The 51,586-nt window shown below is 36.2% G+C and carries 48 protein-coding genes, 1 tRNA gene, 1 other RNA gene and 4 pseudogenes; 10 read left to right on the top strand and 44 right to left on the bottom strand.

Annotated features, from left to right (window positions below; all coding sequences use genetic code 11):
• Window positions 1-259 precede the first annotated feature (259 nt).
• The 9 genes from ssrA to comGA all read right to left on the bottom strand — a co-directional run bounded on the left by ssrA (window position 260) and on the right by comGA (window position 6,554).
• Window positions 260-627: a transfer-messenger RNA gene (gene ssrA / locus Q0Y84_RS05100) on the bottom strand.
• Between the two features lie 54 nt (window positions 628-681).
• On the bottom strand, window positions 682-1,866 hold the full coding sequence (locus Q0Y84_RS05095; protein WP_297951459.1) for an acetate kinase: 1,185 nt from the start codon (window positions 1,864-1,866) through the stop codon (window positions 682-684).
• A gap of 44 nt (window positions 1,867-1,910) precedes the next feature.
• The gene (locus Q0Y84_RS05090) at window positions 1,911-2,912 is read right to left on the bottom strand and encodes a class I SAM-dependent methyltransferase (protein WP_297951458.1); all 1,002 of its coding nucleotides are present in this window, start codon (window positions 2,910-2,912) and stop codon (window positions 1,911-1,913) included.
• 195 nt (window positions 2,913-3,107) lie between these two features.
• Entirely contained in the window at window positions 3,108-3,635 is a 528-nt protein-coding gene (locus Q0Y84_RS05085) for a ComGF family competence protein (RefSeq protein WP_297951457.1), read from the bottom strand.
• On the bottom strand, window positions 3,589-3,858 hold the full coding sequence (locus Q0Y84_RS05080; RefSeq protein WP_297951456.1) for a hypothetical protein: 270 nt from the start codon (window positions 3,856-3,858) through the stop codon (window positions 3,589-3,591). The genes Q0Y84_RS05085 and Q0Y84_RS05080 overlap by 47 nt, the downstream gene beginning before the upstream one ends.
• Window positions 3,855-4,277, bottom strand: coding sequence for a type II secretion system protein (locus Q0Y84_RS05075; RefSeq protein WP_297951455.1), 423 nt, complete (start codon window positions 4,275-4,277; stop codon window positions 3,855-3,857). The genes Q0Y84_RS05080 and Q0Y84_RS05075 overlap by 4 nt, the downstream gene beginning before the upstream one ends.
• Window positions 4,255-4,599, bottom strand: a complete 345-nt coding sequence (gene comGC / locus Q0Y84_RS05070) for a competence type IV pilus major pilin ComGC (RefSeq protein ID WP_297951454.1) — start codon at window positions 4,597-4,599, stop codon at window positions 4,255-4,257. The genes Q0Y84_RS05075 and comGC overlap by 23 nt, the downstream gene beginning before the upstream one ends.
• A gap of 10 nt (window positions 4,600-4,609) precedes the next feature.
• Window positions 4,610-5,611 (bottom strand): type II secretion system F family protein, encoded by a 1,002-nt coding sequence (locus tag Q0Y84_RS05065; RefSeq protein WP_297951453.1) that lies wholly within the window; start codon window positions 5,609-5,611, stop codon window positions 4,610-4,612.
• On the bottom strand, window positions 5,580-6,554 hold the full coding sequence (gene comGA, locus Q0Y84_RS05060; RefSeq protein ID WP_297951452.1) for a competence type IV pilus ATPase ComGA: 975 nt from the start codon (window positions 6,552-6,554) through the stop codon (window positions 5,580-5,582). Before comGA ends, Q0Y84_RS05065 begins: the two co-directional genes overlap by 32 nt.
• Before the next feature lie 145 nt (window positions 6,555-6,699).
• On the opposite strand from comGA, the pseudogene Q0Y84_RS12315 reads away from it, so the two are divergent.
• Window positions 6,700-6,888, top strand: a pseudogene (locus Q0Y84_RS12315) (hypothetical protein); the annotation flags it as partial.
• A gap of 782 nt (window positions 6,889-7,670) precedes the next feature.
• Here Q0Y84_RS12315 and Q0Y84_RS05055 read toward each other — a convergent pair.
• On the bottom strand, window positions 7,671-11,648 hold the full coding sequence (locus tag Q0Y84_RS05055) for a MucBP domain-containing protein (RefSeq protein ID WP_297951451.1): 3,978 nt from the start codon (window positions 11,646-11,648) through the stop codon (window positions 7,671-7,673).
• Complete coding sequence (locus Q0Y84_RS05050) at window positions 11,555-12,292, bottom strand: YSIRK-type signal peptide-containing protein (RefSeq protein WP_297951450.1); 738 nt, start codon at window positions 12,290-12,292, stop codon at window positions 11,555-11,557. The genes Q0Y84_RS05055 and Q0Y84_RS05050 overlap by 94 nt, the downstream gene beginning before the upstream one ends.
• A 384-nt stretch (window positions 12,293-12,676) precedes the next feature.
• Here Q0Y84_RS05050 and Q0Y84_RS05045 point away from each other — a divergent pair, with 384 nt between their 5' ends.
• Window positions 12,677-12,874 carry a hypothetical protein gene (locus tag Q0Y84_RS05045; protein ID WP_297951449.1) on the top strand — a complete coding sequence of 66 codons (198 nt, stop codon included), beginning with the start codon at window positions 12,677-12,679 and terminating at the stop codon, window positions 12,872-12,874.
• 274 nt (window positions 12,875-13,148) lie between these two features.
• Here Q0Y84_RS05045 and Q0Y84_RS05040 read toward each other — a convergent pair whose 3' ends face one another.
• From Q0Y84_RS05040 to Q0Y84_RS05025, 4 genes and pseudogenes are all read right to left on the bottom strand, one after another.
• Window positions 13,149-13,877 (bottom strand): YebC/PmpR family DNA-binding transcriptional regulator, encoded by a 729-nt coding sequence (locus Q0Y84_RS05040; protein WP_297951448.1) that lies wholly within the window; start codon window positions 13,875-13,877, stop codon window positions 13,149-13,151.
• 83 nt (window positions 13,878-13,960) lie between these two features.
• Window positions 13,961-14,482, bottom strand: a complete 522-nt coding sequence (locus Q0Y84_RS05035) for a VanZ family protein (protein ID WP_297951447.1) — start codon at window positions 14,480-14,482, stop codon at window positions 13,961-13,963.
• Window positions 14,483-14,556: 74 nt separating this feature from the next.
• Window positions 14,557-14,994: pseudogene (locus Q0Y84_RS05030) on the bottom strand (NAD(P)H-binding protein); the annotation flags it as partial.
• 18 nt (window positions 14,995-15,012) lie between these two features.
• Window positions 15,013-15,198, bottom strand: a complete 186-nt coding sequence (locus tag Q0Y84_RS05025) for a type Z 30S ribosomal protein S14 (protein WP_297951444.1) — start codon at window positions 15,196-15,198, stop codon at window positions 15,013-15,015.
• A gap of 374 nt (window positions 15,199-15,572) precedes the next feature.
• On the opposite strand from Q0Y84_RS05025, the gene Q0Y84_RS05020 reads away from it, so the two are divergent.
• Window positions 15,573-17,198, top strand: coding sequence for an amino acid permease (locus tag Q0Y84_RS05020; protein ID WP_297951443.1), 1,626 nt, complete (start codon window positions 15,573-15,575; stop codon window positions 17,196-17,198).
• Window positions 17,199-17,266: 68 nt separating this feature from the next.
• Here the strand turns inward: Q0Y84_RS05020 and Q0Y84_RS05015 are convergent, their stop codons facing one another.
• From Q0Y84_RS05015 to Q0Y84_RS04975, 9 genes and pseudogenes are all read right to left on the bottom strand, one after another.
• Complete coding sequence (locus Q0Y84_RS05015; protein WP_297951442.1) at window positions 17,267-17,908, bottom strand: ABC transporter permease; 642 nt, start codon at window positions 17,906-17,908, stop codon at window positions 17,267-17,269.
• Between the two features lie 12 nt (window positions 17,909-17,920).
• Window positions 17,921-20,083 carry a peptide cleavage/export ABC transporter gene (locus Q0Y84_RS05010; protein WP_297951441.1) on the bottom strand — a complete coding sequence of 721 codons (2,163 nt, stop codon included), beginning with the start codon at window positions 20,081-20,083 and terminating at the stop codon, window positions 17,921-17,923.
• An 80-nt stretch (window positions 20,084-20,163) separates the two neighbouring features.
• Window positions 20,164-20,367 carry a hypothetical protein gene (locus tag Q0Y84_RS05005; protein ID WP_297951440.1) on the bottom strand — a complete coding sequence of 68 codons (204 nt, stop codon included), beginning with the start codon at window positions 20,365-20,367 and terminating at the stop codon, window positions 20,164-20,166.
• 29 nt (window positions 20,368-20,396) lie between these two features.
• A complete protein-coding gene (locus Q0Y84_RS05000) occupies window positions 20,397-20,588 on the bottom strand; it encodes a hypothetical protein (protein WP_297951439.1) in 192 nt (63 codons plus the stop codon).
• A gap of 1 nt (window position 20,589) precedes the next feature.
• Complete coding sequence (locus tag Q0Y84_RS04995) at window positions 20,590-20,757, bottom strand: hypothetical protein (RefSeq protein ID WP_297951437.1); 168 nt, start codon at window positions 20,755-20,757, stop codon at window positions 20,590-20,592.
• A gap of 259 nt (window positions 20,758-21,016) precedes the next feature.
• Window positions 21,017-21,973, bottom strand: coding sequence for an alpha/beta hydrolase (locus tag Q0Y84_RS04990; protein ID WP_297951436.1), 957 nt, complete (start codon window positions 21,971-21,973; stop codon window positions 21,017-21,019).
• Window positions 21,974-22,140: 167 nt separating this feature from the next.
• Entirely contained in the window at window positions 22,141-23,616 is a 1,476-nt protein-coding gene (locus Q0Y84_RS04985) for a family 1 glycosylhydrolase (protein WP_297951435.1), read from the bottom strand.
• 139 nt (window positions 23,617-23,755) lie between these two features.
• Window positions 23,756-24,007 (bottom strand): annotated as a pseudogene (locus tag Q0Y84_RS04980) (PTS transporter subunit EIIB); the annotation flags it as partial.
• Between the two features lie 127 nt (window positions 24,008-24,134).
• Window positions 24,135-24,967: pseudogene (locus Q0Y84_RS04975) on the bottom strand (PRD domain-containing protein).
• Between the two features lie 205 nt (window positions 24,968-25,172).
• On the opposite strand from Q0Y84_RS04975, the gene Q0Y84_RS04970 reads away from it, so the two are divergent.
• Window positions 25,173-26,318: a glycerate kinase gene (locus Q0Y84_RS04970; protein WP_297951434.1), complete on the top strand. Its 1,146-nt coding sequence runs from the start codon at window positions 25,173-25,175 to the stop codon at window positions 26,316-26,318.
• A 25-nt stretch (window positions 26,319-26,343) separates the two neighbouring features.
• Here the strand turns inward: Q0Y84_RS04970 and Q0Y84_RS04965 are convergent, their stop codons facing one another.
• The 11 genes from Q0Y84_RS04965 to murB form a co-directional block, all read right to left on the bottom strand.
• Window positions 26,344-26,799 carry a low molecular weight protein-tyrosine-phosphatase gene (locus tag Q0Y84_RS04965; protein WP_297951433.1) on the bottom strand — a complete coding sequence of 152 codons (456 nt, stop codon included), beginning with the start codon at window positions 26,797-26,799 and terminating at the stop codon, window positions 26,344-26,346.
• Window positions 26,799-27,515, bottom strand: a complete 717-nt coding sequence (locus tag Q0Y84_RS04960; RefSeq protein ID WP_297951432.1) for a hypothetical protein — start codon at window positions 27,513-27,515, stop codon at window positions 26,799-26,801. The genes Q0Y84_RS04965 and Q0Y84_RS04960 overlap by 1 nt, the downstream gene beginning before the upstream one ends.
• Window positions 27,516-27,748: 233 nt before the next feature.
• Entirely contained in the window at window positions 27,749-28,564 is an 816-nt protein-coding gene (locus Q0Y84_RS04955) for a Cof-type HAD-IIB family hydrolase (protein WP_297951431.1), read from the bottom strand.
• A 100-nt stretch (window positions 28,565-28,664) separates the two neighbouring features.
• On the bottom strand, window positions 28,665-30,017 hold the full coding sequence (gene glmM / locus Q0Y84_RS04950) for a phosphoglucosamine mutase (protein ID WP_297951430.1): 1,353 nt from the start codon (window positions 30,015-30,017) through the stop codon (window positions 28,665-28,667).
• 22 nt (window positions 30,018-30,039) lie between these two features.
• Window positions 30,040-30,999 carry a CdaR family protein gene (locus Q0Y84_RS04945; protein WP_297951429.1) on the bottom strand — a complete coding sequence of 320 codons (960 nt, stop codon included), beginning with the start codon at window positions 30,997-30,999 and terminating at the stop codon, window positions 30,040-30,042.
• Window positions 30,996-31,838 carry a diadenylate cyclase CdaA gene (gene cdaA / locus Q0Y84_RS04940; RefSeq protein ID WP_297951428.1) on the bottom strand — a complete coding sequence of 281 codons (843 nt, stop codon included), beginning with the start codon at window positions 31,836-31,838 and terminating at the stop codon, window positions 30,996-30,998. Before cdaA ends, Q0Y84_RS04945 begins: the two co-directional genes overlap by 4 nt.
• Window positions 31,839-31,876: 38 nt before the next feature.
• Complete coding sequence (locus tag Q0Y84_RS04935) at window positions 31,877-32,950, bottom strand: ABC transporter substrate-binding protein (RefSeq protein WP_297951427.1); 1,074 nt, start codon at window positions 32,948-32,950, stop codon at window positions 31,877-31,879.
• Window positions 32,947-33,762 (bottom strand): ABC transporter permease, encoded by an 816-nt coding sequence (locus Q0Y84_RS04930; protein ID WP_297951426.1) that lies wholly within the window; start codon window positions 33,760-33,762, stop codon window positions 32,947-32,949. Before Q0Y84_RS04930 ends, Q0Y84_RS04935 begins: the two co-directional genes overlap by 4 nt.
• Window positions 33,759-34,571, bottom strand: coding sequence for an ABC transporter permease (locus Q0Y84_RS04925; RefSeq protein WP_297951425.1), 813 nt, complete (start codon window positions 34,569-34,571; stop codon window positions 33,759-33,761). The genes Q0Y84_RS04930 and Q0Y84_RS04925 overlap by 4 nt, the downstream gene beginning before the upstream one ends.
• A complete protein-coding gene (locus Q0Y84_RS04920; RefSeq protein WP_297951424.1) occupies window positions 34,561-35,658 on the bottom strand; it encodes an ABC transporter ATP-binding protein in 1,098 nt (365 codons plus the stop codon). Before Q0Y84_RS04920 ends, Q0Y84_RS04925 begins: the two co-directional genes overlap by 11 nt.
• 64 nt (window positions 35,659-35,722) lie before the next feature.
• A complete protein-coding gene (murB, locus tag Q0Y84_RS04915; RefSeq protein ID WP_297951423.1) occupies window positions 35,723-36,619 on the bottom strand; it encodes a UDP-N-acetylmuramate dehydrogenase in 897 nt (298 codons plus the stop codon).
• 95 nt (window positions 36,620-36,714) lie between these two features.
• Between murB and Q0Y84_RS04910 the strand changes: the two genes are divergently transcribed.
• Complete coding sequence (locus tag Q0Y84_RS04910; protein ID WP_297951422.1) at window positions 36,715-37,248, top strand: 3'-5' exonuclease; 534 nt, start codon at window positions 36,715-36,717, stop codon at window positions 37,246-37,248.
• 36 nt (window positions 37,249-37,284) lie between these two features.
• Here the strand turns inward: Q0Y84_RS04910 and tsaE are convergent, their stop codons facing one another.
• From tsaE to Q0Y84_RS04895, 3 genes are read right to left on the bottom strand one after another with little or no spacing between them, the layout of a single operon-like run.
• Window positions 37,285-37,764 carry a tRNA (adenosine(37)-N6)-threonylcarbamoyltransferase complex ATPase subunit type 1 TsaE gene (gene tsaE, locus Q0Y84_RS04905; RefSeq protein WP_297951421.1) on the bottom strand — a complete coding sequence of 160 codons (480 nt, stop codon included), beginning with the start codon at window positions 37,762-37,764 and terminating at the stop codon, window positions 37,285-37,287.
• Window positions 37,757-38,752 carry a phosphate acetyltransferase gene (gene pta, locus Q0Y84_RS04900; RefSeq protein WP_297951420.1) on the bottom strand — a complete coding sequence of 332 codons (996 nt, stop codon included), beginning with the start codon at window positions 38,750-38,752 and terminating at the stop codon, window positions 37,757-37,759. Before pta ends, tsaE begins: the two co-directional genes overlap by 8 nt.
• Before the next feature lie 9 nt (window positions 38,753-38,761).
• On the bottom strand, window positions 38,762-39,460 hold the full coding sequence (locus Q0Y84_RS04895; RefSeq protein WP_297951419.1) for a uracil-DNA glycosylase: 699 nt from the start codon (window positions 39,458-39,460) through the stop codon (window positions 38,762-38,764).
• A gap of 67 nt (window positions 39,461-39,527) precedes the next feature.
• Here Q0Y84_RS04895 and Q0Y84_RS04890 point away from each other — a divergent pair, with 67 nt between their 5' ends.
• Window positions 39,528-40,400, top strand: coding sequence for a Cof-type HAD-IIB family hydrolase (locus Q0Y84_RS04890; protein ID WP_297951418.1), 873 nt, complete (start codon window positions 39,528-39,530; stop codon window positions 40,398-40,400).
• A 19-nt stretch (window positions 40,401-40,419) separates the two neighbouring features.
• On the top strand, window positions 40,420-40,935 hold the full coding sequence (locus Q0Y84_RS04885) for a hypothetical protein (protein ID WP_297951417.1): 516 nt from the start codon (window positions 40,420-40,422) through the stop codon (window positions 40,933-40,935).
• Between the two features lie 327 nt (window positions 40,936-41,262).
• On the opposite strand, the gene tpiA is transcribed toward Q0Y84_RS04885, so the two are convergent.
• The 4 genes from tpiA to Q0Y84_RS04865 form a co-directional block, all read right to left on the bottom strand.
• The gene (gene tpiA, locus Q0Y84_RS04880) at window positions 41,263-42,021 is read right to left on the bottom strand and encodes a triose-phosphate isomerase (protein WP_297951416.1); all 759 of its coding nucleotides are present in this window, start codon (window positions 42,019-42,021) and stop codon (window positions 41,263-41,265) included.
• A 24-nt stretch (window positions 42,022-42,045) separates the two neighbouring features.
• Complete coding sequence (locus Q0Y84_RS04875; protein WP_297951415.1) at window positions 42,046-43,257, bottom strand: phosphoglycerate kinase; 1,212 nt, start codon at window positions 43,255-43,257, stop codon at window positions 42,046-42,048.
• 114 nt (window positions 43,258-43,371) lie between these two features.
• Window positions 43,372-44,388, bottom strand: a complete 1,017-nt coding sequence (gene gap / locus Q0Y84_RS04870) for a type I glyceraldehyde-3-phosphate dehydrogenase (RefSeq protein WP_005718691.1) — start codon at window positions 44,386-44,388, stop codon at window positions 43,372-43,374.
• A 52-nt stretch (window positions 44,389-44,440) separates the two neighbouring features.
• Complete coding sequence (locus Q0Y84_RS04865; RefSeq protein ID WP_297951413.1) at window positions 44,441-45,472, bottom strand: sugar-binding domain-containing protein; 1,032 nt, start codon at window positions 45,470-45,472, stop codon at window positions 44,441-44,443.
• A gap of 248 nt (window positions 45,473-45,720) precedes the next feature.
• On the opposite strand from Q0Y84_RS04865, the gene Q0Y84_RS04860 reads away from it, so the two are divergent.
• Window positions 45,721-45,792: transfer RNA gene (locus Q0Y84_RS04860), tRNA-Arg, on the top strand.
• 65 nt (window positions 45,793-45,857) lie between these two features.
• Here the strand turns inward: Q0Y84_RS04860 and Q0Y84_RS04855 are convergent.
• The gene (locus Q0Y84_RS04855; RefSeq protein ID WP_297951412.1) at window positions 45,858-47,393 is read right to left on the bottom strand and encodes a bacterial Ig-like domain-containing protein; all 1,536 of its coding nucleotides are present in this window, start codon (window positions 47,391-47,393) and stop codon (window positions 45,858-45,860) included.
• A gap of 166 nt (window positions 47,394-47,559) precedes the next feature.
• On the opposite strand from Q0Y84_RS04855, the gene Q0Y84_RS04850 reads away from it, so the two are divergent.
• A complete protein-coding gene (locus Q0Y84_RS04850; protein ID WP_297951411.1) occupies window positions 47,560-48,993 on the top strand; it encodes an amino acid permease in 1,434 nt (477 codons plus the stop codon).
• A 66-nt stretch (window positions 48,994-49,059) separates the two neighbouring features.
• Here the strand turns inward: Q0Y84_RS04850 and Q0Y84_RS04845 are convergent, their stop codons facing one another.
• Window positions 49,060-50,688: an SH3-like domain-containing protein gene (locus tag Q0Y84_RS04845; RefSeq protein ID WP_297951410.1), complete on the bottom strand. Its 1,629-nt coding sequence runs from the start codon at window positions 50,686-50,688 to the stop codon at window positions 49,060-49,062.
• Between the two features lie 185 nt (window positions 50,689-50,873).
• Here Q0Y84_RS04845 and clpP point away from each other — a divergent pair, with 185 nt between their 5' ends.
• Entirely contained in the window at window positions 50,874-51,458 is a 585-nt protein-coding gene (clpP, locus tag Q0Y84_RS04840) for an ATP-dependent Clp endopeptidase proteolytic subunit ClpP (RefSeq protein ID WP_005718663.1), read from the top strand.
• Window positions 51,459-51,586: the final 128 nt, after the last annotated feature.

The following is a 51,586-nucleotide window of genomic DNA, read 5'->3' as shown; positions in this document are numbered from 1 at the left end:
CTACTTTGATTAAATAAATAATTAAAAAATCAATTTACGAGAAAGATCTATTTACACAAAAGATTTGACAGTTTCGATTTGACAGTTTCAGTCATTATTACTTATCCTCTTCAATTATCTAAAGTAAGTATTAAACTAGTATTTATTATATGGTTTCCTGCTTATAATGTTTAATACTTATTTTTATGGATTAATCATAACTAAAATGTAGATCTATGACTAACAAAAAACCGCTCTAGAATTACTCTAGAGCGGCTATCTATGGAGATGAGGGGAATTGAACCCCTGTCCAAACGCATCTCGTCATTGACCTCTACGATCATAGTTATATTACTTGAACTTCACTAGCTCAAAACGCCATATAACAGGGCTAGGATGAGCTAGCTAACCTGTTAAGACTCTTTTCAACTATTCAGGTGAGGTAGTTAAACGTAACTTGCTAAAGTTGATACTCAGTGTCAGCCGCAAGTAAACCGACAAAGAGCAACACATGCGCTAAATTAAGCAGCTAATGCGTAAGAATTTTTGTTATTTGCAGTTATACTTAACTGTAACGTTTTTACGTAGTCGTAACCTACGAACCGCAGTCAATGCGGGTCTACGCCTGTCGAATCCCAAAACATCCCCTTGAGATACTTAATTATTATAGCATAGACCTCCATTGTTTTGCGATTAAAATGCTTAATCAATATTAGTTAAACGAACTACGTCACGTTCAATCATTAATTCTTCATTAGTTGGAATAAGCATTCCCTTAATATCTGAACTTGATTGAGTAATTACGCCTTCGCTTACATTTTCATTGGCATCATCGTCTACTTCAACGCCCATATAACCAAAAGCATTAAGAACTGCTTTTCTTATGCCTGTATCATTTTCTCCAATTCCAGCAGTAAAGATAATTGCATCAACACCACCCATTTCAGCAATATAAGCACCAACATAGCGAATGATTCGATTGATGAAAATTTGTCTGGCTAACTTTGCACGTTCACTATCGCTCTTTCGAATATCACGCATATCTGGTGAAATGCCTGACAAGCCTAACAAACCTGACTTATTATTCATGATATAAATCATTTCATCCATTGACTTGTGTTCTACCTTCATTAAATGTTGCACCAATGAAGGGTCAATATCACCAGTTCTAGTTGACATCGTGATTCCAGCAATTGGACTAAATCCCATTGAAGTATCATAAGATTTGCCGTCTTTAACTGCGGTAATTGAAGCACCTGAGCCTAAGTGACAGATTACTAATTTTAAGTCCCTTAAATCTTTGCCCAACAATTTTGCTGCGCGTGGAGCCGTATAACGAATCGAGGTACCATGAGCACCATATTTACGTACACCATATTTTTCATAATATTCATAAGGGAGTGAATATAAATAATGAACTGGATCAAGATTGCGATGATAAGTAGTATCAAAGACCGCAACTTCAGGCACATTTGGAAGAACATTCATAAATGCTTCAATCCCACGGGCTTCTGCAGGGTTATGAAGTGGCGCATAATCAGATAATTCATAAATCTTAGGTAAATTTTCCTTGGTAATAATAGTAGAATCATTAAAATATTCTCCACCATTAACCACACGATGTCCTACACCAACGATTTCTGTCAGCTCTTCAACAACATGATAACCCTTTAAAAACTTAAGCAATAAGCTAACTGCAGCTTCCTGATCTGGAATCTCAGTTTTCTCAACATGCTTAGTTCCATCAGCTAATTTAATTTCAAATGATGAATTTGAAAGCCCTACTCGATCAGCCATTCCTTTGGCAAGAACCTTTTCATCTGGCAGTGAAAACAATTTGTACTTAAAAGATGAACTACCAGAGTTGATTGCCAAAACTTTTTTCATAAAAAATAAATCCTCTTCTTTCATAAAAATAAGTGTTTGATAGACTAATGGTTAATTTTTGCATACCATTCGTCCAGTTTAACATTAAATTGGATTAAAGACTCTTCTTTTTTCAAGGAATCAAGTTTTGTTAATAAAACCTCACTGGCCTTAGCTTCATCACCATGATTTTGGAAAGCCAAAACTGATTTTTGATTAAACTTATTCTTAAACATGTCATCTGGTAATTCTACGATTGCCTTTAAATAAACTTTTTTAGTTAGCCATGGCATAAAGTCAGCCCCAATTTTGCCTGACAAAATCGACTTAGGCACTACCAAAAAGGCATAGCCATTTAGCTTCAAATTATTGATAATTTGTTCAATCAATAATAGATGAGCTAAAGAATGTCCTTTATTGGCCTTGTTTTCAAAGTTTTTAGCATTCTCATCCACTGGATAATAGCCCACAGGCAAGTCACTTACAATGGCATCTGCATTAGGACACATCCATGGCATCAAAGCATCTTGATGATATAAATCAATCTCAATATTGTTCAAATGTGCAGCTACATCAGTTAGGCTTAACATGTCTTCATCGTTATCAATTCCTACTAATTGATAATTATCCTTGGAATGATTAAGTGCCTTAAGTTGCGAAATAGTTGAAAAAAGCAAATTGCCTGTACCAACAGTTGGATCAACAATTTCCATTTTCTGATCTTTTAATAACTTGTGCATTAACATTGCCACTACCGTAGCAATTGCAGGTGGTGTTGGCATTTGATTAACGTCAAAGCCATCATCATTAACAGCTTTTAAAGTTAGAAAAGTAAAAACTTGTGCTTTTTCTTTTTGACTAATTTCATCATAATTCAACGCTTGATATTTTTTACTTAGTTCAGCCACCGTTTTTTCATCTGGTGCACCATTTTCAACTTTAATTTTGCCACTTTCTAAGTTATCAAAAGTTTCCACTAAAGCTTCGGTAAATGACACATTTAAAGCAGTTTGCAAAGTTTGCACGCAATCTAAGAACTGATTAAAGATTTTTTCAAAATTTTCCATAAAAGGTCCCCCCATACCCTAATTATTTTATAGAAAGGGGTAAAGAGGTGCAAGGAAAGTCAATCACCGGTTAAACATTCAATGATTAGCCGATTATTTTCCATACTAGCGCGATAAATGTCTTGATACATTTTGATAAACAAGAGTGTAGTCATTAAAACTAATACACTACTTAATAAGGCGCTGCCTTTTACTTTATGTTTCTTTTTTCTTCGCTTTATCATTTTCTTTTTCTCGTTCCTCATCAAGCTGAAAAACTAAATCAGATTTTCCCTTATTTCTTTCATTCACGCGAATAATAATTTTATCTTTAGTAGTTTTAAAATCCGCATCCTTAACATTAAATAGTAGCGGCATATATCCTTTACCCGCTCCAGATACCTTCAGGATATTTTTGCGATAATACTCAATCCGATAAGTTGTTTCTTCTCCCTTTCGATCAATGCATTTAAAAGAAGCGCTATTACTCGTAGCTAATTTAGGAAGCGGGTATACCGTCTTAATTTTTTCCGCATGCATAAAATTTTCTAGCTGCACATAAGCATATGCCACTTCATTAACATGTTGATTTTGATTTAAGTTTGCTTTTTTAATGCTTAATAATAAATTTTGCAAAATCAGCAAGACCATCATCGTAATAAATAAAGAAAACATCGCTTCAGCAAGCATAAATCCCCTACTCTTTAACCGCAAAAGTTTGCTCAGTCGTCGTATCCCAAACATGATGATGTCCTGCCTTTTGATAAATTCGGTTATGAACCATTATTTGTTTTAAGTCAGTTTTATTTAAAATATGATAAGCATAAGCGCGATCTGTCTTTAGCTCTAGTTCACGACCATTTTTCTGATTTTCAGCTACTGTCACATACAAGCAGCTAACAGCAATTACCGCAATAATAATCGCGATAAAACTTTCAATTACTAAAAAGCCCTTAAGTTTGATCATTCCGTTACTCTTCCCCACAGCATTTGATATTTCAATTTTCTTTCCAAGCCATAACCAGTTAAAGTCACTGTACCTGGTCTGGAATAGCCAGTTAAATTAAATTTAAAATGATCTAACCCTGTAATTCTAATATTAGGGTCAATCGATACATTTTTTTGATATTCTCCGCCAGAGAAAACAATTTTATGTGATTTTGATAAATACGAAACGCCAATAGTAACTTCTTTAATCGTACTGTATCTAGATGTCTGATCAAGCGCAGTAGTAACTTGCTTAACCGTATTATCAAAGATTAATTTTTCTTGATATCTTTTCAACTGTAAACTGCCAATTAGTAAAATCCCGCAGCAAACTCCCAGAGTAATTATTACTTCTAATAAAGAAAAGCCATTAATCTTATTTCTTTTTTTCAACCACATTACCGTTTTCCAAGATGAACTCCTTATTAGCTTTTTGGATTTGATCATTAGTCAAATAATCGCCTTTTTTTAACTCATCAAAGTTCTTAGGTACATCGTGCTCATCTTTATATAATTCAACCTGCGTTTGTAAAGTGGTCTTAAAGGCACTGGCAGTCTTAGTTTCAGCGGTTTGTTTTTGCTTAATCAAATTAGGCACAATTAACAAAATCAAAATCACAATAATAGCAATTACCACTACCATTTCAATCAAGGTAAATCCCTCTTGCTTACGGCGTTTAGCCATAATATTTGCTAAATATTTCTTCATCTTCTTTTTCATTTTTATCCTCCTACAAGCCCTGCATCATTGAGTACATTGGTAACAATAACTTTAAGTACATCCCAATAATGCATAAACCAATCAAAATAAAACAAACCGGCTGCACATTAACAACTAATTTTTCTATTCTTTCAGTTAAATCCAAAAATAAACTGCGTCCCAATAATAGACATCGTTTACTCAAACTCTTTCTTTCAGAACCAGTTTGCAACAAAATCAGCAAACTATTTGGTAGAAAACTTTCTGCCATAATAATCTCTTCGAGATTTTTGCCTTCAGCCAAATCATGACCTATTTTTTGCCCCAACGCTTGTTGCAATGATCCCTTTTCTTGCTTTGCCGCATATTCACACATTCGCTGCAAGGAAAAGCCACTAGCTAGCAGCATTCCAATGTCATAAACCAATAAATAATGAATATAAAGCATGACTACCTGACCAATTAGTGGATATTTAATCAACTTTTTCATGGAATCATAATCCTGCTGATTGAGTAAAGTCACAATTTTTGCCAAAAAGTATAAACCGAGTAATACAACGATAATCAATCCCAGCATGACAACATCGCCCGAATGATCATTACTATCACTAAATTGAGTTGAGACAAACGATTGCATAAATACTAATAACAGTACCATCATTATCGCTAATACCAACGGATAGGATAATTCTGCACGCAATTTTTTAAACTGTTCTTGTTTTAGCCGATTCAGTGTTGCTAATTGCTGCAAGCATTCAACTAAATTTCCTTGCTGCAAGGCCAGGTTAACCTGAGTTACTGTTGTTTTAGAAAAACCTAATTTGAGCAACTCTGCACTAAAACTTGCTCCTTCTTGCATTTGAAGTGCCATTTTCTTCATTAGTTCTCGTTTTTTAGGCCAAAGTGCTGGCATTAACTTGATAGAATTAATCAAAGAAAAACCATTATCTAAACTATGTTTTAAATAATCTAAGAAGGCCAGCTGTTCTTCACCATTGAGCTTATCCTTTTTGGAATTGCCGATATACTTCATTACTGATATCTCCTCCCTTCCACAAAAATTCTAAGTTTTCTTGCCAATTAACGAACTCACTCCGAATTGATTTTTCCAGCTCACTTTTGAGCAAGGAATCAGCTGCGATATCCATTAAGCATTTCAGCTTTCCCTGACTAACTAGTAGACGCTGATATGAAACTGCCGTTAAGCAATTGGCTAATTCATCGCGTCTAATCCCTAGCCCCTCAAGTCGCGAAATAGTTTGCAAAGTACTTTTAGCATGAATAGTTGCAAAAACTAAGTGTCCACTTAAAGCGGCATCAACGGCCAATCGTGCCGTTCCTTGGTCGCGAATTTCACCAATAATCAAAATATCTGGACGATGTCGCAGGGCTGCTTTTAACAAACTTTGATAATCAATTCCTGCTTCGTTATTGACCTGTGCTTGCAAAAAAGAAGGTTCATGAACTTCAACGGGATCTTCGATGGTCATCACCACTTTGTTCTGACTCATGCTTTTAGCAACTTCGTACATCGTTGTCGTTTTACCAGAACCAGTCGGTCCACTAGTAATAATTAATCCCCTACTCTGAGCAACTTTTTTAATCATTTCTAACTGCTCTGGGAAAAAATACTGACTATGATCAATGCCGTAAATCACCCGAATTACTAATGACTCTTGATCAGAAAAATCTCCCAAACTAGATAAACGTAAACAATATTCATGTCCATTGCTCTCATAAATCATGGCACCTACTTGAGGCCGACGATGTTCAGCAATATCCATTTGCGCACTATATTTAAAAAAGTTAATAACTTCTTTGCCAAAATCTGTAGAAAAAGTTGTCTGCTCAATAACGCCTTTTTCTGTCCGAAATTCTACAACTAACCCCTCTTTTTTCGGAAAAAAGAAAATATCGCTAGCCCTTTTAGTAATTGCTGAAATAAGTAACTCGTTGACAACCTCTCGTGTTTTCATAAAATCCTCCTTTTTTACCTCACACTATTTATTACGCAAAAAAAGTCGATTTTTCTTTTTTATTTTGAAAAAAATTTTAAAAAAATAATTTCTAGACTGAAAAAAGAACGATGAAATCCAAAATGAGATCATCGTTCAAGCTGCCACAACTGATCAGGTCCGTGATCTTAAGGCTTACGAAGTAGATGAATTTTAAACAACGACTACATTAGAACGTTTGGCTAAAACCAAAAGCGGCCGGCAAAGACGGTCAACCAACTTAAAATCAAGAGTTGGATTGATCGTTTTTGGGCATCTAAGAGTTAGTTTTTTCCCAGACACTTTTTATCTTTGAAAAAAGAAAAATAAAAGGTTAATTCCAATATACTATCAGAATTAAACCTATAAGTTAGTAAAGTTTTTGCTCCACTTTTTTGTGAAGTAATTAGGAATGCTCAATTAAGTTCGAAATAATTAGTTTTCTGATACCCAACCGTTTGCTTCAAGCATTGAAGTAACATCATCAATTGATAATTCAGCAACAGTAAACTTTAAATTATCTCTCTTCATTTCGTCTTTCATTATATCTAACATCTCAATTATTCCGAATCAACCAATGAAATTAATTAAAAAAACAATTCGTTATTGAAAGTTATTTTTCTACGATAACCTCCAAAAAAGAGAATATGACATGAACCATCACTTGGGACATTATTCTATTAATCACAAGATTAATGTGATTAGCTTTAATCTGCTTGCAGTTTGTAATTTGATTTCATATAAAATAAAAGAAAAGAAAAGGAATTAGCACTTGTTAATCCCAAGCATAACTCGAATGACTAGTGTAGCTAACCATTGTAGAGAACCTGATTTAATTTTACTTATTGCCACTTCAAAGTGTCAAATACAATAGTGTATCAAAAACCGCCTCACTGTTATACTGAGGCGGTTTTTTAAGTTCTTCTGCTTGGACTTGTTCTTGCCATGGTAAATAAGCTTTAAGACGCTCGCCCTTCAAAATTTTTGGAAAGAAAAAAGCAAAAGAAAAAAGGTAGATAAAAACATCGGCATGTTTCTATCTACCTTTATATTTTAGGGTGTTTGACAAAGAGCCCTTTTTATTTAAAACTATTTTTTCTAGTGTTTCTTCTTACGATCAATTGCTAAACCAAAGATACTTGCTAATGCCAGAGCTGCTAAACCAATAACTACATATCCAGAGGTCTTCTTTTCACCGGTTTGTGGTAAAACTCTATCTGATTGTGGAACTGCACTTCTGCGGTATTTAGGAGTCTTGTGAGCCGCAATTGTATCTTCAGCCAAGACCGCATTAGTTGAAGTGGACTTCTTCTTAGTATTTACATTTTCAAACTTAGCCTTGTTAGTATCAGTGTAACTTTCGTGGGATGGAGCTACATCGTTACCAAAGTTAGTCTTTTTGGCTGGCTCATCTGGAGTTGCTAGAGTATCAGGTTCAGATGGAGTGCTTGGAGTAGATGGCTGTGTTGGGGTAGTTGGTTCACTTGGAGTTTCAACTTCCTTGTAAACATAAGTAACTACAACATCCCTACCATTGATAGTTCCAGTTGGTTTATCATCTTCTACACGAATGTAAGTGTAAGTCTTGCCATCCTTAGTAATCGTTGTTGGATGGTCACTTTCATTGTAGTCCGTGCCATTCTTATGATCTGAACTATGACGTGGATCTTGCAAAACATTACCATGTTCATCTACAAAGTTTACAGTTACATTGTAAGTATTTTCTACTGGTGGAGTTACTGGAGTTTCCTTCAACTTGTAAACATAAGTTACATCAACGTCTTTTCCATCAATGGTACCGGCTGGAACGTCGCCTTCCTTTACACGAGTAAATTCGTAAGTCTTACCATCGTGTTCAATAGTTGTGTCTTTCTTACTGTTTTCGTCGTAAGATTCGCCATTCTTGTAGTCAACTGGGTCCTTAACTGGATCTTTGATGACATTACCGTCTTCATCAACGTAGTGAACTGTTACGTGGTAAGTGTTCTCTACTGAATTTACAGTATAAGTTACAACAGTAGTTCCTAAATCTTCCTTGTCAGAATTTGGATCTACGGTGATTGCAGGAACTGATTCAATATCAACTTTATCATAACCAACTTCACTAGGCTTTTTTGAATCTACACGCGCCATAGTACTATTAGTAGCTGTCCATGGATCAGTTTCAAGAATTGTTACCTTACCATCTTTATTAGTAGTTGAGAAAATATTTCTAGTAAAGGTTACAGTTTGCTTGTAAGTGTTCTTACCATCTGGTGAACCATTTACATCTTCATAAGTCTTGCCACCATCTTTAGTACCACGGTAGACAACAGTTCTAGTGAAGGTCTTTGTTTCTTGCTTAACGTCAACCTTTGGTAAGTCATGATCTTCATCTGGACCTGTTTCATGCTCGTTCTTTTCGTAAACTAATTGAAGGTCCGCAGGATTATCTGAAGTTGGTGTCAAAGTAATCTCGTCAGCCGTACCACTAATCCAGTGCCAAGTACCAACCATATCATCAGAAGTTGCGTACTTGTCGCCCTTGTTTAAGGTAATGTACTGACGACGAACACCATCCATAGTTTGAGTGTCATGGTTCCATTCAATCTTGCCAGCTTTGGTAGTTGCAACTTGTGTCGTTTTACCATTTGCATCCTTAACAGTCTCTGGAGTGGTGGTTTGACCAGTTACCATATCTACATAAATATGACCATCAAACTCAACCTTTTGGGGGATGCTATCCTTCAAAGGACTCTTGGCATCGTTATTTGCAACAAAGGTAATAGTGCGAGTAAATTCCTTATGTAAACTCTTCGGATCAATAGTTGGATTACCATCTGGATCTTTTGGCACTTCGTGGGCTGGAGTGTTTGGTGTAATGTCCTTAACTGCGTGCTTCAAGTAAACGTATTGATCTTGAACACCTTTGGTTAAAGTTTGCTTACCAAGTAAATCACCCTTGGCATTATCAGATAAGCCAACTAAAACATAACCAGCCTTTTCATAATCTGCTGGGCTCCATAACTTCTGGGTAGCATCTGGAGTGTCACCGACATAGGTCTTATCTTCACTACCGACACCAGTTACTTGATGATCTTTTAATTCCTTACCATCAGTTGGTTCGTAGGTAGTTTTTCCTTCAACGCCGTTAACGTCGATGTAGTGAATGTTATATTGGGCCTTTTGCTTGTAGACCAAGTAACCATCAGCAATCTTATTAGGAGTATCGCTCTTCCAAGTGTCGCTAGTTGGATCGCCGTAAGATACTTCACCGTTCTTGTCAGTTGAAACTAAGTACCATTCGCCTCCATCAGTTCCACGCTTTGCAGCTTCGGCAGCATCTAAGGTAATAGTTTCTGGAGTTGTAATGGCAGCAAAGTTCTTATTATCTGTTGTCAAGCCAGTACTCTTGTCAGCATTTATAGTCCAAGTAATTGCAGGAACTGGATCAGTATTAGCGGTATCTACAATCCAATCGCCATTTGCATCTTGTTTTGCATTTACGCGGTTGCCTGTTACAGCATCCGTATAGTAAGTACTGCTAGTTAAAGCTACATTTTGTGTAGTATCGTCTTGTAATTGCTTGCCATCCTTAGTATTAGCTACATAGTGAATGGTACGGTTAGCAGTCTTAGTATCAGTATGTGCGACAGCACGGTGAACCAACTTAACTACACGCTTTTTATGTTGCAAATTGCGGTTATTATCATAGACATCTTCAAGTTCATAAGTTAAATCATCTGGATCACTTGAAACTAACGCATAACCATTATCAGTGTAAGCTTTCAAGATATCAGCATAGTTTAAAGATTTACTTGACTTTAAAGTACCTGATGGATCAACGTTAATGGCATTGGTGCTATAAGTGTTGTCATCAGCTTGATAGCTGTAAGCTTCGTACTTTTGGTTTTTATTATTTTTCTTATCTTTTGGAGTAGTGTGTGGCTTACCAGGGATATATTGACTGTTTAAATCTACACGCAGATCCTTACTTGCAGTAAAGTTAGACAAGACAGGAGCATTGGCGTCTCCGTTAGTTACATCTTCAAATGTGATGTCCACTGGTTGATCGTGGTAGTAGTAAATAGTCGTGGTAGCCGGGTTATCGACACGTTCAACCACATAGCCTGTACCTTTATTGAAGCCACCCTGTACTGTGGAATAGGTATTTGTATCATTAATATCATCACTACCCGTGTCTGGTACATTAGGGTCAAAAGTATGCCAATTATCGATTTGTTTTACGGGCTCGCCTTCAAAAAGAATAGTGCCACTTGGGTATATCATAGAAGCCTTCCCATAGTTATTTAGATTACCCTGACTGTCCGTAATTAATCCTGCAGCCAAATCGATATATCTGCTATTAATGGTATCATGAAGGACTTTAGTTTGATCTTTAGTAGTTTTTAAATCATCAGGTAATAGTCTTGTTTCGAAGCTATTGGCATCACTAATATCGGTTTGATTTACATTACTATCTTTTTTTGGCAAATTACTGAAAACTGGTTTACCCGCCGTATTAACAAATTGCTCAGGCTGGGTTTGATTATATTTTCCATCATTATAGTAACCATTTTTAGTAACTGAATCGGCAGCCTGAGCATTTTTATCATCTTGCTTGTAATAATACTTAAACTCAACCGTGCGTTTTAATTCGGTCCAGTGATAGACGTTCACAACCGAAAGTTGGTGATTAACATAAATATTATAAGTCTTGCCATCTTCAATAGGATCATCAAGATTAATAGCTTGTTCATCTTGATCGACTAATTTATAACCAGCTAATGCAAAATGAGCTTTCTTATAATTCCGCCACTTATTATAGGCATCAACTAACTGAGTTTGTTTATTTTGTCGATAAGTATCGGTAGTCTTATCCCGGAAAAAGTAACCTCCAAGGTCATTATCGCTAAACGGTGCAGAAATTACAGGTGAGACTCCAATTTCAGTAGGAAGGCCATCTTTATCTGGAATAATTGCAGTACCTTGGTCTTTATAAGCTAATTGCTTTTGAGTATCCGCATCAATTTGCGCCTGAATTGCATCTTTGATTGATAAACCATCTGTAAATGTGCCATTATAAGTAAATGCCACATCATTAGCATGATTCGCATTGGGCGTTTGTGGATCAACATCACCATAATCATAAATATTAAGGATAGCACTAACTTGCTTTGCTGGAGTGACTGCTTTAGATTCTTTAAGAGCAGATTAGTAACATGTTGTGCAGATTGAAGATTCAAAGTAGTAGTTTCTTTAGAATCTTGAGTACTCTTATTAGTAGTTGCAGTTACGTTATTAGATTGATCTTTTTGAACTTGATTACTTTCTTGAGTTGTTAATGATGAATCATCAGCCTTCTTTTCTAATGATTCAGTCTTCTTATTATTAACTTTTTGAGTTGAAGCAATTTTATCTTCAGTAGAATCTTTTGAAGTTTGAGTATCATCTACAGTGCTTTCAGAAGTCTTATTTGCTTCGAAATTCACATTATCTTGAGCAGTATGATTGCTTATAGTTACTTGCTTGTCTTGATTATCTGCATTGCTTGCATTAATAGTCGCAATGCTATTGTCATTTACATTACTATCGGCATGAGCTACTTGCGTACTTACGCCAAGCATTAATGAGGTACCAAGTAATACACTGGCAGCCCCAACGTTAAACTTTCTAATGCTGAAACGTTGCTTTTCATCAGCTAAATTTTTATTTAAGTCTTGGTTTCTTTTAGAAAGCATATTTTTCCTCCTAAAATAATATAAAAAAATAACACCATGAATATAATAAAACAGCATTATGCTATTTTTCAATATTTTGGCAATAATTTATTTATGTCATAATCTCTATTATTGGAAGTTATGGCAATAGTGAAAAGGATTTATTTAAGTATGAAGAACAGTACCGGACAATTAAAGAAGTAGTAAATCATAAAGGCAATAAGAAAAGCGGCCTTCGTTCATGGGAACACAGACCGCAAACCTGTTAATCGTCTCACCACAGAAATTAACAATAAAATTGTAACCTTATACCGATCTAAATATCAAAACTGTAACTTCAAACATTTTACCGAACTGCTTGAACAATTTGAGGATATTAAAGTATCTTACTCAACTGTCTATAACTTGCTTAAAAAGCAGAATATCCTTTCTCCTAAGCCTTGGAGAAAAACTAAGCGAGCTTTAACTAGAAAGAAGTGGCGTCAAGAACATCCTAAACAGAATAAACAAGAAGTTGAAGCGGCCGTTAGTCATCAACTTGCCATAGCCGATGCTCATCCACGTCATGAACGCTGTAAATACTTTGGTGAGGGCCTACTTTAACTGGCAAGAGACGTTAAATGGCTATTATCATATCTTTAAGCAATTTGAACGTACTGCCTATGGCTATAGCAGCTTTGGTTATCTATTAATTAGAATCAGACTAGAAGAAAATATCATAAAAGAAAAGGAATCAAACAACTATCCTTTAGTTGCTTAATTCCTTAATCTAAACCTGACCATCAACTTGAGTTGTATTTTCAACACTCTTCCAAGTTAATTCTCCAATTTGCTTGTAATCAACTTTATCCCAAGTACATTTTATTAACTAAACTAATTAATCTTCATCAGCTGCTGCAGTGTAAACATTTTGAACATCGTCACTATCTTCAAGTGCATCAACTAAGTGTTCAAATTGTTCCTTCTTATCTGCTGGAACTGGAGTGGTGTTTTGTGGAATCATAGTTAATTCAGCATCTGCAAGCTTGTAACCAGCCTTAATCAAGGCATCACGAACTTCAGCAAATTGCTTAGGATCAGTATAAATTTCGTATGCGTCATCACTAGTTTGAAGATCGTCACCACCAGCGTCCATAACATCAAGTAATACTTGATCTTCGTCAGCATCAGTAGTTGAACGATCAATTACAATGTAGCCTTTACGGTCAAACATGTAAGCCACTGAACCAGTAGCACCAAGTGAACCACCGTTACGAGTGAAAGCAACACGAACATCTGAAGCAGTACGGTTCTTGTTATCAGTCAAAGCTTCAACAAAGACTGCTACACCACCTGGAGCGTAACCTTCATAAGTGATTTCGTCGTAGTGTTCTTCTGAGCCACCTTCGGCTTTCTTGATGGCACGCTTGATGTTGTCCTTAGGCATGTTGTTGGAACGTGCCTTATCAATTACCATACGTAATGTAGGATTCCCATCAGGATCAGGACCACCACTCTTTGCAGCCATATAAATTTCACGAGATAACTTTTGGAAAATTTTACCTCTCTTTGCGTCTTGCGCATTCTTGCGGCCTTGAATATTGTGCCATTTTGAATGTCCTGACATAAGGATCCTTCTTTCTTTTTTCTAATATTAATTAACGTTATTATCTTAACTCACAGCACTTGAAAATTCAATGTGTCAAACAATTAAACTTGCTTTTTATTGACAAAAAATTTTCTTCTTAAAAATGAACAAAGCATAATTAATAAAATTGCTGTTAAAGCCCCAGCGCCATCGAGCATTACATCATGAACACTAGGTGTTCTATCTCCTGTCAGGAATTGATGATACTCATCAAAAGCAGCAAAAGCAATCGTAATCAACCAGGTCAAAATTGGTGCAACCCATTTAATTTTAAAAATTCGTCTCAAGCCTAAATAACCAAAGCCACCAAGCAAAAAATACGAGCCAAAGTGTGCTAGCTTACGCAGAACAAATTGAGCTAACCCAGCTCGTCCATCAACTTGAACATTATGAACTCTTCCGCCATAAGTAAAATTCCAGCCCGCAACTATATTTTCTAGCCAACCAAAATAATGATTGATTTTACTATCATGGATTTCCTGTTCATGGTAAGTCATCGAACTAGAAATAAATAAAGCAATTAAAACCATTAAAGCAAGCAGCAAAAAAATTTTTTCTCGTTTAGTAAAGTGAAATTTATCCATTACCTTTCTCTTTTCTATCTTTTTACTTCTTAAACTTTAACAAAAAAACGCGTCAAACTGACCCGTTTTAGAAATTATTTAACTTTGCTTAAGGTTTCATCAATTGGTGTATCACCATCATGCATAATAATTACTTGATGAATTGTATTATCATACTTCAAGCTATCTACTAACACATGGGCTACATCTGCAATTGAATTTTCTCCACCAGCTGGAGTAAATGAAGTTGTCCCAGTAGCTGGTTTTTCTATTAAATTACCTGGCTGAATAATGGTGTAATCTAAATTAGTATTGTGAATTAACCATTCATCTGCAAAATACTTGGCAATATCATAATCAATAATCCCAGCCCAAGAAGGAATTTCTATCCACTTATCTTGATCTAGGGCAAAAGCAGAACTTAATTGAATATAACGCTTCACGCCATTCTTTTCTGTTGCCTTCATTAATTTAACAGCACCATTTAAGTCAGTTTGCAATAAGTCTTTGCCGCGAGAACCTGCTACAAAAACTTTCATTGGCTTTCCTTTCTACCAGCTAGCTTTCTTAACACCTGGAAGTTGACCCTGATGGGCTAATTCCCGCATACATTCTCGGCATAAGCCAAATTTGCGATAAACTGAATGTGGTCGACCACAACGTTCACAACGCGTGTATGCCCTAGTTGAAAATTTTGCTTCTTGTTTATTACGAATAATTTGTGATGTTTTTGCCATAAATACCTCTTATCTGCGTCTATTTATTCTTTGAGGCGCTGGCTTTCTTTCCTTAGTTAATAGTCCCAACGCCAAAATAATAATTCCAATTGCCAATACTTGTCCAGTCATGAGCATCCCCACCTTTCTTTTAATTTTGCAGCTTACTTTTTGTTAGTTTTATTATACATGCTTACCAATAATAAGTAAAGTGATTTGATTGTAAATAGAAAGCGCTTTACACTAGTCACCAGCAATTTTAATAGGTAGAATTTATTTGAATACCTTCACTTAGGAAAGGAATAGGATGAACGAAAAATGTAAAAACAAGTCGCCAGGATTCTTATCTTTATTAGGAAGTAAATATTTTTGAATAGAGAAGGATGAGAATTTAATTGGACGATTTAACTTCAACAAGTAAAATGAAGACCATCACTTGGCCGGTTTTGACCTTGATGGCATTATGTACGGTTATCGGACTAGACGATATCATGTACAATTTTCAAAACCAAGGGATGCCTGTAATCACCTCTTGGATTATTATGTGTTTGCTTTATGTTACGCCTTATTCATTAATGGTTGGGCAACTTGGCTCTACCTTTGATAAAGAAGGCGGCGGACTTTCTTCATGGGTTCGTGGTACTGATGGCGAATTTTTAGGTTACTTTACAGCTTGGACCTATTGGGCTGCTTCAATTCCTTACGCAGTTGACTCTGCTAATGAAATTATCGTTGACTTAGGCTGGGCAATAACTGGTACAAAGGATTTTCAAGATAAGATCCCAACCTCATTATTTGCCATTTTAACTTTCGTAGTATTTATTGCTTTCATCATTGTTGAACACCATTTTTCTAATTCAATGGAATTTCTTTCCACTATTGGTGGTGGCTTGATGATTATCATGGTTGTCTTGTTCGTTGTCTTGGCCTTCTTTGGTTTAATTAAATCAGGCGGTCACATGGCAACTAAGAATTTTGGCTTACATTCAATCATTCCTAACTTTAACCTGCACTACTGGTCAACTGTCGGAATGTTAATTTATGCGATGAACGGAGCCGAATTGGTTGCACCATATGTAACTAAGATGAAGAAGCCTAAGACAGACTTTCCTAAAGCAATGATCGCTTTGGCATTAATGACTGCTTTCTTAACTATTTTAGGTTCATTTGCATTAGGCATTTACTTTGACGCTAACCATATTCCAAATGACTTAAAGATGAACGGGGCTTACTACCTCTTTGACATGTTAGGCCAGCAGTTCGGGATGGGACACTTTCTGCTTTACTTCTGGGCTTGGACCTCACTCTTCTTCAACTGTGCTTTGGTTGCCGTCTTGCTTGATGCAATGACCAGAATGCTGATTTCAGACACTGGTGACAAGTACATGCCTAAGTTCTTGCGTAAAAAGGACAAGAATGGCTTGCCAGTTAATGGTTATATCTTAACTGTTGCTCTTTCATCATTTATTATGATCTTGGGTATCTTCTTACCTGACATGAATGACATTTTTAACTGGTTGTTAAACCTTAACTCAATCATTTCACCAGGTGTAACCTGCTGGATCTTCTACTCATTTATGCGAGTTAGAAAAAATTCTAAGAAGTTCCCTTCACAATATGTTTTCATTAAAAATGATAAGCTAGCTTGGTTGGTAGGACTGCTCTTGTTACTAGTCACAGCAGCTGCCACTATCCTTGGTTTTGCACCACAAGATGTAAAGCAAGGAACTGGTCTTTGGTGGTATGAATTAGTCATCAATATTGTCGCCGTAGTAGTCTTGATTGGCTTAGGTGCGATCTTACCTGGCATTAGACGCCGGGAAGTTGAATATGGTGTTGCTTTTGATAAAGTACAATGGATTTGGATGGGAATCTTAATTATCGGTTCAATCATCTTAGATATTTGGCTAGGTAGCACAAAATTATCAATCCGGATTGCCTTGATTGTCATTGAAGCAATTATCGCTTTAATTTTAACTTGGCTTGTCGGTCGTGGAAAACCAGCTAACGCCACTAAGTAATAAATTATTGTATTCAAAAAGGAAGGCACATGCCTTTCTTTTTTTTTACACAAAATCGTAATTACTGTCTATTGTTTATCAAAAAGTTCATCCTTTAGGAAATTAAAGTAGGTTTGTCTACTTATAATTACTGTAACTTGGCTCTCCATCCCATATCTTAAATATGATTTTTCTTTTTCAGTCGGTAATATTGTTGACATCACTAAGTAACCCTCTTTGCCACCAACTTCTTTAGGATAAATCGCTACGCTGTTAATTTTTCCATCAATAATTATATTTTCACCATACCTATTTTTTATTTGAAACTTTATTTTTTGTCCATTTTTCAAAAGTGAAATTTCGTCATTTGGTGCATATGAAGCTACTTTAATTTCTTTTTGATCAGTTAGATTCGGAAACAAAACCACATTATTTCCCGAGAAATGCACTTCATTAACTTTACTTGTCTTAATTTTTCTCCCTGAGTTTAGAACAACACTCTTTCCTTTTCCAATTATTTGTCCTTCATAATATTCAGCATCATTTTTTACATTTAAGGAGCTAGTGGGTTCTACTATCCCAACTAATTTTACCGTTTTCTCACGTACAGCAAATACTGACCCTACAAGAACAAATACGACTAATAGAAAGGCTGGCAAAATAATCATAGTTGAAAAATTTTTAAATTTATAAGAATAAAACTTGCTACTTTCTAAATCTTTATATTCCATAACAAGTTCCCCCTAACTATTAACCAAATCGTAGTAATAACCTTTGTTAGCCATTAATTTATTGTGATTACCTTCTTCAACTATTTTACCGTCATCAATTACTACGATATCATCGGCTCTTTTAGCAACCGATAATCTATGGGCAATGAAAATAATAGTCTTATCTTGTAATTTCATTAGATTATCAATTACCTTTTTCTCCGTTATAGTATCCAAGCCACTAGTCGATTCATCAAAAATTAAAACACTAGCGGGTGATAATATTGCTCTTGCAATGGTCAAGCGTTGCTTTTGTCCACCAGAAAGCACTTTGGCATTTTCATCCAATGGAGTATCAAACTTTAAAGGCAGCTTTTCTACCTCATGCTCAAATTCAGCTAATTGACAAGCTTTTATCATATCCACTTCAGTTGTATCGGGTCTACTTCCTAATAATAAATTTTCTCTAATTGTACCCGCAAAGGTATATGGAGTCTGCGGTACGTACGTAATATATGATCTTAGTACATGTTTATCAATTGCTGTTGTAGGAATTCCATTGATTGTTACTGTACCTTCATTTGGCGCAAAAAAGGCAACCAACATTTTTACCATAGTAGATTTACCCGATCCACTCATTCCAACTATAACTTGTTTTTCACCTTGTTTAATTTTAAGGTTTATATTCTGTAAAACATCTTTGCCATACCCATATTTATAACTTACTTGTTTATATTCAATATCACCTTTGATTTGATCAACTTTCTTAACCGTATCAGTCTTACTATCAAACTCACTATTTACAAGATAAACTTCGTTTAACCTATTTTGAGCCACATTGGCAGATTGAAGTAACGGTTGCAAGTTAATAATATTTTGTAGAGGGCTAACAAAATATGCCAAAAGAGCATTGTAAGTCATTAACTCACCAATTGTCATTTTATTATGCATGACAATCCAAGAGCCGATCCATAATACTACTACGTTTAACGACATCTGGATAAATGATTTCAATGCATCCTGTAATGCTTCAGTTTTGCTATACTTAAATGATTTTCTTAAGAAGTTAACAAATTGATTGTCAATTCTTCGATAGCGAACTTCCTCACTATTTAGAGCCTTAATAGTTTCAATCCCTTGAATATCTTCAATAATTGAGGAGCTAACTATCGCATTACCTTCCATTTGATCATTATTTAAGCGTTCAAAACGCTTAGCAAAACCTAAAATCACAATTGCATACAATGGTAGTGTCGCAATTGTGATTAAGAACAAAGTTAAGTTTTGAACGGCTAGCATTATTCCCATTAAAATTACAATCGTTAAATCTAGAAATAGTGAAATAACTGTTGTAGCTAAAGCATCAATAACCTTACTAGCATCAGAAAATCTTGACGTAATTTCACCAGTTTTTCTAGTGGTAAAAAATTCCATCGGAAGTTCAAAAATATGCCTAATATACTTTAAATTTAAATCGATTGAAAGGCGTTGACCTAACACATTTAACAAAAACTGCTGCCCATATGAAAAGATAGAATTGAATACATATGCAACTAATAATCCAATTGCAATAACTGACAAGGTAAAATATGTCCCATCTGGAATATAGGTGTCAATTATTCCTTGTAAGAAATATGAACTACAAATTCCGATAATTGTCATAAGAAGAGAAGCCAAGACTATGTTTCTGACAATTTTCTTTTGCTTTAGCATATATGGAAATAGTGATAAAAAAGTATTTCTCTTTTCCTTCACTGGCTTAAATTCAGTAGTTGGTGCCATTAAAAGAGTAATTCTAGTCCATTCTTTTTCAAATTCTTTTCTGGACATCCGTTTTATACCAACTTCTGGATCTGGATCAGCGATAATTATTGATTTTTTGGTACTAGCTAAGACTACGTAATAGTGAAGAAGGTCTCCATCTTTAATTACATGAACAATAAACGGATACTGTAAATCTTTTATATCAAACAGAGTCATATCCGCTTTTATTGCTTGAACTTCCAAATTAAATTGTTCAGCAGTTTTTACTAATCCTAGAGCACTTGTCCCTTCTGTGTTAGTTTTTGCCATATGTCGCAAATGTGCAATCGATACCTGACTATGATAATGTTTTAGAATCATTGCCAAGCACGCAACACCACAATCTGATTCGTCTATTTGAGGAATATACTCCCACTTATATTTCAATAGCATTAAATCATCTCCTCAATGAATTATTTATGCAAAAAGTCTTTGAATTTTCTCAATTCAAAGACTTTCACCTATAAGGAATATTAATCATCCTTTTCTTTTTTTACTTTTTTGGCTTTTCTGACTTCTATAATAATTTTTATATCAACAATAATTAACGCTACTACTAATAAAAAATCAATTGCTTTATTAAATAAAGTCGTGGGATTCACCAACAAAATCAGAGTCAAAATAAGAACGCCTGTTATTATCGAAAGTAACTTGTAAATTAAAATTTCATTTTTCATTTTTATCATTTCTTTAACAAATATTAAAGTTACTCTTTATTGTTCTTCGCTACACAGCATAAGCCAATAATTGTAGCCACTGCAGCCGCAGCTTGTACAGCCTTTCCTACATAATGACCTGCATCATAATATCCACTATGTCTATGACGATGGCCACCTACTGTATCAGATAAATTATCATTGTTCAATGATTCATACTTCTTGAGTTCCTCTTTTTCCATTTTAGTTACTTCCCTTCAAATGGCTTCCAGTAGTTGCAAAGCTATTTAAAAAACCTTTTCCAAATTCAATCACATGAGTCATCCAACTATCGGATTCTTTCCTATGTCTACCACCAACTGCCGACTCAAGTTCCTCTTCTGGAACTTCATCAAATTTAGTTTCTTCCATAAAATTACCTCTGAAGAATTATTCTTCACTTTTGTCTTCACCTACAATATAGCCCCCTTTGTAATCGGTTTCAATAGCAAGCAATCATCTTTTGTTCCTTTATTTGCAGTTGACTTATTAAAAACAATAGTATCTGTGTTTTGTGCTTTAAGCATAGCTAGTATTTTATAGTCACATTAGTTAATTGATATATATAGTTTGTAAAATTAAATTATTGTATTCAAAAAGGAATGTATCATTTTGACACATTCCTTTTTTCTTATACGTATTTTTTCAAAAACTTATCTACTCGATGCTGATACTCTTTCGGATAAGTCTCAAATGAGCGAGCATGCGTTGCTTTTTTAGCAATCCACAATTGCTTTGGTCCTTTAGCCGCCTTGTAATTTGCATAAACCATTTTGGTCGGTACAAACGGATCATTGCCGCCATGAATGAACAGCATTGGCTTATCATTTTTCTTTACTGAATCAACCGATGAGGCATCCCCTAAATAAAAGCCTAAATTAGTTTTAGCCACTAAACTTAAGCCATCAACAAAAAATGAACCGATCGGTCCAGGAAGATGATAAATATCCTGTGCTTCATGCAAGAATTCATCTTTTACACTGGTATAGCCACAATCTTCAATATAAGCTTTAACCTGGCTAGGCATCTTAATGCCGCTCGTCATCATCGCAGTGGCACCACCCATGCTGACGCCAAAGATCACGATCTTCTGCTTTTTACCCTCTTTAGCCAGATCCTTTTCAACCCACTTGCGCACGTCATATTTTTCCGGCCAACCATAACCAATATATTTACCCTGGCTTTGCCCATGTGCCCGGGCATCGGGCATTAACACATTGTAGCCTAACTCATGAAACATGCCGGCATATGGTCCCATGGTATTTTTATTATTACCAAAGCCATGCAAAAGCACGACCGTTTTATGCGAATTTTTAGCCGGAATGTAATTGGCATCTAACCGGTAATTGCTTGTTGCTGACTTAATGTACCAGCGCTGCTTTTTTGCTTCAGCATACCATTTCTTTTGATTAGCTAAAGGATCCTTTTTGCGATAATGAGAGTATTTATTCAACACGCTCTTTTCACCAGGTACAAAAGCCACATTAAAGAAATAAGCTTCACCTGCTCCAATTAATGCGATAAGTACGACTACTACAATCCCAATTACCAACCATACTTTCTTGCGTTTCTTTTTATTCCTATTCAAAAAGACAACTCCTATATAAAATTGATATGGATTATTATACACTTTTTAATTTCATATGGTATATTGACATTTTTAAAAAATATTGCTTATACACTGTATACAAAAAATAACAGTAAAGAAAAAAGATGCTGAGAAAAAATTCTCAACATCTTTTTGACTATATAGCATTAATCTAAATCCGCTCCATTTGAAGCAATGACCTTCTTGTACCAATAGTAAGAATCTTTTGGCATTCTCTTGAGCGTCCCTTTACCTTCATCATCGCGGTCAACATAGATAAAACCATAACGCTTAGACATTTGACCAGTACCAGCTGATACTTCATCAATACAGCCCCAAGTAGTATATGCCCGAACGTCAACGCCATCTTCGATCGCACGATTCATTGCTTCAATATGCATTCTCAAGTAATCGATTCTGTAGTCATCATGAATCTTGCCATCATCAGCAATCTTATCAACAGCGCCAAGACCATTTTCGACCACCATCAATGGCAATTCATAACGATCGTACATCACTTCAAGATAGTATTGCAAACCGTCTGGATCAGTGGCCCAGCCCCATTCAGAATACTTAAGGTATGGGTTCTTGGCACCAGCTGCAAAATTACCGCCCATCTTGTCCTTTACTTCATGAGTTGTGACAACATTGCTCATGTAGTAAGAGAAGGTGTACATATCAACCTTACCTTCAAGCATGTCCTTTTTATCTTGTTCAGTAATATCAAGGTGAACGTTATGTTCCTTCCATAAACGCTTAGCAAAGGTTGGGTACTTACCCTTGCATTGGGCATCCCCACAATAGAAGATATCTTGTTCCCACATATGACGGTTAAGCAAAATATCTTTTGGATCTGGGGTTAATGGGTAATCAACAATCCCACAGATCATGTTACCAACAACATAATTAGGATCAATTTCATGAGCTAATTTAACTGCACGGGCACTAGCTACGAATTGGTAGTGCAGCTTTTGGTAAGCATGTTGATAAACCTTGTCATCGTCTACTTGATTGCCAAAAGAGTTAAGCATTAGCAAAGTAGAGTTAATTTCGTTGAAAGTCAGCCAATATTTAACTAAGCCCTTATATTCCTCAAACAAAGTCTTAGCATATTTAACATACATATCGATCATCTTACGATCGCCCCAGTCATGGTACTTTTCACTGAGGTAAAGCGGATCTTCATAGTGAGAAATTGTGACTAATGGTTCAATCCCATACTTTTTACATTCTTCAAAAACTCTGCGGTAAAAATCAAGTCCAGCTTGATTTGGCTTTTCTTCATCAGCCTTGGGAAAAATACGCGTCCAGGCAATTGAAAGACGGAAGGTCTTAAAACCCATATCGGCAAACATCTTAATGTCTTCCTTATAGTGATGATAAAAATCAATCGCTACATGGTTAGGGTAATAACTATCAGGATCAATGGCACCAACTGCTCCTTCAGGAAGACCTGCGCCTGGCATGGCTGGTGTTTTTTCCAACTTGCCGTTTAACTTATAGGTCAACATTCTTGGTGCATCAAGACTACCAGCAGTTGTAATATCAGTTACTGACAAGCCTTTGCCATCAGCATCATATGCACCTTCGATTTGGTTAGCAGCGGTAGCTCCGCCCCATAAAAAATTCTTTGGAAATGTCATCTGTATATCTCTTTTCTTTTGTAAGCATTTACATTATTATAACTTAATTAGTTTGTACTTGACCAGTTACTTTTTCTGTTTCATTTTGTCCTTGCAGTGACAAAATTTCTTGTCCAACTTTAACTTGACCTTGTGCTTCAAAACCGCCTTCTTTGACTACGGCATCATACACATCGGCGACTTCATTACCGATAACAACCTGGTATTGACCACCTGCTTTAACTACAGTAACAACGCCATCAGTTTCTTTTAATGCGTCGTCGTTAGCTTTTTTCTCATCCTTTAACTTAAAACGCAAACGAGTTGCGCAGTGAACAACACTATTGACATTATCCTTGCCACCAACATCTTGAATGATGGTATTGGCTAATTCATCATAATTTTTAGCCATTAGTCTTTCCTCCTCAAAATAAAAACCCAAGCTACTCAAAAACTAAAGAACATAAATGTTCAACGTCTTTCAGTAACTCGGGTTCATGCCTAATTCTCTTAGTAACATACCTAAGTAACTTAGATATTTAATTATCTTGACGACTAGTTACGCACCAAATATGTAAAACAAGATAAAATTCATCATCTGAGTCTAAATCCCATCCCATTTTTGCATGTAAGTAAGTAGTGATCCGTTCCGCTGTTTCATACGCTTTACTATATTTGATTTTCATAAAACCTAGCATTGCAGGATCAAGTGAAGCCTCCCCCTTTTGCTTATTTCGTAAAAATCTAACTAACAAAATGCGCAAATGCGAAACAAACCTACTATAGTTAAAGGAACTCGTATCAAGTTGCATTGAATATTGCAATTGAATAATATCGACTATCCCACGAATCAAATTTGTAATCTGAATTGTTTCTTGTACTTGAGAAACATCACTCTTAGCATTAACCAGGTGATAAGTCATCAAAACTGACTCACTCTGCGGCATTTTGATCTGCATTTCCTGATTAATTAGATTGACCACTTTTTTAGCTGCCGCAAATTCTTTTGGGAAAAGATTTTGAACTTCCCAACTATTGTTAGCGGGAGCTATATCAATATGATCCTTAATTCGCGTAACCGCAAAATCAATGTGATCTGTCAAAGCGAGATACTGAAAGTCATTGAACTTAATCTGAAGCAGAGGTTCGACCAGCTGAAGCACCTTATTAGTTACTTCAATTGTTTTAGGGTCAAAGCTCTTAACTTGATCCACTTCATCTTTGGTAACGAAGCAACGTTCAATTTTGCTTTCATCAACAGGATCACCTTTTTTAGACCAAATCCTACGCCCTTGCCTAGGACTATTTCTTCCTGGCCTTGATCATTTTCAATTAAGGCAGCACTATTATTAAATGTTTTAAGAAATTTCATAATTCACTACCTTAGCAAAAAAGAAAAAGCTATCACAAATAATGATATACCAACGCAACATTATTTGTAATAGCTAAAACCTGATCGTATCAGTAATCCGCTCACTTACAGGTATTATAATAGTCAACATTGTAAGCGGTGTCAATATAATTTTGTGAAAAAGCACAAAATATTTTACAATGAACTAAAAAGTGAGGTAATTAAAATGAAATTCATTCTTGCACCTGATTCATTTAAAGAAAGTATGACAGCAAAAGAAGTCTGTATGGCAATGAAAAGTGGTATTCAAAAAGTTCTTCCCGATGCACAAATAATCGCTATACCAATGGCTGACGGTGGAGAAGGTACAACTGATTCATTAGTTGATGCTACAAACGGGCAAAAATATCAAATAAATGTCACTGGTCCACTTAATCAAAAAGTACCGGCTTATTATGGTATCTCAGGTGATGGACAGACCGCAATTATCGAAATGGCGCAAGCTAGTGGCCTCTGCTATGTTGCAAAAAAAGAACGAACTCCTGAAACAATTTTAAAGACTACTACTTACGGAACTGGCGAATTAATTAATGCAGCTTTGAAGCACAACGTTAAAAAGATTATCATCGGTCTTGGCGGAAGCAGCACCAATGATGGTGGTGCTGGTATGGCACAAGCACTTGGTGTTAAATTTCTTGATCAAAATCAGCATGAAATTACTCAAAAGCTAGCAGGTGGTGCTTTAGATCAAATTGCCAATATTGATCTTTCTTCAATTAATCCTCGTATTAAAGATACTAAGTTTTTATTAGCCAGTGACGTAACTAATCCTCTAACTGGACCTAATGGCGCAAGTAGCGTCTTTAGCCCACAAAAAGGCGCAGATAATGTAACCGTTAAAATTCTAGACCAGAATTTATCTCACTATGCACAGGTAATTGACCAGACTATTAGTAAAAACGTTGCCAAAATTTCTGGTAGTGGTGCTGCTGGCGGCCTAGGCGCTGGGCTGATCGCCTTTACTAACGCTGTTATTCATCCAGGCGTGCAATTAATTGCCCAAGAAACTAAGCTCGAAGCAAAGATCAAGGAAGCTGACTATGTTTTTACTGGCGAAGGCGGAACTGATTTTCAAACTAAATTCGGTAAAACCCCTTTCGGAGTTGCCAAAATATCCCAGAAATATCACGTACCAGTTATTTCTTTAGCAGGTCATTTAGGTCAAGGTATTGATCAACTCTATGATGAAGGCTTTACCGCTATTTTCGGGATTCTTGCTAAAACAGAAGATATAGAGCAAGCCCTAAAAGACGGACCAGAAAACGTAAGCCGCACAACTGAAAATATCGTTCGCTTAATTGCAAAAAAATAAGATGGGCTTAGCGCCAATCTTATTTTTATTCAGCTAACTTTTTAACTAATCCTTCACAACCGCGATAAATTTCGTTATAAGCTGTCTCAAAATCATTTGTATACCAAGGATCATCCACATCATCATAGGAGTCAGCAAATTCTAAAATCTTGTGTTCCTTATGCTTAGGATCTCCCCCAGTAATTCGATTCATATCTGCAAAGTTCTCTTCATCCATGCAGATTAAATATTCATAATTATCATAGTCTGACCGCGTCATTTGACTAGCACGATGACCACGATCATATGGAATATGTTTTGCAACTAATTCCCGTTGTGCACGAGCATCAATCTCATGACCTAAAGCATCCTGCGTAGTTGCTTTAGATTCAGCAATATATTGATCTGCTAAGTTATTTTCTTTTAATAAGTATTGCATCACGGCCTCTGCCATCGGTGAACGACAAATATTACCATGACATACAAACAAAATTTTCTTCATTAATTTTTCTTCCTTTTAGTTAATCTATTTAAAAATGGCCATACAACTGCCGCAATAATTCCAATGGTCAAACCGAACCAAATTTCTTGCGAAAGAGTTACCATAATTCCACTATAAACTCGGCTTTGCAATGCGATCATCGTTTCATTAGAAACTATCCACAAAGCTATAAATGAGGCAAGGGTTGCCAAAAATAGCGGAATCGAAGCGGACGGGCGGCCAAATAAGATTAAAATTACTGCTAATAAGAATAATAGCGCTACTACCAAAATTGAATATTCATAAATTGTCACAATATGATTTACATCTTCTGAATCTTCTTTCAATTTATGATTAATTTGCTTGACCAAATATTCATTAATAATTTCTTCTAATTTAGTTTTACTCGTCAAATTTAAATCTTTAGTGGTTAATCTCCCTTGATCATTATATTTCTCGCACAATTTATATAAATCAGCATAAGATAAATCAATCCGATACTTTGGCGGAAGTTGCTCTAATAATGTCTGCTCTAATCCAGAAGCTTCCAAGAGCTTTACCCCCGTTTTTAAACTAGGATTGTCTGAGTCCGCAACTACACGGTTAATTACTTCTTTTCCCATTGCCTGTGTATTGTTGATTTTTAAACTTACATCACTAGTCATTAATAGCCAAAAGGACAATGTGGTCAGACCAACCATCACTAGCCGTAAAATTATTTTTATGATGCTCTTCATCTAACTCCCCCTAACATCTAGCTTTTTCAGATGGTAAACAATTGCATGTTACTGTTTCAGGGGCATCTTTCGCCTTATCTTTCAATTTTTTTTGCATTGCTGCAATATCACTTTGAGATAATGAGGACACCTTGAGCAGCTGCAAAAGCACTTCTCCCTTATGCATATCACACATATTTTGCATCATATTTAGTTTCTGTCATAAAAATCACTTCTAACTAATTTTTTATACTTTATAAAACAAATTTCTTAAGTACCTTAGCAATCCCATTATGATCGTTATCATCAGTCACATAATCTGCTTTATCCTTAATTTCACCAATGGCGTTACCCATCGCTACTTTCATGAACTCAGGGTTAGAAAACATGGAAATATCATTGCCTTGATCACCAAAAATCATGACATCTTTTTGAGCTATTTTTAACCGCGAAGCTAAATCCATCAAAGCATTCCCTTTAGAAGCACCTAAGGCATTTAATTCAATAATACTGTCAAAGCTACGAACAATATCGTAAGTTTGAAAAGCCCAATCAGGCAAACTATTCCAAAGTTTTTCCACCTGATCAGCACCTTCAGTTGAGGTAAAACCAACTTTATTAAAAGTAAAGTCTTGTGGAATCTCTTTACGATCTCTGACCTTCATAATATTATCAGTCAAGGCTGCGTTAATTTGCATTTGCACAGACAAATCACGATCAGTAGTCACAAAATACTTCGTCGTTTCAAAGTGGACATTTACATGACTCAAGCGTTGAAAACGCAACATATTATTGAAATCTTGATAATTTAATTCCTGGCTCATTAAAACATGGCCTGAAATAGTTTGGATCACAGCGCCATTAAACACAATTGCATATTGATCATCACCCTCAAGACCTAATTGCTTAGCAAAATTCAAGACTCCCGACAATGGTCGACCAGTTGCTAAAACGACTTTAATCCCATTCTGCACTGCAACACGCAATGTTCTTTGAGTTTCTGCCAAAATAGTATTATTACTTGATAACAAAGTTCCGTCTAAATCAACTGCAATTAATTTAATAGCCATTTTAACCCCTCGGATTTTAAAAATTACATCTAGCATTAATTATACAAAAAGCCGTGATTTAACTCACGACTTTTTACTTATCGATTATTCAATTAGGATTTTACTTACCCATTTCCTTTTCGACCACTTTAACGATACGGTCTACATAAGCATCGGTTTCTTCTTGAGTTGGTCCTTCAGCCATGACTCTAAGCAAGTCTTGAGTACCTGATGGACGAACAAGTACACGACCATTTCCAGCCATATCCTTTTCTACTGCAGCAATTTCATCAAGAATTGGTTGGTGTTCTTTCCAGCTCTTCTTGTCAGCAACTGGAACATTAACTAGGCATTGTGGGTAGTCTTTGAAGTCTTTCAAAAGTTCACTTAATGACTTACCAGTCTTCTTCATTACGAGCATTAAATGCAACCCAGTTAACATACCATCACCAGTATTGTGATAATCACTCATAATAACGTGACCTGATTGTTCACCACCTAGATTGTAGCCGTGAGCACGCATTTCTTCAGAAACGTAGCGGTCACCAACTTGAGTGCGAACATTCTTCAAGCCTTCTTTTTCAAGAGCCTTAGTAAAACCGAGGTTACTCATTACAGTAGTAACAATCGTGTCCTTCTTCAAACGACCATGTTCTGCCAAATATGAACCAATGACGTACATGATGTGGTCACCGTCAACTTCGTTACCATTTTCATCAACAGCAATACAACGGTCTGCATCCCCATCAAAGGCTAAACCAAGTTGTGCGCCTTGCTTAACGACTTCTTCTTGCAATTTTTCAGTATGGGTAGCACCAACATGATCGTTAATGTTTAAACCATTTGGATGAGTGGCAATTGTAGTAAAGTCAACTCCACAATCAGCAAACAATCTTGAAATCAAAGCACTTGAAGCACCATTAGCACCATCAATAACTACCTTAATCCCACTCAAATCTTCAGGAATAGTGTTTTCAATAAATTGTAAGTACTTAGCTGAGCCTTCATGGAAGTCAGTTACCGTACCCAAACCTTCAGCAGATGGACGAGGCAACTTGTCTTCCTTGGCATCGATCAGCTTTTCAATTTCGCCTTCCATTTCATCAGAAAGCTTCAAACCATCACTACCAAAGAACTTGATTCCGTTATCTTCTACTGGGTTATGTGAAGCAGAAATTTGTACACCAGCATCTGCACCTTGTGCTCGAACTAAGTAAGAAAGACCTGGAGTAGTAATAACTCCAACTTCAAGTACTTCAATTCCGACTGAAAGAAGACCTGAAATAAGGGCGTATTCGAGCATTTGACCTGAAATACGAGTATCACGTGATACTAAAACCTTAGCTTGTTCGCCATCTTTTTTGTTTTTAGTTAAAACATAACCACCATCACGGCCTAATTTAAAAGCCATTTCTGGAGTTAAGCCTTGATTAGCTACGCCACGAACACCATCAGTTCCGAAATATTTTAACATTTAATAAACAACCTTTCTCAAATTAATTATTAGCATTCTTTACTTTAATTGATATCTGTACTTCTGTAGGATCAATTTTAGCAACTCCCTTAGGCAAAACTAAAGGATAATTTTTTATAGTCGAAGAAGTAATTCCTTTCAGATCTATATCAACATCTAACTGCTTAATTTTGGCTAGTGTTGCTTTTTGTCCATACAAAGTCACTTCATCATTTTTAGCAGAAACTGAATAGACCTTATTATTCTCTTCATTCTTAGGCTTCAAATTCAACTTAACAGTTTTCTTTGAAAGTGAAATCGGAAGACTCGCTTTTGCCGTTGCTGGGTTAATCACTACGTTTAATTGACGTTTTTTACTATCTTCAGCTACTAAAATAACTTGACGCTCATAAGAATGATTAATGCCATTAGGTAGTGGCAGCTTAGCAACAATCTGATCAATTTGGTTTACTTCGCTTCTAGAACCAGTAACTTCAACCTGTTGTGGATCGACGCTAGCTGAACCAATATTATAGCCATTAGCAACAGCATTTTTATTATACTCTATTTGAACAGGCATGGTACGAGATTTTCGCCGTTCAATGTCCACATTAACCGTTGCCGGATTGATTGTGTAAGATAATTGACTATTTAAGCCAGTAACTTCGACTTTTACAGTCTGTTTTCCAATCTTTTTATGAGTTAAATCAATATAAGCCCGGAAACTTTGCGTGTTAACGGTCGAAGTAACTAATGCATTAGAGCCTTCCAAAGTTATTTTTACCTTTTCGGGGTAACCAACTACATAATATTTATCCGTATTAACTGAAACTTGTAAAGGAACACTGATCGTTTGTGTCTCATTAGCCGTTTGCTGGGTCTTTTTTGGTTCGCCTTGGGTCACAAAACCAGTCTGAGTTGAATCAATATAGACTACCAACAAAATAGCAAATAACAATGAAATTACTTTGATAACCCAACGTTTATCCCAAAAGTTTTTCATCGACCTGCACCCCATTTCCAGACCTTGTTAATCACCCGACGAATCCAAGGTATCTTTTTTTCTTCTTTAGGCACAAGTTGTGCATTCAAATATTTCAAATATTCTTCACGTGACAAATCTACTAAAAAACGACCATTTCTAGTAATAGTTACGCCACCAGTTTCTTCGGAAACAACAATGGTAACTGCATCGGTTACTTCAGAAATACCAACTGCAGCTCGGTGACGCGTACCCAAGCGCTTAGGAATCATGCTGTTATCTGATAACGGCAGATAAGCCGCCGCAACGGCAATACGATTATTGTTAATAATTACCGCACCGTCATGCAACGGGGTATTAGGAATAAAGATATTGATTAGCAATTCGCCTGTAATATCGGCATCAAGCTTAATTCCAGTTTCAATATAATCATCTAATCCTGTATCTTGTTGAATTGTGATCAAGGCACCAATTCTTCTTTTAGACATATATTGAATTGCCTTATCTAGTTCCTGCACCATTTTAACTGACTGAGCGTGTTCACTTTCGCCTCGACCGTTAAAAATGGGCGTTCGTCCCAAACGTTCTAGCCCACGCCGAATTTCTGGTTGAAAAATAACAATAATCCCAATTACTGCCCAAGAAACAATTTGGTCTACAATATAGGTTACTGCATGCAATTGAAGCAAACCGGCAACAATTCTCACAATAAAAATAAAAACAATCCCTTTTGCTAATTGTACTGCCTTGGTTCCTCGAATTAACATGATTAAACGATAGACTAGAAACCAAATTATTAAAACATCTAATGCAATGGAAAAATTATCCCAAGTAAATAAATTGGAAATGTTAAAATGCATTGATTACTCCTTTCTTTTCTAATTATAACCGACCCAATTCATCGTGCATACATTTTAAATTCTAAAAATAGGTCATTATATTCCTGCATCTTTTTAGGTCCTAAATCTTTAAAGACCTGCAAATTTTTCAGTGTACTTTGGGCAGGATAAAATTGGCGATTATCGCTAACTTTTTTAGGCAATAATTTTTGAGCTGCGATATTTGGTGTAGCATAGCCAACATATTCTGCATTTTGTGCAGCATTTTTGGGTTCAAGCATAAAATTAATAAATTTTAATGCTGCCTTTTTATTTTGAACAGTTTTAGGGATAACAAAATTATCAAACCATAAATTTGAACCTTGCTTAGGCACTACATAATGTAAATGCGGATTTTGTTCCATCATTTCATGTGCCTCACCAGACCATGTCACGCCAATTGCCGCTTCATTTTGCACCAAATACATTTTCATTTCATCCGAAATAATCGCCTTAATATTAGGGCCTAAGCTATTAAGCTTAGTTTGTGCTAAATGTAATTTAATGCTTGAGCTAGTATTCATTGAATAGCCTAAAGAAACTAATGCCATTCCCATCGCATCTCTAGCTGAATCAACTAACAAAATTTGGTGACGATATTTTTTACGCCACAAATCATTCCAAGTTTTTATTGAGCCCTTTTTGATAAATTTATCATTATAGACAATCCCTAATGTCCCCCAAAAATATGGCACCGAGTAATCATTATTTTGATCAAATGATTTATGCAAAAAACTTTTACCAATATATTTCATATTAGGAATTTGTCTTTGATCTAATCGATCAAGCAAATGAGCCTTACGCATCTTGGTTACCATGTATTCGGAAGGAATAGTTACGTCATACGCCGTTCCACCTTGTTTAATTTTAGTATACATTGCTTCATTAGAATCAAACGTTTCATAAACTACATGATAGCCAGTTTGCTTTTCAAACTTTTTAATTAATTGGGGATCAAGATAATCGCCCCAGTTATAAATAATTAAACTTTGCTTATTTCCGCCAGTAGCCGACTTTTCTAAATGATGAGCTAAGCCCCAAAGACCTGCGCAGGCGATTAAAATTGCTGTAATCGCCGCTATAACCTTTTTCATTTAACCCAGCCTCCCATCACCCGATGATTCTTCTTTCTCCCCTTTTTAGTGGTGATGAAATAATATATTCCTACAAGCAGTAAAACAAATAAAAACATTACTGTACTCAAAGCGTTGATTTCAAGATCAATCCCCTGTCTTGCCCGAGAATAAATTTCTACAGAAAGAGTAGAGAAGCCATTTCCTGTTACAAAGAAAGTCACAGCGAAATCATCTAAGGAGTAAGTCAAGGCCATGAATAGACCTGAAAAAATTCCCGGCATAATTACTGGAATCAAGACATCACTAAAAACTTGCCATGAATTGGCGCCTAAGTCGCGTGCCGCATCAATTAACGACATATCCATTTCATTAATTCGCGGTAAGACCATTAAAACTACAATTGGAATCGAAAAAGCAATATGACTTAATAAAACAGACCCAAAATTTAACCCGATTCCTAAAGCGGTAAAGAAGATCAAAAAGCTAGCTCCGATAATAACATCAGGCGAAACCATTAAGACATTATTCAAAGCTAAGGTCGTTTTTTTGTTAGACTCTTTTTTCATTGCTGCGATGGCAATTGCGCCAAAAGTACCAATAATGGTCGCAATTAAACTAGAAAGAAGGGCTAATAAAATTGTTTCTAAAAAGATTGCTAATAAGCGATTGTCCTGAAATAAAGTTTGATAATGAGCCAAAGTAAAATGCTCAAATTTATTCATATTTTTGCCACTAGAAAATGAAAAGTAGATCAAATAAAAAATTGGCACATACAGCAGAATCAAGATAAATGTAAGATAAATTCTGGCTACTAAATGACGATTTCTCATAGATCCACCTTCTTTCGTCTAGCCTTTCTACTAGTAATTAACATAACTATTACCATCAAAACGATTAAAACAACGCCAATCGTTGCCCCCATATTCCAATTCATCGTCGTCATAAAGTATTCTTCAATAGCAGTCCCTAGTGTAATTACGCGATTGCCGCCGATTAATCTAGTAAGCATAAATAATGATAATGACGGAATAAAGATAGCCTGTACTCCACTTTCTACACCCGGACGAGACAGTGGCCAAAGTACATAGCGAAAAGTTTGCCATTTGCTAGCGCCTAAATCTTCTGAAGCTTGAATAACTGCTGGATTGATTTCTTTAATCGCATTAAAAATCGGTAAAATCATAAAAGGAATTTCAATATAAGTAGCTACAAAAATAAAAGCAAAATCGGTAAATAAAATATTTACTGGTCCTATCCCAAATAAGCGCAAAAATTTATTCACCAAACCATCATTACCTAAAATGCCAATAAAAGCATAGGCTTTAAGCAAAAGATTGATCCAAGTCGGTAAAATAATTAACAGAAGCCACAGCTGTTGATTTTTCATTTTTGTTAAAAAATACGCTGCCGGATATGAAATGATCAAAGTTAAAAAAGTTATCAAAAATGCATACCAAAATGAATTAAGCATCATTTTTAAAAAAGTACCATTTCTAAAAAACTCAACATAATTCTTCAAGGTAAAAGTATTGCTGCTATCAGTAAATGAATACCAGAGGATCAATAAGATTGGCAAAATAACAAAAAGAATAATCCAGAGTAGATATGGAATCATAAAAAACATTTTTTTATTTTTCATTCTCATCTGCCTCATATTTTTCTAGTCGAGCATCAAAATCACGCTGACTTTCATTAAGTCGCATAACATGGATATCTTCTGGATCAAAAAATAGCCCAACTCGTTGTCCTAATTTAACCCCATTAGTAGAATGAATCAGCCATTCATTTTCATTGGCATCAATCGCCTTAATTTCAAAGTGATCGCCTAAAAACAATTGCGTTTGCGCTGTAACTACGATCTTGCCATCTTCAGGCTTAACAATATCTAAATCTTCAGGACGGATAACAACTTCTACCTTTTCATTCGGTTTCATTCCACCATCGGCACACTTAAACTTGTTATTGGCAAACTCTACCTCATAGTCATGGATCATTCGCCCAGATAAAATATTGGAATCACCAATAAAACGGGCCACAAAGTCATTAACTGGCTCATCATAAATTGCTACCGGATTTCCACTCTGTTGAATTTGACCATCATTTAAAACGAAAATTTCATCACTCATTGATAAGGCTTCTTCTTGATCATGGGTAACAAAAATAAAAGTTATTCCCAATTTCTTTTGAATTGCTCGCAGTTCAAACTGCATGTCTTTTCGTAACCGTTTATCCAAAGCTGATAATGATTCGTCTAACAGTAAAACTTTAGGTTCATTTACAATTGCCCGCGCAATCGCAACTCGTTGCTGTTGCCCACCACTAAGCTCTGAGATTTCACGATTAGCATAACCATCTAGTCGCACCATATGCAGAGCTTCTTTAACGGCAGGTTTAATTTCATTCATCGGTTTTTTCTTAATTTTTAGCCCAAAAGCCACATTTTGAAAAACATCCAAGTGTGGAAACAAAGCATAATTTTGAAAGACTGTATTAATATGCCGCTTGGAAGCATCGAGATTGGTAATATCTTGACCATCGAAGAACACTTGTCCACTCGACGGTTGAGTAAAGCCAGCAATAATACGTAAAATAGTCGATTTACCTGATCCACTAGGACCAAGTAATGAATAAAATTTACCAGATTCAATAGTTAAATTAATATCTTTAAGAGCTACAAAACCATCATCATACTTTTTGGTAATGTGCTTTAATTTGATAATATCCATTCCCATCCCCACATAAAAATAAGCTGCAAGCCTTCCAGCCTGTAGCTTGTTTTGCTAGATTATTTTATTTTTCTTTACCAATAATTCTTACTTCAGTTTGTAAATCAAGACCAAATTTTTCTTTGATTACTTTTTGAATCAGGTGGATCAAATCAAGATAATCAGTAGCTGTTGCTCCGCCTTTATTCACAATAAAGCCAGCGTGTTTAGTAGAGTCTTGTGCACCACCAATTTGCTTACCTTGCAGTCCTGCCTTGATGATCATTGGTCCCACAAAATGACCCGTTGGTCGCTTAAATACACTACCACAGGATGGATATTCTAGCGGTTGCTTATAGCGACGTAAAGCATTCAAATAATGCATTTGATCTAAAATTTCCAGCTTATTACCTGTTTTAAGTGCAAAAGTTGCACTTAAGACAATATCACCATTTTCTTGGACTAATGAATGGCGATAGGAGAAATTCATTTCTTCATTAGAATATGTTTTAAACTCTCCTGCTCTGGTTAAAACATTGACGCTTTGAACGACTTCTTGCATTTCTCCGCCATAAGCCCCAGCGTTCATAAAGACACCACCGCCGATACTGCCTGGAATACCTGCAGCGAATTCCATGCCACTTAAGCCATGATGTGCCGCAGTAAAGGCTGTATCAATAATTCGTGCACCAGCATCAGCTGTAACTTGATTACCTGTTACTTTAATTTCTTTTAATTCAGTTAAAATAATTATTAAACCATCAATTCCGCCATCACGAATAATCAGGTTTGAGGCATTGCCAATGATTGTTAATGGAATCTGTTTTTTACGTGTAACTTCCACCAGTTGCTCTACTTCGTTAACATTTTTAGGAAAAGCAACAAATTCAGCTGGACCGCCTGTTTTAGTGAAAGTATACCTGCTTAATGGAATTTGCTCTTTAATATCAATTCCTTGTTTTTTCAAATCAAGTAATTCCATGATTAGCCTCCTTAAAGTTTCTTGTACTATTTTACCGCAGAAAACAGTTAGCTTCATTAATATTAATGATATACTTCCTTATAAAGGAGATTTTTATGAATTTTATTGCAATGGACTTCGAAACGGCCAACCATTATCCAGAAAGTGCTTGTTCACTGGCTCTAGTTATGGTCAGAAATAATAAAATTGTTGACCGCTTTTATACAGTAATTAATCCACAAATGCCATTTGATGCGCGTAATATTCAGGTACACCAAATTACAGCTGACGATGTAAAAAATGCCCCGACAATGGCTGAAGTTTGGCCGCATATTAAAGGTTTATATCAACCAGGAATGCTGGTTGCCGCCCATAATGCTCGCTTTGATACTAATGTTATGCGGCAAAGTCTAGCTCGATATGGAATTGAAGAACCGCATTATTTGGTAATCGATACTTTAGCTACAAGTAAATTACTTGAGCCAGAACTCCTCGATCACAAATTAGATACAGTTTCTCAAGCACTGGATGTTGAACTTTGGCACCATCACAATGCCTTAAGTGATAGCGAAGCATGTGCTGGTATCTTAATCAATCAAGAAAAAGAATTCGGTGATGAAGCTATTAAAAATTTAGTTTATCAAATTTAAAAGATCTCTAGGGAAAAGTTCCTAGAGATCTTCTTTTTATTCATCAAATTCTGTTAAGACATTTTTGACCCACTCTTCATTGCGTTTACCATGTGGATCAAATTCTACAATCCGCTTAGTTGAAGCCCAGCTATCATCTACGCGCGTAATCGTTAACTGTAAATACTCATTTGGTAAATCAGCCATTACTAATTGTGGCCATTCAATTACTACCAAACCAGGCTCAGCCAAATAACCTGCCAAATCAATTGAAGAAAGATCATCATTTTCCAAACGATAAAAATCCATATGGAAAAGTGGCAATTTTACTTCGCGATATTCACGGACAATTGTAAACGTAGGGCTCTTAACAGGGCGCCTTACCCCTAACTCTCGTCCTAGTCCTTGAGTCATCGTTGTTTTACCAGCACCTAAATCACCATTTAATAAAAGCAAATCATGGGGCCGAGCTGTCTGGGCTAAAGTTGCACCTAATTTTTGCATTTCTGCCGCAGAATTAATTTCTAATTTAGTCATTATTCTTGTCCTTTGCTAAAACTTGTGCAGCGGTAACAATAGCTAGATCATAAATATCTTGTTCACTGCATCCCCGTGACAAATCATTCACCGGAGCAGCCAAACCTTGTAAAATTGGGCCTACTGCAGTAAAACCACCCAATCTTTGCACCATCTTATAGCCAATATTACCAGATTGCAGTTCTGGGAAGACGAAAACATTTGCATGTCCTGCTACCTTTGAACTCGGAGCCTTTTTTTCACCAACAGCAGGCACAAACGCAGCATCAAATTGCAATTCCCCATCAGCTGGAATTTCTGGGTGATTCTTTTGGAACATTGCAGCTGCATCATGAACCTTATCAACCATCGGACTTTCAGCTGAGCCTTTAGTTGAAAAACTTAAAAAGGCAACTTTAGGATCAATTTCGGCCATCTTGGCAGTTAATGCAGATTGATAGCCAATTTCAGCCAAGGTTTCTTCATCAGGATCAATATTAATTGCACAGTCCGCAAAAATATAGCGTTCATCACCCTTTTCCATTACAAAGGCACCTGAAACGCGGTGCATCCCTTTGGCAGCATGAATTAATTGCAATGCTGGCAAAACAGTATTAGCAGTTGAATGCGCAGCTCCAGAAACCATCCCGTCTGCTTTGCCCATTTTAACTAACATCGTGCCAAAGTAATTTCCTTTAGCCAGCTTAAGTTTGGCTTCTTCGATACTGATATCTTTTCTTCTAGCTTTAACGAATGCTGCAGCCATTTGGTCAAGCTCAGCATAATTATTAAGATCATAAATTTTAACATCAGCTAAATCTAAATTATGCTCCTTAGCCAATTTAGCAATTTCATCAGGATTGCCAATTAAAATTGGTTCAATAATACCATCTTTATTTAAATTAGCTACAGCAGTGAGAACTCTTAAATCATCACTTTCAGGAAAAACAATTCTCTTTTTATCTTGTGCAGCTTCAACTTGCTTTTTAAATAATGAAAATACGCTCATCTTTACCTCTTATGCTAAATCAGATTTACTTACTGTTTCCGGTAATTGCCAATCAATAGGTGTTTCGCCAAAATTCTTTAACGCCGTATTACAACGCGAAAATGGTCGCGAACCAAAGAAACCACGATCAGCTGAAAATGGACTTGGGTGTGAAGATTTAATAATAAAATTTTGGCTTTGATCAATTAATGGAATTTTATTTTGAGCAAATCTTCCCCATAAGATAAAAACTACCTTGCCTCGCTCACTGAGAGCCTTAATTGCTGTATCAGTGACATTTTCCCAGCCTTTACCTTGATGACCATTAGCGTGCCCATATGGTACTGTTAAAACGGCATTTAAAAGTAGCACTCCTTGATCAGCCCATTTCTTTAAATAGCCATGATTAACTGGCCTAGCTCCGACATCATCGTACAACTCTTTATAAATATTTCTAAGTGATGGTGGTAAAGTCGTGCCTGGCATGACCGAAAAACTCATCCCATTAGCTTGACCCGGATTATGATATGGATCTTGACCTAAAATAACCACTTTAGTTTTGGCAAACGGTGTCAACTTAAACGCTGTAAAAATATGATACATATCAGGATAAATTTGCTTAGTAGCATATTCTTCTTTTAAGAAATTATGTAATTCGTGATATTTCTCACTTGCAAAGACAGGGTTCAATATTTGATCCCAATCGTTGCCAATTAATGCTTTAGCCAAGTGTTACCCCCTCTTTTCTTATCCTCTTTATGGTATCATTAATTTAATAATAAATGGGAGAAAAATTATGATCAAATTAGTTGCTTGTGATCTTGATGGCACACTTTTCAATTCAGACATGACGGTTTCACCTGCTAATGTAAAAGCTGTGAAAAATGCACAAAAGAACGGAATTGAGTTTTTAATTGCTACCGGCCGTGCTCCACGTGAATCGCGTTCAATTTTAAAAAAAGCTGATTTGCATACTGGCTTTATTAATCTTAACGGTGCTCTAGTTTTTAATGAGAACAACCAACTTATGATTAAACATAGTATTTCTAAACCTAAAGCCCAACAGTTAGTTCAATTATTGCATCAAGCAGGCTTCTATTTTGAAATTTTGACTACTAATCAAGTATACAGCGAAGATTTAAATCAACGTATCGCCAATGTCGCTCACTTAATGGTAGATTTAAATCCTTTATTCGATTTTAAGCAGGCTGTTGCAATTTCTGCTGGTAATCGGTCCATCATGAACATGAAACAAATTAACAGCTTTGAAGATTTACTGAAAGATCCTAAAATAGAAGTAATGAAGATCATTGCCTTTGATGCTCGCGGCCACGAAGCTTTTGTAGATATCAAAAAAGAAATTGCTGCAATTGGCGGCCTAGTAGTTACCTCAAGTTCATCTTCAAATATTGAGATTAATGATTATCATGCACAAAAAGGTATTGCTCTACTGGACTATGCTAAGTTAAAAGGAATTAAACGAGAAGAAATTGCCGCAATTGGTGATAACTTGAATGATGAAAGTATGATCCAAGCAGCGGGTACTGGCGTAGCAATGGGAAACGCTATTCCAACAATCAAAAATATAGCTCAAGTTGTTACCAAGAGAAACAATGAAGATGGTGTAGCTTATATTTTAAATCGATTTATTACAAACAATAATATTTAAAGATATGAGGTGAGTAAGTATGCGATTTTGGCTAGAACTTGATCAAGAAAAAGATTACGGTCAAATTCCTGTGCTTAATCAGGATGGTAAAGTTGAATTTTTTATTCAAGGTAATCTCGATAATCCTAACCACACTTTATACTTAAATAATCTTCATAAACAAGAAGTGGGCCGTCTTTTTTCTGATGGTGTCGGGTTAATTTCTTCTTTTACAATTGATGTCGTTAATCACTCTTTAGTTGGGGTTAAAAAGCTAAATACGCCAACTGCCAATATCTTTTATCTAACTCAATTAAAATATATTGTTACAGGCAGCATTAAACGCGGAACATATACTTTTCGCTCTGGAATCAAAAGTGTGGCAAGTGTTCAAACTATTATGGGCGACCGCGGCGGCGTTTTGATTTGTGACATCACTAAGCCTGAAGATGTGCCTTTTATCCTTTTAACTTCCGTCCTGTTTACCCAATGGCATGTCACACCTTTAAAATTACCTACTTTTCCACCAATTGGCTTTGAAGTAAATCCTAACTAAAAAAGCAGTCATGAAAAATCTTCATAACTGCTTTCCTAGAAAGTGATATAGATATAGATGTATCTTCTGCCATAAAGTTTGTATTTATTAAGTAATAAGGAATTATTAGGCAGAGACTGAATAATGAAGGTTCAATTAAACTAATTCAACCTCCACTGAATATTATACTTTGTTCAGCTAAAAATACAAGACCTAGCTGTTATTATTTTATAATAAATTCACTTATCAAAAGTATCTTTGCAGCCATCTTATAGCTTAATAATTTGTTATTTAAATATACATAAAAATAGCTTCCGCAAATGCAGAAGCTATTTTTATTATCATTAATTAGTCTTGGTAGTTTACCAATTCTAAGAATGATTCTGGTACTAATGAAGCACCACCAACTAAACCACCGTCAATATCAGGCTTAGCCATTAATTCCTTAACGTTAGCTGGCTTTACAGAACCACCGTATTGAATACGAACGTTTTCTGCAGTTTCTTCATTGTACAAGTCCTTAACAGTTTCACGGATAGTCTTGCACATTTCTTCAGCTTGGTCCGATGAAGCAGTCTTACCAGTACCAATAGCCCAGATTGGTTCATAAGCAATTACCAGTGAAGATACTTGTTCAGCAGTAAGACCATCTAATGCAGCCTTAATTTGAGCAACTACCCATTCTTCTTGCTTGTTAGCTTCACGAGTTTCAAGTGATTCACCACAGCAAATAATTGGCTTCAAACCATTAGCAAAGATAGCCTTAGCTTTCTTGTTAATGTCTTCATCAGTTTCGTGGAAGTAGCCACGACGTTCTGAGTGACCAATAATTACATAGTCCATACCCATTTCTTTGAGGACCTTTGGTGAAGTTTCACCGGTGTAAGCACCTTCGTCTTCAAAGTAGCAGTTTTCTGCACCGATGTGCAAGTTTGAACCCTTAGCTGCTTTTCTTAAAGCATCAAGGTCAACTGCAGGGGCACAAATAAGTGATTCAACCTTACTTGGATCTGGCAACTTATCCTTAACAGCATCAACGAATTCAGTAGTTTGATCTGGATTCATGTGTAACTTCCAGTTACCAGCAATAATTGGCGTACGACTCATTAATCTATTGTCCTTTCCTTACTATTACTTGTCTGAAACGCAAGCGATACCTGGCAATTCCTTACCTTCAAGGTAGTTAAGTGAAGCACCACCACCGGTAGAAATGTGGGTAATCTTAGGAGCAATACCTAATTGCTTAGCAGCAGCAGTTGAGTCACCACCACCGATAATAGTAGTTGCGTCCTTAAGGTCTGCCAATGCACGACCAACTTCCAAAGTACCTTCTGCAAAGTTAGGCATTTCGAAAGCACCCATTGGGCCGTTCCAAACAACAGTCTTAGCATCCTTTAAGATGTCCTTGAACTTTTCAACAGTCTTAGGACCAATGTCAAGACCCATCATGTTATCAGGAATATCATCACCAACAACTTCGCGTGAAGCATCGTTTGAGAATTCAGTAGCAGCTACGTTGTCTACAGGAAGAACGATCTTGTCGCCAGCCTTCTTAAGCAAGTCCTTAGCAAGGTCTACCTTATCAGCTTCAAACAATGATTTACCGATCTTGTGGCCTTGTGCTGCTAAGAAGGTGTAAGCCATACCACCACCGATTAAGATGTGGTCTGACTTAGGAATTAAGTTTTCGATAACACCAATCTTGTCTGAAACCTTAGCACCACCAAGAATAGTTACGAATGGGTGAACTGGGTTTTCAACAGCATCACCTAAGAACTTGATTTCCTTTTCAAGCAAGTAACCAGCTGCTGCAGGCTTGCCGTTTTCCTTCATAGCAGTTGCAATACCAACGTTTGAAGCGTGACTTCTGTGTGCAGTACCAAAGGCATCATTTACAAACATGTCGCCAAGACTTGCCCAGTATTCGCCAAGCTTAGGATCGTTACCTGATTCACGCTTGCCAAAGTCGTTGTCGATATCTTGGAATCTAGTGTTTTCAAGAACGATAACGTCGCCATCCTTCATGTTGTTGATTGCGTCTTCAACTTCTTTACCTTCGTTTGCAGGTACAAAAGTTACAGGCTTCTTAAGAAGTTCACTTAAACGTTCAGCAACTGGCTTTAATGATAATTCCTTCTTGTCAGCATCTGACTTAACACGACCTAAGTGGCTGAGTAAGATTGCCTTGCCACCATGTTCAATGATGTACTTAATAGTAGGAAGTGCAGCAACAATACGGTTGTCGTCACCAATAACACCGTCTTTAATTGGAACGTTGAAGTCTACACGAACTAAGACCTTTTTGCCTTTAACATCAAGATCGTCAACGATTAATTTAGCCATTATAATCCTCCGATTATTTTGATATTTTTTCTTCAAAAAAAGGCGGAAGGAAGAATCTCCCTCCGCCTTCTCAATTACCACTTAACTATATAATCAGTTAATTAAAATTAATGATTAAAGAGTTGCAAAGTGTAATAAAGTACGTACCATTTGGCAAGTGAATGAGTATTCGTTGTCGTACCAAGCAACAGTCTTAACTAATTGCTTGTCACCTGCAGTGGTTACCATAGTTTGAGTTGGGTCAAAGATTGAACCAGCAGTCATGTTAAGAACATCGCTAGAAACAATGTGGTCACCGTTGTAAGCAAATGATGGGCTTTCGTACTTCTTCATAGCTTCGTTAACTTCGTCAGCAGTAACCTTCTTGCTCAAGATTGATACTAATTCAGTTTCTGAGCCATCTGGAACTGGAACACGTTGTGCGTGACCGTTCATCTTACCGTTCAAGTTAGGCAATACTAAACCAATAGCCTTAGCTGAACCAGTAGTATGAGGAATAATGTTTTCAGCAGCAGCACGAGCGTCTTGTTCCTTACCACTACGTGAAGGGCCATCCAAAGTCATTTGAGTACCAGTGTATGCGTGGATAGTAGTCATAGTGGCAACTTCAATACCAAATTCCTTGTCCAAAGCGTTAGCCATTGGTGCAAGTGAGTTAGTAGTACATGAAGCAGCTGAAACAATCTTGTCATCAGCAGTCAAAGTGTCTTCGTTTACTGAGTAAACGATAGTCTTCAAGTCGTTACCAGCTGGAGCTGAGATCAATACACGCTTAGCACCTGCATCGATGTGAGCTTGTGACTTAGCCTTGCTAGTGTAGAAACCAGTACATTCAAGAACGAAGTCAACACCATCGTTCTTAACCCATGGAATGTTTTGTGCTTGTGGTTCTGCGTATACGTGGTAACTCTTACCGTCAACTACGATTGAATCTTCAGTTGATGAAACTTCGTGGTTGAAAGTACCATGAGTAGTGTCGTACTTAAGCAAGTAAGCAAGCATTGCTGGAGTAGTCAAGTCGTTGATAGCAACAACTTCGATGTCCTTTGACTTTTCGCCAAGGTCCATAATACGACGGAATGCTAAACGACCGATACGGCCGAAACCGTTAATACCAATTTTAACTGTCATAACCTAAAGTCCTCCTTAAGAACTATAAACAACATTTATTTTAAACGGGATTTTATTTCCCCTTTAAAATCATATTTGAGGCGCCTTCATCAGTAATTAACCAGGTTTGATGAGGCGCATTAGGCATATAAGCTTTAATTGCTTGAGCTTTTCTAGCACCACAAGCAAAGGCAAATATGTGGGGTATTTTATTCAGGTTTTCAAACTGCAATCCAACCTGGGTAATGCGGTCGACAACCTTGCCATTTTTATCGAAGAAACACCCGAAACATTCGGTAACGGCTTTTTTCTCTCGAAGTTCAGACAGCTTAATTGAATCATAGCCTCTGCGCTGTGCCATTTCGTGTGCTAGTCCAATACCATGAATCACAGCATCACTTTGAGAAATATCTTGCAGAACATCCGAAATCGAGGATTCACGAATTAATGATTTGTAAGCATCGGCTGAAACTTGTTCAGGTAAATACAATGTCTTATATGTACCTGAAGTTTTAGCAGCCATCTCTTGGACGATTGTATTACTTTGCGTTTCTACATTTTCGCCCAAGGCTCCTCGACCTGGAACAAATTCTAACTGACGGTTATTAGCTAAAGCCGGTGACAAATATTTAGCCGATTTAGCTAACGCCGCTCCACCTAGAATTGTAACTATTGAATGACCTAATGGCAAGAGTAAATTTAAAGCTGAGCTTAACTTCTCTCCCATCTCTTCATATACTCGATCTTGTAGATCAGCATTGCCTGGAACAATTAAAGTTCGTTCAATCCCCAGCTTTTTAGCTAAGGCAACTTCTGTCTCACCAGCATTGAAAAGTCGGTCAATCAACGGCCCTGCATCTTGTAATGTTTTCTCGCCCTTTTCAGTTAAAAACATGCCAAAACTCTTAGTTTCAATCAAACCTAACTGACTTAAATATTCAGTTTCAGTTCTAATGTTTCTCTCTGAAAGCCCTAAATGCTGAGCAACACTCCGCCGACCAATTGGTGCATGCAGTGAAATCTGCTCAAGGACAAGATACCTTTGTCGAAGAATCTTTAAGACGTCAGGAACGAGTGCTTCGAGCAAAGAAAAGTCCGAATCCATCGTTCCCTCCTTTCCATGGGACGGCTTCCGACCAGCTATGTGTCGTTTTGTGTCCCAGAATACTTAAAAATATAAGAGAAACGTACTTCTTCATTCAATTCATACATTTCTCACTCGACATTGTTAGTATAACAATGTATTTTTCGTAATTCAAGAAAAAGATGCACGATTTTTAAAAAGTCATAAGTTAAATAAAATCATTTTTATTTCAATCGTTTTTTTGATATACTAATTTTTGTGAGTCACTTGGACCCTTAGTGTAATGGATCGCACATAAGATTCCGGTTCTTAGAATCTGGGTTCGACTCCCAGGGGGTCCACACATAAAAAAGACCGCTGTTCGTATGTAATTACGAATAGCGGTCTTTTTGTATTTTATTATTTTTTACTTAGTCTTAGCAGTTAACAATTCTGCTCGTTGTGCTAATTCAGTATATAGAGTAGAGCCTGAAACGGAGAGACCTTCGATTTCACGTTTAGTGTTAAAGTGATATCTGCCTTCATAACTACCATTTTCGCCTACACGGAAAATATAATCATTAAAGCCAATATAGAATTGGTTGTGATTTGAGTCATATGCAAATCCTTGTACTGGTGAACCAGTAACAAAATCACTTTGAGTTGAGCCAACTTCTTCTGGTGTCCAAGTATCACCACTTCTTGTTAACTTCCAGTATTCATATGAGTGACGACCACCATTGTGGAATAAAGCATACATTGTATTGTCGCCTACAAAAGTTGCGTTGTGGAAATAACGAGGATAGTCACTACCACCATTCCAAGTTTTAACGGTCCAAATCTTGTTGATCTTCATGTCACTCTTTCTTACTTGCATAATTTCTTCTGAAGCAGTAGAATTTGCAGTCTTATTGTTATTTGCCAAAACATAGATATAACTTGCAGAAGATCCTAAAGATTGACCATGACCCAACTTAATATATGGGGAAACCTTAATATTATTAGCATAGCTCTTAAAAGTACTCCATCCCATTGTAGTTAAGTTTTGTGCAGCATATTTGCTCTTAAGTGCATTTAAATTATAAGAAACAAGGCGTCCTCTTGAATCGCCACTGCTTGTATACATAGAAGCAGTAAATACGCCATTATTTACGGTAATTCCTTCAGGGATTACTCCAACTTGACCCATTGCATCAGCAGATTGACCATAGCCTAAACTAACAAAACGAGGTTGATACAACCGTGTACGTAAAGTAATACCGCCACCGTTATAAGAGTTTGAACTTGTTTCTGAACGATAGCCATGTGCACGGTTCCAATTTCTTGATGATCCCTTTGAACCACCGTTCCAAGTATGAACTGCCTTAGGGCCCTTCTTAGCTGAGACATCGGCACTAGCTATACCTTCATTTTTATCAGAACGAACTGTGACATTAACGCTTGCCTTAGCCTTGCCATAAGAATATTCTACTTTAGTAGTACCCGATTGGCCTGAATTAATTGAACCGCGAGAAACACTAACCCGGTCAGGGTTAATTGCCGTTCCTTGACTATCAGTTACATAGTTAATTGCATCCCTTGTTGGGAAACTGTAATTGCTATTGTGGACTAAACTAACATCATTAGCTACAGAAATTTGATTTCTAGCAAAAAAGTTTTGACTAACCCAACCTACATTACGGCCATCAACAATGATGTTCCAAAAGTTTCCTTTTTTAGTAGAAACATATTTTTTAGATTGAATTTGACCGTGCTTAAAGTACTTAGTAGAAGTAAATTTACCACTAGGACCCTTGCTAGAAACATTATGATAAATAGCATAGTTGCCATTACCTGCAATCTTGGTAACAGCCTTACTATAGCTTTTAGCATCAACACTCTTACCTTGATTCATTGCTAAAAAACTACCAACCAATGCAGCACTCGCTACAAAAGTCAATACTATTCTTTTCCCTTTTTTCATCTCATATTCCTCCTATTTCAAAAAATCACGTTCATTTTATCACAGATATATCAAATAAGAACATGATTTACAAAAAAATTCCTTTATTAGCATACTTTGAAAACGCTTCTGGTATATAATTAAAAAGTTCACATAAATATATTTATTAATAATAGGGAGAAAATTTATGATCGAATCACAAACTAATCCCAAAAAGATGATGTGGACTACCTTAGCAATGATGGCTTTCTCCACGGTGTGGGGATTTGGTAACGTTGTTAACGGTTATGTCTACTTTGATGGAACAAAGGTCATCTTTAGTTGGGTCGTTATGTTCCTTCTCTACTTTGTTCCTTATGCCTTAATGGTTGGTGAGCTCGGAGCTACCTTCAAGAACGCCGAAGGTGGGGTTTCATCTTGGGTTAATGCTACCATGGGGCCAAAATGGGCTTATTACGCTGGTTGGACTTATTGGGCCTGTCATATTGTCTACATTTCCAGCAAGGGTACTGGTGGTTTAAGAGCTATGGCTTGGGGTATTTTCGGTAATACCAGATGGTATGACGGCTTACCTACTGCCTGGACTCAATTTGCCACATTAGTAATCTTTTTATTTTTCTGTTGGGTTGCTAGTCGTGGGATTCCGGTCCTTAAAGGTTTAGCCACTGTTGCTGGTTCTTCCATGTTTATCATGTCTATTCTATTTATTATCATGATGTTCGCAGCACCAGCTATCAATCCTGGTGCAGGATTTCACACAATTGACTTTAACTGGAAGAATTTAATGCCAACCTTTAACGTTAAATACTTTACTTCACTTTCAATCTTAGTATTTGCCGTTGGTGGCTGTGAAAAGATTTCACCATATGTTAATAAAGTCCAAAATCCATCTAAAAACTTCCCTAAAGCAATGATGGCTTTGGCAATCATGGTTATGATATCTGCCATCTTAGGTACTTTTGCAATGGCTTTAATGTTCGATCCTAAAGTAGTTAACGCCAATTTAAATGAATACATCTCAAACGGTGCTTACATGGCTTTCCAAAAATTAGGCGAGTATTACCACGTTGGCGGATTATTCATGTACATCTACTCCTGGTGTAATGTAATTGGTCAATTTTCAACTTTAGTAATTAGTATCGATGCTCCATTAAGAATGCTTTTAGGCAGTAAAGAAGCCAAAGAGTTTATTCCTAAGAGCTTGATGAAATTAAACCAGCATGGTGCTTATATTAACGGTATTTGGATGATCGTGATTTTGTCTGGAGGATTAATTGCAATCCAAGCTTTAGTTCCTAATGCTCAAGCGGTTATGGCACAATTGGTTAAATTAAATTCCACTACAATGCCACTTCGTTATCTTTGGGTATTTGCGGCTTATGTTGCTTTAAGAAAACAACAACAAAAGTTCCAAACCACTTACCAAATGACTAAGCATCAAGGTTTAGCCTACACTGCTGGTATTTGGTGTTTTGTAGTTACTGCTGCTTGTTGTATCTTTGGTATTTATTCACCAGATCCATTCACATTAGTTTTGAACATCTTAACTCCAATCATTTTAATTGCTTTAGGATTGATTTTACCAGCAATTAAAAAGTATCAAGATGCTAAAAATAAATAAAAGACAGTATAAAAAAACTCGGAATCTCATTTGATTCCGAGTTTTTTATTTAAACTAATTGACTAATTATTTACTCAATTTTTGATTACTTTCAAGCAATTCAGCACGTTGAGCTAAGTTAGCATAAAGATGATTATTGTAAACTGCAATACCTTCAATTTCACGTCCAGTGTGGTATTGATAAGTATCCTTTACTTTACCATTAGTAGCTATCTTAGCAATAACATCATTAAAGGCAAGATAGAAGTTATTATTCTTAGCATCATAAGTAAATCCTTGAGTGTAAGTGTTAGATACAATGCCGCCCTTAGTTGCACCTACCATAGTTGGGTACCAGTTATCGCCCTTACGGTTGAATTCCCAGTATTCAGTTTGATCTTTTTCCTTATTGTAAAGAGTAGTGTAAAGTTTGTGATCATTTACTACAACACCATTGTTAAAGTAACGACCTTCTGAGTTGCTACTATTTACACATTTAATAGTCCAAATCTTGTTAATGCACATGTCACTCTTACGGATTTGGATCAATTCCTCTGACAAGTTACTCTTATATGAAACCTTGTTATTGTTGTTTAAAACATAAATATACTTATCAGTTGAACCCATTGCTTGACCGTGTCCAATTGGGATATATGGACTAACTTTAATATTTTTAACATAAGAATTAAACTTCTTTTGTTTCATATCAAGCAAATATTGACCGTTGAAAGCATTGGTCAAGTGGTTCAAATTGTAACCCACAATATGTCCATTACTAATAAGGGTGCTGCTGAGCAAACTAGTGTAAAGCCAGCCATTTGACATGGTAATACCTTCTGGAATATGACCTACACGGTTAATATAGTCGTCATCCTTAATATTACGCACAACACTTAATAAAACTGGTTGGAAGAAGCGCGTCTTAAAGTCTAATTTATCACTATCACTGTCGTAATTATGCTTATTTTTATCAGGAGTAAAGTCGGTCTTAGTTACATAGTTAGCAGAACTGCCGTAATAAGTTTTCCATGACTTTAAATTTCCATCAAATGGTTGAGCTTGAACACTATCAGCGTCAGTAATGCCTTCTTTAGTACTCTTTCTGATTGTTACTTTCACAGTTGCTTTAGCACTACCGTAGCTATACTTAACATTTTGCGTACCTGGCTTTGAACAATCAATCGAATCTGTTGAGATGTTGATATCTTGGACGTCAATTACGGTACCCATGCTATTCGTCACATAGCTAACCGCATCAGTTGGATCAAATTCATAATTACTATTTTGGACTAAGCTAACAGTCTTAGGAACAGCAATTGTGTTTCTAGTAAAGTAGTTTTGGTTAACATAACCTACTTTTCGTCCATTGACATAAATACGCCAGTAAGTTGCATCATGTGTCTTAATTCTCTGATCGGATTGAATATGTGCATATTGATAGTCTCTAGCATCAGCAATCTTGCCACTAGGCTTACCATTACTAATCTTTTTGTAAACAGGATAACTCTTGTTACTACCTACTTTAACCATTAAGTTATAAGAGGTACTTGTTTGAGCTGGTCCCTTCTTAGCATTAGAATCAGTCTTTGCAACATCTGTATTACTATCAGTAGTCTTGGAATTATCTGCAAATACAGCATTTGTAGAACCTATTAACAAACCAACACCAAGAGCTACAGCTGATGTAGCACTTAAAAATTTATTTGAATACTTCAAACCTATCCTCCATATCTCATATTTTGTGTTTTACCTCTACATTATAATATATAAATACTATTAGCTAAAATACATTTTTATTACCATTGAGCTTCTTTATTTGACACTTTTATTACGAAGTGATTTAATTAGCACTGTACTCAAAAGAGTGCTAATTAATACGAAATCAATTAGGAGGCAAATTTATGCTAGTACCTACAGTTATTGAACAAACTGCTCGTGGTGAACGTGCTTATGACATTTACTCACGCTTATTAAAAGACAGAATTATCATGCTTAGCGGTGAAATTAATGACCAAATGGCTAACTCAATCATTGCACAATTACTCTTCCTTGACGCTCAAGACAACACCAAGGATATTTCACTTTACATTAACTCACCAGGTGGTGTAATCACTTCCGGTTTGGCTATCATGGATACCATGAACTTTATTAAGTCAGACGTATCAACTATTGCAATTGGTATGGCAGCTTCAATGGCCTCTATCCTTTTGACTAGTGGTACCAAAGGTAAGCGTTTTGCACTTCCTAACTCAACTGTTTTAATTCACCAACCATTAGGTGGTGCTCAAGGTCAACAAACCGATATTCAAATTGCAGCTAATGAAATTTTAAAGAGCCGTAAGAAGATCAACGAAATCTTACACGAAACTACCGGTCAACCTTTAGAAAAGATCCAAAAGGATACCGAGCGTGACAACTACTTAACTGCTGAAGAAGCTAAGGAATACGGCTTGATTGACGAAATTATGGTCAACAAAAAGAAGTAATTAAGTATCAGATTTAAAAAATTATTCACACTAAAAGGAGCTTGCTTATATTGGCTCTTTGTCAAATCCTGTTGATAATGAGTAAATGAATAGAATCAAGCAACCATTAAAAGGCTGTTTGGTTCTTT

It is taken from the genome of uncultured Lactobacillus sp. (genome assembly GCF_947367125.1).
Taxonomy (GTDB): Bacteria; Bacillota; Bacilli; order Lactobacillales; family Lactobacillaceae; genus Lactobacillus.
This window is presented reverse-complemented; position numbering and strand designations above follow the sequence as displayed.

Excerpts from the sequence above, each read along its gene's own strand:
- Q0Y84_RS04960 (WP_297951432.1), bottom strand. The coding sequence starts at position 27,515 with ATGAAGAGCATCATAAAAATAATTTTACGGCTAGTGATGGTTGGTCTG.
- Q0Y84_RS05095 (WP_297951459.1), bottom strand. The coding sequence starts at position 1,866 with ATGAAAAAAGTTTTGGCAATCAACTCTGGTAGTTCATCTTTTAAGTAC.
- Q0Y84_RS05065 (WP_297951453.1), bottom strand. The coding sequence starts at position 5,611 with ATGAAGTATATCGGCAATTCCAAAAAGGATAAGCTCAATGGTGAAGAA.
- cdaA (WP_297951428.1), bottom strand. The coding sequence starts at position 31,838 with ATGCATTTTAACATTTCCAATTTATTTACTTGGGATAATTTTTCCATT.
- Q0Y84_RS04920 (WP_297951424.1), bottom strand. The coding sequence starts at position 35,658 with ATGGATATTATCAAATTAAAGCACATTACCAAAAAGTATGATGATGGT.
- Q0Y84_RS04855 (WP_297951412.1), bottom strand. The coding sequence starts at position 47,393 with ATGAAAAAAGGGAAAAGAATAGTATTGACTTTTGTAGCGAGTGCTGCA.
- Q0Y84_RS04970 (WP_297951434.1), top strand. The coding sequence starts at position 25,173 with ATGAAATTCATTCTTGCACCTGATTCATTTAAAGAAAGTATGACAGCA.
- tsaE (WP_297951421.1), bottom strand. The coding sequence starts at position 37,764 with ATGACTAAATTAGAAATTAATTCTGCGGCAGAAATGCAAAAATTAGGT.
- Q0Y84_RS04885 (WP_297951417.1), top strand. The coding sequence starts at position 40,420 with ATGCGATTTTGGCTAGAACTTGATCAAGAAAAAGATTACGGTCAAATT.
- Q0Y84_RS04890 (WP_297951418.1), top strand. The coding sequence starts at position 39,528 with ATGATCAAATTAGTTGCTTGTGATCTTGATGGCACACTTTTCAATTCA.
- tpiA (WP_297951416.1), bottom strand. The coding sequence starts at position 42,021 with ATGAGTCGTACGCCAATTATTGCTGGTAACTGGAAGTTACACATGAAT.
- comGA (WP_297951452.1), bottom strand. The coding sequence starts at position 6,554 with ATGAAAACACGAGAGGTTGTCAACGAGTTACTTATTTCAGCAATTACT.
- Q0Y84_RS04945 (WP_297951429.1), bottom strand. The coding sequence starts at position 30,999 with ATGAAAAACTTTTGGGATAAACGTTGGGTTATCAAAGTAATTTCATTG.
- Q0Y84_RS05035 (WP_297951447.1), bottom strand. The coding sequence starts at position 14,482 with ATGGATAAATTTCACTTTACTAAACGAGAAAAAATTTTTTTGCTGCTT.
- Q0Y84_RS05075 (WP_297951455.1), bottom strand. The coding sequence starts at position 4,277 with ATGTGGTTGAAAAAAAGAAATAAGATTAATGGCTTTTCTTTATTAGAA.
- Q0Y84_RS04875 (WP_297951415.1), bottom strand. The coding sequence starts at position 43,257 with ATGGCTAAATTAATCGTTGACGATCTTGATGTTAAAGGCAAAAAGGTC.
- Q0Y84_RS05050 (WP_297951450.1), bottom strand. The coding sequence starts at position 12,292 with ATGCTTTCTAAAAGAAACCAAGACTTAAATAAAAATTTAGCTGATGAA.
- comGC (WP_297951454.1), bottom strand. The coding sequence starts at position 4,599 with ATGAAAAAGAAGATGAAGAAATATTTAGCAAATATTATGGCTAAACGC.
- murB (WP_297951423.1), bottom strand. The coding sequence starts at position 36,619 with ATGGAATTACTTGATTTGAAAAAACAAGGAATTGATATTAAAGAGCAA.
- Q0Y84_RS04850 (WP_297951411.1), top strand. The coding sequence starts at position 47,560 with ATGATCGAATCACAAACTAATCCCAAAAAGATGATGTGGACTACCTTA.
- Q0Y84_RS05040 (WP_297951448.1), bottom strand. The coding sequence starts at position 13,877 with ATGTCAGGACATTCAAAATGGCACAATATTCAAGGCCGCAAGAATGCG.
- gap (WP_005718691.1), bottom strand. The coding sequence starts at position 44,388 with ATGACAGTTAAAATTGGTATTAACGGTTTCGGCCGTATCGGTCGTTTA.
- Q0Y84_RS04985 (WP_297951435.1), bottom strand. The coding sequence starts at position 23,616 with ATGACATTTCCAAAGAATTTTTTATGGGGCGGAGCTACCGCTGCTAAC.
- Q0Y84_RS05015 (WP_297951442.1), bottom strand. The coding sequence starts at position 17,908 with ATGGAATATAAAGATTTAGAAAGTAGCAAGTTTTATTCTTATAAATTT.
- Q0Y84_RS04995 (WP_297951437.1), bottom strand. The coding sequence starts at position 20,757 with ATGGAAGAAACTAAATTTGATGAAGTTCCAGAAGAGGAACTTGAGTCG.
- Q0Y84_RS05010 (WP_297951441.1), bottom strand. The coding sequence starts at position 20,083 with ATGCTATTGAAATATAAGTGGGAGTATATTCCTCAAATAGACGAATCA.
- Q0Y84_RS05000 (WP_297951439.1), bottom strand. The coding sequence starts at position 20,588 with ATGGAAAAAGAGGAACTCAAGAAGTATGAATCATTGAACAATGATAAT.
- glmM (WP_297951430.1), bottom strand. The coding sequence starts at position 30,017 with ATGTTAAAATATTTCGGAACTGATGGTGTTCGTGGCGTAGCTAATCAA.
- Q0Y84_RS05080 (WP_297951456.1), bottom strand. The coding sequence starts at position 3,858 with ATGATCAAACTTAAGGGCTTTTTAGTAATTGAAAGTTTTATCGCGATT.
- pta (WP_297951420.1), bottom strand. The coding sequence starts at position 38,752 with ATGAGCGTATTTTCATTATTTAAAAAGCAAGTTGAAGCTGCACAAGAT.
- Q0Y84_RS04935 (WP_297951427.1), bottom strand. The coding sequence starts at position 32,950 with ATGAAAAAGGTTATAGCGGCGATTACAGCAATTTTAATCGCCTGCGCA.
- Q0Y84_RS05090 (WP_297951458.1), bottom strand. The coding sequence starts at position 2,912 with ATGGAAAATTTTGAAAAAATCTTTAATCAGTTCTTAGATTGCGTGCAA.
- Q0Y84_RS04930 (WP_297951426.1), bottom strand. The coding sequence starts at position 33,762 with ATGAGAAATCGTCATTTAGTAGCCAGAATTTATCTTACATTTATCTTG.
- Q0Y84_RS04965 (WP_297951433.1), bottom strand. The coding sequence starts at position 26,799 with ATGAAGAAAATTTTGTTTGTATGTCATGGTAATATTTGTCGTTCACCG.
- Q0Y84_RS05085 (WP_297951457.1), bottom strand. The coding sequence starts at position 3,635 with ATGTTTGGGATACGACGACTGAGCAAACTTTTGCGGTTAAAGAGTAGG.
- Q0Y84_RS04865 (WP_297951413.1), bottom strand. The coding sequence starts at position 45,472 with ATGGATTCGGACTTTTCTTTGCTCGAAGCACTCGTTCCTGACGTCTTA.
- Q0Y84_RS05025 (WP_297951444.1), bottom strand. The coding sequence starts at position 15,198 with ATGGCAAAAACATCACAAATTATTCGTAATAAACAAGAAGCAAAATTT.
- Q0Y84_RS04955 (WP_297951431.1), bottom strand. The coding sequence starts at position 28,564 with ATGGCTATTAAATTAATTGCAGTTGATTTAGACGGAACTTTGTTATCA.
- Q0Y84_RS05005 (WP_297951440.1), bottom strand. The coding sequence starts at position 20,367 with ATGAAAAATGAAATTTTAATTTACAAGTTACTTTCGATAATAACAGGC.
- Q0Y84_RS04925 (WP_297951425.1), bottom strand. The coding sequence starts at position 34,571 with ATGAAAAATAAAAAAATGTTTTTTATGATTCCATATCTACTCTGGATT.
- clpP (WP_005718663.1), top strand. The coding sequence starts at position 50,874 with ATGCTAGTACCTACAGTTATTGAACAAACTGCTCGTGGTGAACGTGCT.
- Q0Y84_RS04910 (WP_297951422.1), top strand. The coding sequence starts at position 36,715 with ATGAATTTTATTGCAATGGACTTCGAAACGGCCAACCATTATCCAGAA.